The organism is Kocuria sp. JC486 (assembly GCF_011602805.1).
Classification (GTDB): Bacteria; Actinomycetota; Actinomycetes; order Actinomycetales; family Micrococcaceae; genus Kocuria; species Kocuria soli.
Genome location: NZ_JAAOZS010000008.1, coordinates 1 through 57,671, shown reverse-complemented (window position 1 = coordinate 57,671; position 57,671 = coordinate 1). Strand labels below are relative to the sequence as shown.

51 protein-coding genes, 1 tRNA gene, 4 pseudogenes and 1 riboswitch (1 of these 57 running past the window's edge) are annotated in these 57,671 nt (G+C 66.8%); of the genes and pseudogenes, 12 read left to right on the top strand and 44 right to left on the bottom strand.

The genetic code is table 11. The annotated features are described in order from the left end of the window. From GWK18_RS06045 to rpsO, 7 genes are all read right to left on the bottom strand, one after another. Positions 1 to 681 carry the 5' portion of a ribonuclease J gene (locus tag GWK18_RS06045; RefSeq protein WP_166833864.1) on the bottom strand. Its footprint begins 1,020 nt before the window's first position, so the window shows 681 of its 1,701 coding nt (coding positions 1-681); the start codon lies at positions 679 to 681; its stop codon lies beyond the left edge, outside the window. Between the two features lie 54 nt (positions 682 to 735). Then, entirely contained in the window at positions 736 to 1,650 is a 915-nt protein-coding gene (gene dapA / locus GWK18_RS06040) for a 4-hydroxy-tetrahydrodipicolinate synthase (protein WP_166833862.1), read from the bottom strand. Between the two features lie 10 nt (positions 1,651 to 1,660). Beyond that, a complete protein-coding gene (locus GWK18_RS13430) occupies positions 1,661 to 2,362 on the bottom strand; it encodes a hypothetical protein (RefSeq protein ID WP_348535850.1) in 702 nt (233 codons plus the stop codon). After that, the gene (gene dapB, locus GWK18_RS06030) at positions 2,359 to 3,117 is read right to left on the bottom strand and encodes a 4-hydroxy-tetrahydrodipicolinate reductase (RefSeq protein WP_348535856.1); all 759 of its coding nucleotides are present in this window, start codon (positions 3,115 to 3,117) and stop codon (positions 2,359 to 2,361) included. Before dapB ends, GWK18_RS13430 begins: the two co-directional genes overlap by 4 nt. Before the next feature lie 54 nt (positions 3,118 to 3,171). Then, positions 3,172 to 4,569, bottom strand: coding sequence for a pitrilysin family protein (locus GWK18_RS06025; RefSeq protein WP_166833858.1), 1,398 nt, complete (start codon positions 4,567 to 4,569; stop codon positions 3,172 to 3,174). Positions 4,570 to 4,725: 156 nt separating this feature from the next. Next, entirely contained in the window at positions 4,726 to 7,002 is a 2,277-nt protein-coding gene (locus GWK18_RS06020; protein ID WP_166833856.1) for a polyribonucleotide nucleotidyltransferase, read from the bottom strand. Positions 7,003 to 7,363: 361 nt separating this feature from the next. Continuing rightward, positions 7,364 to 7,633, bottom strand: coding sequence for a 30S ribosomal protein S15 (gene rpsO / locus GWK18_RS06015; RefSeq protein WP_123825669.1), 270 nt, complete (start codon positions 7,631 to 7,633; stop codon positions 7,364 to 7,366). A gap of 343 nt (positions 7,634 to 7,976) precedes the next feature. On the opposite strand from rpsO, the gene GWK18_RS06010 reads away from it, so the two are divergent. Next, positions 7,977 to 8,990 (top strand): aldo/keto reductase, encoded by a 1,014-nt coding sequence (locus GWK18_RS06010; protein ID WP_166833853.1) that lies wholly within the window; start codon positions 7,977 to 7,979, stop codon positions 8,988 to 8,990. 16 nt (positions 8,991 to 9,006) lie between these two features. Here the strand turns inward: GWK18_RS06010 and GWK18_RS06005 are convergent, their stop codons facing one another. The 20 genes from GWK18_RS06005 to GWK18_RS05910 form a co-directional block, all read right to left on the bottom strand. After that, on the bottom strand, positions 9,007 to 9,975 hold the full coding sequence (locus tag GWK18_RS06005; protein ID WP_166833851.1) for a bifunctional riboflavin kinase/FAD synthetase: 969 nt from the start codon (positions 9,973 to 9,975) through the stop codon (positions 9,007 to 9,009). Between the two features lie 97 nt (positions 9,976 to 10,072). After that, positions 10,073 to 10,663, bottom strand: coding sequence for a GNAT family N-acetyltransferase (locus GWK18_RS06000; protein WP_123825663.1), 591 nt, complete (start codon positions 10,661 to 10,663; stop codon positions 10,073 to 10,075). Further along, the gene (locus GWK18_RS05995; RefSeq protein ID WP_245192928.1) at positions 10,660 to 11,211 is read right to left on the bottom strand and encodes a hypothetical protein; all 552 of its coding nucleotides are present in this window, start codon (positions 11,209 to 11,211) and stop codon (positions 10,660 to 10,662) included. The genes GWK18_RS06000 and GWK18_RS05995 overlap by 4 nt, the downstream gene beginning before the upstream one ends. 10 nt (positions 11,212 to 11,221) lie before the next feature. Next, complete coding sequence (locus tag GWK18_RS05990; protein WP_123825653.1) at positions 11,222 to 11,593, bottom strand: hypothetical protein; 372 nt, start codon at positions 11,591 to 11,593, stop codon at positions 11,222 to 11,224. A 52-nt stretch (positions 11,594 to 11,645) separates the two neighbouring features. After that, positions 11,646 to 12,569: a tRNA pseudouridine(55) synthase TruB gene (gene truB, locus GWK18_RS05985; RefSeq protein ID WP_166833941.1), complete on the bottom strand. Its 924-nt coding sequence runs from the start codon at positions 12,567 to 12,569 to the stop codon at positions 11,646 to 11,648. 92 nt (positions 12,570 to 12,661) lie between these two features. After that, complete coding sequence (gene rbfA, locus GWK18_RS05980; protein WP_123825651.1) at positions 12,662 to 13,165, bottom strand: 30S ribosome-binding factor RbfA; 504 nt, start codon at positions 13,163 to 13,165, stop codon at positions 12,662 to 12,664. Between the two features lie 180 nt (positions 13,166 to 13,345). Beyond that, positions 13,346 to 16,240 (bottom strand): translation initiation factor IF-2, encoded by a 2,895-nt coding sequence (gene infB / locus GWK18_RS05975; RefSeq protein WP_166833848.1) that lies wholly within the window; start codon positions 16,238 to 16,240, stop codon positions 13,346 to 13,348. Between the two features lie 257 nt (positions 16,241 to 16,497). Further along, positions 16,498 to 16,785 carry a YlxR family protein gene (locus GWK18_RS05970; protein ID WP_233568820.1) on the bottom strand — a complete coding sequence of 96 codons (288 nt, stop codon included), beginning with the start codon at positions 16,783 to 16,785 and terminating at the stop codon, positions 16,498 to 16,500. Between the two features lie 160 nt (positions 16,786 to 16,945). Further along, on the bottom strand, positions 16,946 to 17,920 hold the full coding sequence (gene nusA, locus GWK18_RS05965) for a transcription termination factor NusA (protein ID WP_166833846.1): 975 nt from the start codon (positions 17,918 to 17,920) through the stop codon (positions 16,946 to 16,948). Positions 17,921 to 18,158: 238 nt separating this feature from the next. After that, a complete protein-coding gene (gene rimP, locus GWK18_RS05960; RefSeq protein ID WP_166833844.1) occupies positions 18,159 to 18,692 on the bottom strand; it encodes a ribosome maturation factor RimP in 534 nt (177 codons plus the stop codon). Between the two features lie 2 nt (positions 18,693 to 18,694). Continuing rightward, complete coding sequence (locus tag GWK18_RS05955; RefSeq protein WP_166833842.1) at positions 18,695 to 20,509, bottom strand: proline--tRNA ligase; 1,815 nt, start codon at positions 20,507 to 20,509, stop codon at positions 18,695 to 18,697. Positions 20,510 to 20,691: 182 nt separating this feature from the next. After that, complete coding sequence (locus tag GWK18_RS05950; RefSeq protein WP_166833840.1) at positions 20,692 to 21,564, bottom strand: hypothetical protein; 873 nt, start codon at positions 21,562 to 21,564, stop codon at positions 20,692 to 20,694. A gap of 66 nt (positions 21,565 to 21,630) precedes the next feature. Then, positions 21,631 to 22,518: a hypothetical protein gene (locus GWK18_RS05945; protein ID WP_166833838.1), complete on the bottom strand. Its 888-nt coding sequence runs from the start codon at positions 22,516 to 22,518 to the stop codon at positions 21,631 to 21,633. Positions 22,519 to 22,657: 139 nt separating this feature from the next. Next, positions 22,658 to 23,518 carry a hypothetical protein gene (locus GWK18_RS05940; protein WP_166833836.1) on the bottom strand — a complete coding sequence of 287 codons (861 nt, stop codon included), beginning with the start codon at positions 23,516 to 23,518 and terminating at the stop codon, positions 22,658 to 22,660. A gap of 211 nt (positions 23,519 to 23,729) precedes the next feature. Next, complete coding sequence (locus GWK18_RS05935; protein ID WP_166833834.1) at positions 23,730 to 24,611, bottom strand: DUF4081 domain-containing GNAT family N-acetyltransferase; 882 nt, start codon at positions 24,609 to 24,611, stop codon at positions 23,730 to 23,732. Then, positions 24,608 to 25,771 (bottom strand): flavodoxin-dependent (E)-4-hydroxy-3-methylbut-2-enyl-diphosphate synthase, encoded by a 1,164-nt coding sequence (gene ispG, locus GWK18_RS05930; protein WP_123825631.1) that lies wholly within the window; start codon positions 25,769 to 25,771, stop codon positions 24,608 to 24,610. Before ispG ends, GWK18_RS05935 begins: the two co-directional genes overlap by 4 nt. A gap of 152 nt (positions 25,772 to 25,923) precedes the next feature. Beyond that, positions 25,924 to 27,276 (bottom strand): site-2 protease family protein, encoded by a 1,353-nt coding sequence (locus tag GWK18_RS05925; RefSeq protein WP_166833832.1) that lies wholly within the window; start codon positions 27,274 to 27,276, stop codon positions 25,924 to 25,926. A 225-nt stretch (positions 27,277 to 27,501) separates the two neighbouring features. After that, complete coding sequence (locus GWK18_RS05920) at positions 27,502 to 28,158, bottom strand: methionine ABC transporter permease (RefSeq protein WP_123825627.1); 657 nt, start codon at positions 28,156 to 28,158, stop codon at positions 27,502 to 27,504. Next, on the bottom strand, positions 28,155 to 29,237 hold the full coding sequence (locus GWK18_RS05915) for a methionine ABC transporter ATP-binding protein (protein ID WP_233568819.1): 1,083 nt from the start codon (positions 29,235 to 29,237) through the stop codon (positions 28,155 to 28,157). The genes GWK18_RS05920 and GWK18_RS05915 overlap by 4 nt, the downstream gene beginning before the upstream one ends. After that, positions 29,234 to 30,109, bottom strand: coding sequence for a MetQ/NlpA family ABC transporter substrate-binding protein (locus GWK18_RS05910; RefSeq protein ID WP_123825625.1), 876 nt, complete (start codon positions 30,107 to 30,109; stop codon positions 29,234 to 29,236). The genes GWK18_RS05915 and GWK18_RS05910 overlap by 4 nt, the downstream gene beginning before the upstream one ends. A gap of 96 nt (positions 30,110 to 30,205) precedes the next feature. After that, positions 30,206 to 30,319, bottom strand: a riboswitch (SAM riboswitch). 320 nt (positions 30,320 to 30,639) lie between these two features. Between GWK18_RS05910 and pflB the strand changes: the two genes are divergently transcribed. Together pflB and pflA are read left to right on the top strand one after the other, a co-directional pair. After that, on the top strand, positions 30,640 to 32,919 hold the full coding sequence (gene pflB, locus GWK18_RS05905; protein WP_166833830.1) for a formate C-acetyltransferase: 2,280 nt from the start codon (positions 30,640 to 30,642) through the stop codon (positions 32,917 to 32,919). A gap of 14 nt (positions 32,920 to 32,933) precedes the next feature. Continuing rightward, a complete protein-coding gene (gene pflA / locus GWK18_RS05900) occupies positions 32,934 to 33,896 on the top strand; it encodes a pyruvate formate-lyase-activating protein (RefSeq protein WP_166833828.1) in 963 nt (320 codons plus the stop codon). Between the two features lie 95 nt (positions 33,897 to 33,991). Here the strand turns inward: pflA and dxr are convergent, their stop codons facing one another. From dxr to rpsB, 10 genes are all read right to left on the bottom strand, one after another. Continuing rightward, positions 33,992 to 35,242 carry a 1-deoxy-D-xylulose-5-phosphate reductoisomerase gene (gene dxr / locus GWK18_RS05895; protein ID WP_166833939.1) on the bottom strand — a complete coding sequence of 417 codons (1,251 nt, stop codon included), beginning with the start codon at positions 35,240 to 35,242 and terminating at the stop codon, positions 33,992 to 33,994. A gap of 185 nt (positions 35,243 to 35,427) precedes the next feature. Then, positions 35,428 to 35,712: a GlsB/YeaQ/YmgE family stress response membrane protein gene (locus tag GWK18_RS05890; RefSeq protein WP_123825619.1), complete on the bottom strand. Its 285-nt coding sequence runs from the start codon at positions 35,710 to 35,712 to the stop codon at positions 35,428 to 35,430. 236 nt (positions 35,713 to 35,948) lie between these two features. Further along, positions 35,949 to 37,577, bottom strand: coding sequence for a cation acetate symporter (locus GWK18_RS05885; protein WP_123825617.1), 1,629 nt, complete (start codon positions 37,575 to 37,577; stop codon positions 35,949 to 35,951). Positions 37,578 to 37,580: 3 nt separating this feature from the next. Then, complete coding sequence (locus GWK18_RS05880; protein WP_166833826.1) at positions 37,581 to 37,958, bottom strand: DUF485 domain-containing protein; 378 nt, start codon at positions 37,956 to 37,958, stop codon at positions 37,581 to 37,583. 195 nt (positions 37,959 to 38,153) lie between these two features. Further along, on the bottom strand, positions 38,154 to 38,750 hold the full coding sequence (locus GWK18_RS05875) for a DivIVA domain-containing protein (protein ID WP_166833824.1): 597 nt from the start codon (positions 38,748 to 38,750) through the stop codon (positions 38,154 to 38,156). A 32-nt stretch (positions 38,751 to 38,782) separates the two neighbouring features. Beyond that, entirely contained in the window at positions 38,783 to 39,652 is an 870-nt protein-coding gene (locus GWK18_RS05870; protein ID WP_166833822.1) for a phosphatidate cytidylyltransferase, read from the bottom strand. Further along, positions 39,652 to 40,209 (bottom strand): ribosome recycling factor, encoded by a 558-nt coding sequence (gene frr / locus GWK18_RS05865; protein ID WP_166833820.1) that lies wholly within the window; start codon positions 40,207 to 40,209, stop codon positions 39,652 to 39,654. Before frr ends, GWK18_RS05870 begins: the two co-directional genes overlap by 1 nt. A 116-nt stretch (positions 40,210 to 40,325) precedes the next feature. Next, positions 40,326 to 41,099 carry a UMP kinase gene (pyrH, locus tag GWK18_RS05860; protein ID WP_123825607.1) on the bottom strand — a complete coding sequence of 258 codons (774 nt, stop codon included), beginning with the start codon at positions 41,097 to 41,099 and terminating at the stop codon, positions 40,326 to 40,328. A 244-nt stretch (positions 41,100 to 41,343) separates the two neighbouring features. Further along, a complete protein-coding gene (gene tsf / locus GWK18_RS05855; protein ID WP_166833818.1) occupies positions 41,344 to 42,174 on the bottom strand; it encodes a translation elongation factor Ts in 831 nt (276 codons plus the stop codon). Positions 42,175 to 42,345: 171 nt separating this feature from the next. Then, the gene (gene rpsB / locus GWK18_RS05850) at positions 42,346 to 43,239 is read right to left on the bottom strand and encodes a 30S ribosomal protein S2 (protein ID WP_166833816.1); all 894 of its coding nucleotides are present in this window, start codon (positions 43,237 to 43,239) and stop codon (positions 42,346 to 42,348) included. A gap of 481 nt (positions 43,240 to 43,720) precedes the next feature. Here rpsB and GWK18_RS05845 point away from each other — a divergent pair, with 481 nt between their 5' ends. Next, on the top strand, positions 43,721 to 44,287 hold the full coding sequence (locus GWK18_RS05845; protein WP_166833814.1) for a M23 family metallopeptidase: 567 nt from the start codon (positions 43,721 to 43,723) through the stop codon (positions 44,285 to 44,287). Between the two features lie 50 nt (positions 44,288 to 44,337). On the opposite strand, the gene GWK18_RS05840 is transcribed toward GWK18_RS05845, so the two are convergent. Continuing rightward, positions 44,338 to 44,595 (bottom strand): metal-sensitive transcriptional regulator, encoded by a 258-nt coding sequence (locus GWK18_RS05840; protein ID WP_123825600.1) that lies wholly within the window; start codon positions 44,593 to 44,595, stop codon positions 44,338 to 44,340. A 183-nt stretch (positions 44,596 to 44,778) separates the two neighbouring features. Between GWK18_RS05840 and GWK18_RS13425 the strand changes: the two are divergent. Then, a pseudogene (locus tag GWK18_RS13425) lies at positions 44,779 to 45,549 on the top strand (MFS transporter); the annotation flags it as partial. A gap of 44 nt (positions 45,550 to 45,593) precedes the next feature. Here the strand turns inward: GWK18_RS13425 and GWK18_RS13420 are convergent. Beyond that, the gene (locus GWK18_RS13420) at positions 45,594 to 45,749 is read right to left on the bottom strand and encodes a hypothetical protein (protein WP_233568818.1); all 156 of its coding nucleotides are present in this window, start codon (positions 45,747 to 45,749) and stop codon (positions 45,594 to 45,596) included. Between GWK18_RS13420 and GWK18_RS13415 the strand changes: the two genes are divergently transcribed. Next, entirely contained in the window at positions 45,688 to 46,083 is a 396-nt protein-coding gene (locus tag GWK18_RS13415; RefSeq protein ID WP_348535855.1) for an MFS transporter, read from the top strand. The genes GWK18_RS13420 and GWK18_RS13415 overlap by 62 nt on opposite strands. Here GWK18_RS13415 and GWK18_RS05830 read toward each other — a convergent pair. From GWK18_RS05830 to GWK18_RS05815, 4 genes are all read right to left on the bottom strand, one after another. After that, a tRNA-Ile gene (locus GWK18_RS05830) sits at positions 46,043 to 46,116 on the bottom strand. The genes GWK18_RS13415 and GWK18_RS05830 overlap by 41 nt on opposite strands. Positions 46,117 to 46,159: 43 nt before the next feature. Further along, the gene (locus tag GWK18_RS05825) at positions 46,160 to 47,419 is read right to left on the bottom strand and encodes a glycosyltransferase (RefSeq protein WP_166833934.1); all 1,260 of its coding nucleotides are present in this window, start codon (positions 47,417 to 47,419) and stop codon (positions 46,160 to 46,162) included. Between the two features lie 83 nt (positions 47,420 to 47,502). Continuing rightward, positions 47,503 to 48,456, bottom strand: coding sequence for a DMT family transporter (locus GWK18_RS05820; protein ID WP_166833812.1), 954 nt, complete (start codon positions 48,454 to 48,456; stop codon positions 47,503 to 47,505). Positions 48,457 to 48,683: 227 nt separating this feature from the next. After that, positions 48,684 to 49,532 (bottom strand): phage holin family protein, encoded by an 849-nt coding sequence (locus tag GWK18_RS05815; protein ID WP_166833810.1) that lies wholly within the window; start codon positions 49,530 to 49,532, stop codon positions 48,684 to 48,686. Positions 49,533 to 49,961: 429 nt separating this feature from the next. Here GWK18_RS05815 and GWK18_RS05810 point away from each other — a divergent pair. From GWK18_RS05810 to GWK18_RS05785, 5 genes and pseudogenes are all read left to right on the top strand, one after another. Further along, positions 49,962 to 50,291 (top strand): annotated as a pseudogene (locus GWK18_RS05810) (transglycosylase family protein); the annotation flags it as partial. Between the two features lie 27 nt (positions 50,292 to 50,318). Continuing rightward, positions 50,319 to 50,759, top strand: a pseudogene (locus GWK18_RS12885) (S-layer homology domain-containing protein); the annotation flags it as partial. A gap of 513 nt (positions 50,760 to 51,272) precedes the next feature. Further along, a pseudogene (locus tag GWK18_RS05795) lies at positions 51,273 to 51,593 on the top strand (NlpC/P60 family protein); the annotation flags it as partial. 145 nt (positions 51,594 to 51,738) lie between these two features. Continuing rightward, positions 51,739 to 53,112: an NAD(P)/FAD-dependent oxidoreductase gene (locus GWK18_RS05790; RefSeq protein ID WP_348535849.1), complete on the top strand. Its 1,374-nt coding sequence runs from the start codon at positions 51,739 to 51,741 to the stop codon at positions 53,110 to 53,112. Positions 53,113 to 53,203: 91 nt separating this feature from the next. Continuing rightward, positions 53,204 to 54,688, top strand: a complete 1,485-nt coding sequence (locus GWK18_RS05785) for an aldehyde dehydrogenase family protein (RefSeq protein WP_166833808.1) — start codon at positions 53,204 to 53,206, stop codon at positions 54,686 to 54,688. Between the two features lie 16 nt (positions 54,689 to 54,704). Here the strand turns inward: GWK18_RS05785 and GWK18_RS05780 are convergent, their stop codons facing one another. Continuing rightward, a complete protein-coding gene (locus GWK18_RS05780; RefSeq protein WP_166833806.1) occupies positions 54,705 to 56,291 on the bottom strand; it encodes an arylsulfotransferase family protein in 1,587 nt (528 codons plus the stop codon). Positions 56,292 to 56,906: 615 nt separating this feature from the next. Here GWK18_RS05780 and GWK18_RS05775 point away from each other — a divergent pair. Further along, positions 56,907 to 57,599 (top strand): hypothetical protein, encoded by a 693-nt coding sequence (locus GWK18_RS05775; protein WP_123825590.1) that lies wholly within the window; start codon positions 56,907 to 56,909, stop codon positions 57,597 to 57,599. The last annotated feature ends 72 nt before the right edge of the window (positions 57,600 to 57,671 follow it).

Sequence of the window (57,671 nt, the reverse complement as noted above, 5' to 3'; positions counted from 1 at the left end):
GTCGGTGAGGACTCCCCCGATGTCCTTCTCCGTGGGGGTGAAACCCGGGACCTCGGCGTTGGTCGAGTCCGTCAGGAACAGGTCCACGCCTTCCTCGCCCAGCCGGGCGAAGTGCCGCAGGTCCGTGATGCGGCCGTCCAGGGGCAACTGGTCCATCTTGAAGTCACCCGTGTGCAGGACAGTGCCCGCCTTGGTACGCATGAATACGGCCAGGGCGTCCGGGATCGAGTGGTTCACGGCCACAAATTCACATTCGAACTCGCCGAGCTTCTCCACCTGTCCTTCGCGGACGGCCAGCGTGTACGGCTTGATCCGGTGCTCACGCAGCTTGGCCTCGACCAGCGCCAACGTCAGCTGAGACCCCAGCACGGGGATGTCGTTGCGGCGCTTGAGCAGGTACGGGACGGCACCGATGTGGTCCTCGTGCCCGTGGGTGAGCACGATCGCCACGATGTCGTCCAAGCGGTCCTCGATGTGGGAGATGTCCGGCAGGATCAGGTCCACGCCGGGCTGGTTCTCCTCCGGGAAGAGCACGCCGCAGTCCACGACGAGCAACTGACCGTTGATCTCGAACACGGTCATGTTGCGACCGACCTCACCCAGGCCGCCCAGCGGGGTGACCCGCAGGGTGTCCTTGCCCAGGGCGGGCGGTTCGCTCAAGTCTTCAATCCAATGGGTCATGCGACCCCTCTCTGAAATAGCTGCTCTCCACGAGAGCGTTGAAATAGATCTCTTCTAGAACTGCAAGGTTTCGGACACCACGGATCCTTCGAGATCGGCCTTGATGGCCGCCAGCTCGGTGTCCGTCGCGTCGACGTACGGCAGCCGTACGCGGTGATTCTGCAGGGCCCCCTGCCAGTGCAGGATCTGCTTTGCAGCCACCGCTCCGGGGACGTGGGTCATGGTCGCGCGCACCACGGGCTCGAGTTCGTGGGCGATCTGCAACGCCTCGTGCAGGTCCTCGGCGCGCATGGCGTCGATCAGACGACGGAAGCGCGGGGTGTCCACGTGGCTCGTGACACCCACCAGGCCCACCGCGCCGATGGACATCCACGGCAGGGTGAGGCCGTCGTCGCCGGAGTAGTAGAGCAGGTCGGTTTCCGTGATGACCCGCATGCCTTCGGCCAGGTTGGCCTTGGCGTCCTTGACGGCCACGATCTTCTCGTGCTCGGCCAACCGGATCAGCGTGTCCACGGACAGCGGGATCCCGGTGCGACCGGGGATGTCGTAGAGCATGATCGGCAGCTCGACGGAATCGGCCACGGTCTCGAAATGCGCGACCACACCGGTCTGCGTGGGCTTGTTGTAGTACGGGGTGACGATCAGCAGACCGTCCATGCCCGCCTTCTGCGCCTGCGCCGACAGGTGCAGCGTGTGCTGCGTGTCGTTGGACCCGGCACCGGCCACCAACGCCACGTGGTCTCCCACGGCGTCCTTGACGGTACGGAACACGGCTTCATGCTCGTTGTCGGTCATGGTCGAGTACTCGCCCGTGGTTCCGCCGACGACCAGACCGTCACAGCCCTGGTCGACCAGCCGGACGGCCAGCGCTTCCGTTGCGGCCAGATCGACGGAGCCGTCGTCCTTGAACGGCGTGACCATGGCGGTGAGCAGGGTCCCGAACAATGGCTTGTCATGGTGCGCAGTCATGGTGCTAACCCTAACTTGCCGGGCCCGCGGGCTCCGGCCCCGCGTCCGTCTGTCCCCGAGAAAGTCGCACGGCATCACGCATGGCGGCCCGCGCGCGGCGGGTGTCTCCGGAGGCGCTGTAGGCCAGGGACAGCCGGTACCAGGACCGCCAGTCCTCGGGAGCCTGTTCGGCTTCGGCCTGCCACCTGGGGAACTGGGCATCGGCGGCTTCCCGCACGATCCGCCCCGAGGGGTGCCGCGGGAGGTCGTCCTCGGGCAGTCCGCCCTCTTCCGCGAGACGGCGCCCCAGCTGTTCGATCCGCACGCCGAACAGCAGCTCCCCGGCCAACGCCCACACCCCGAGGACGGGGATGACGACGATCGCGACGCCCAGAGCCTTGCTGATCCAGGCCTCCGAGTTCACCAGGATCCAGGCCCGCTGCAACGTGACACCCAGGTAGAACACGAGCAGCGCCACCATGACCGCTGCCAGGGCCTTGCCGCGGTTGGAGGACTCGAGCAGGGTGAAGACCCCGGCGAAGGCGGCAATCACCAGAATCGTCAGCTTGGACCCCGCCGGCAGCGGCAGCAGCCACAGCGTGATCAGCCCCGCCAGGAGCACCACCCAGCCCAACAGCCGTAGCGACCCCGGCGAACGCCGGTGCCCGTCTGAGTTGCGATCCGACGACGGCCCGGACGGCGGGGTGGTTCCCGACGACGGCGACCGGCTCACGCGTCCAGGTCCATGAAGTGTTCCAGGCCGTGGGTGAGACCCGGCCGGGAACCGACCGTGCGCACGCCCAACAGCACACCGGACATGAAGGAGATCCGGTCGAAGGAGTCGTGCTTGATGGTCAGCATCTCGCCTTCGTTGCCCAGCAGGGTCTCCTGGTGCGCGACCAGTCCGCGCAGGCGGACGGAGTGCACGGAGACACCGTCGACCTTGGCGCCCCGGGCGCCGTCGGGGTCGGTTTCCGTGGCGTCCGGCGACGGGCCGAGTCCTGCGTCCTGACGGGCCTGGGCGATCAAGGCGGCAGTCCGCGCTGCAGTCCCGGAGGGCGCATCGACCTTGTTCGGGTGGTGCAGCTCGATGACCTCAGCCGATTCGAAGAACTTGGCGGCCACGGCCGAGAACCGCATGGCCAGCACGGCCCCGATCGAGAAGTTGGGGGCGATCAGCACCCCCACCCCGGGGTGCTCGGACAGCAGTTGTTCGAGGCGGGCCAACCGCTCGTCGTCCCATCCCGTGGTGCCCACGACGCAGTGGATGCCGTGCGCCACACAGAACCGGACGTTGTCCTCAGTGGCACTCGGGACCGTCAGGTCGATCGCCACCTGGGCGCCGGACACCACCAACTGCTGGAGCGAATCGCGGTGGTCCAGGGTGCAGACCAAGTCCGCGTCCTTGGCGTTGTCCACGGCGCGGACCGCTTCCGAGCCCATGCGGCCGTGGGCGCCCAGGACGGCCACCTTGACGGGTTCGTTCACGGTGCTGTTCTCACTCACGTCTTCTCCTGCGTTCATCGGCGGGTGTGCTGTCTGTCAATTCTGCTCGGGTGCCACGATCTGCACCACGGTGGGCCCTTCGGCCAGTTCCTGGGCGAGCGCCTGAACTTGTTCGGGGGTCACGGCCCGGACGCGCCCCATGGTTTCTTCGAGGTCGTAGAACTCCCCCGTGGTCAGTTCGGCCGACCCCAGCCGGGACATGCGTGAGCCGGTGTCCTCGAGCGCGAGCACGGTGCCGCCGGCCAGCTGCCCCACGACCTTGGCCAGTTCCACCTCGCCGATTCCGTCCTGGGCCAGCTTGTCGAGCTCCTCGACCATGAGCCGCAGGACCTCGTCGGTCTTGGCGGGCGTGCACCCGGCGTACATGCCGAAGTACCCGGCGTCCGAGTAGGAACCGCCGAAGGAGAACGTGTTGTAGGCCAGCCCGCGCTTCTCCCGGATCTCCTGGAACAGCCGCGAGGACATTCCACCGCCCAGGGCAGCGTTGAGAACGGTCATGTGGTACCGACGGTCGTCCCCGGCCACCAGCCCGGGGCGCCCCACCACGACGTTCGACTGCTCCACCGGGCGGTGCAGCACGTGGCGGCCCCAGTCGGGCTGCGGTGTGGTCGCGTCCAGGGATCCGCGGGTCCGACGCTCGCGCGGTGTGGCGGGCGCGTAGGCGTCCCACCCGGCATCGGCCATGGACCGCACCACCATGTCCACGACCTCGGCGTGCTCCAGCCCGCCCGCGGCCGTGACCACCAGGCCCTCCGGCCGGTAGAACTCGCGGAAGTGCTCCCACACGCGTGCGCGCGGGACCGCGAGGATCTCCTCCGGTGTACCGCCGATCGGGCGCGACAGGGGGTTGCCACGGAACACGTGCTCGGTGAAGTGCTCGAAGGCCACGTCCGTGGGGTCGTCCTGGTCCATCGCCAGTTCTTCCAGGATCACCCCGCGTTCGCGTTCGAGTTCCTCCGGGTCCAGGACGGCGTCGGCCACCATGTCCATGAGCACGTCCACGGCCATGGGCAACTGTTCGGAGAGCACCCGGGCGTAGTAGCAGGTGTGTTCCTTGGCGGTGATCGCGTTGGACTCCCCACCGACCGCGTCGAAGGCCTCCGCGATCTGCAGCGCGTTGCGCTTGGTGGTGCCCTTGAAGAGCAGGTGTTCCAGGAAGTGCGTCGAGCCCAGGTGACCCGGCTGTTCGTCGCGCGACCCCACGCCCACCCAGAATCCCACGGTGGCCGAGAGCAGTCCCGGCATGGATTCCGTGAGGACGCGGGTTCCGCAGGGCAGGACGGTGCGCGTGACGACGGCGCCGCCGTCGCCGTCGTGGACGACGTGCGTGAACCCGCCGACAACGCCTCCCTGGCCGCTCCCGGTTCCACGTCCCCCCGCGTCCAGCGCGGAGGCCACGGTGGTGGCCAGCAGGGGCAGATCAACAACGGTCATGCGAGAACCAACGACTCCTGTCGGGTGAGTTTCACGGGGATCCGACGCGCGGATCACGGCGAGCCCGAAGGCCCGTGATGGCCGTCATCCCCGGGGCTCTAAGGAGCACCGGGGATGACGGCCATCGGCTGCCGTCCCGCGGGACGGCGCGGAGGATCAGTTCTCCTCGGCAACCTCGGGGGCCTCGGCGGAGTCATCGGACCCGGCCGACTCGTCCTCGGCAACCACTGGGGAGAGCGAGAGCTTTCCGCGGTCGTCGACCTTGGTGATCTCGACCTGGACCTGCTGGCCGACGGACACGACGTCGTCGACGTCGTTCACGCGCTTGCCGTCGTTGAGCTTGCGCAGCTCGGTCACGTGCAGCAGACCGTCACGGCCCGGGGTCAGGGACACGAACGCACCGAAGGTGGTGGTCTTGACGACCGTACCCAGGTAACGCTCCCCGACTTCCGGAACCTGCGGGTTGGCGATGGCGTTGATCGCCGACCGTGCGGCTTCCGCCGACGGGCCGTCGACGGCGCCGATGTAGACCGTGCCGTCGTCCTCGATGGAGATGTCCGCTCCGGTGTCCTCCTGGATCTGGTTGATCATCTTGCCCTTGGGGCCGATGACCTCACCGATCTTGGACACGGGGACGTTGACGGTGATGATCCGCGGTGCGTGCTCGGACATCTCGTCCGGGGCGTCGATCGCGGAGTTCAGCACGTCCAGGATCGCCAGACGGGCCTCACGGGCCTGGGTCAGGGCCGCGGCCAGGACGTCGGCGGGGATGCCGTCGAGCTTGGTGTCCAGCTGGATCGCGGTCACGAAGTCCTTGGTGCCCGCGACCTTGAAGTCCATGTCGCCCAGGGCGTCCTCGGCACCCAGGATGTCGGTCAGGGCCACGTGGGCGTCCTTCCCGTCGACCTGGCCGGTGACCAGGCCCATGGCGATGCCCGCGACCGGGGCGCGCAGCGGCACACCGGCGTTGAGCATCGACAGGGTCGAGGCGCACACGGAACCCATGGAGGTCGAGCCGTTGGAGCCCAGGGCCTCGGAGACCTGACGGATGGCGTACGGGAATTCCTCGCGCGAGGGGATGACCGGGGCCAGGGCACGCTCGGCCAGGGCACCGTGTCCGATCTCGCGGCGCTTGGGGGAACCCACGCGGCCGGTCTCGCCGGTGGAGTACGGCGGGAAGTTGTAGTGGTGCATGTACCGCTTGGACTTCACCGGGGACAGGGAGTCGATCTGCTGCTCGAGCTTGAGCATGTTCAGCGTGGTCACGCCCATGATCTGGGTCTCGCCGCGCTGGAAGATCGCGGAGCCGTGGACGCGGGGCAGGATCTCCACCATGGCGGTCAGCTCACGGATGTCCTTGGGCCCGCGGCCGTCGATGCGCACACCGTCGCGGAGGATGCGCTGGCGCACGGTCTCCTTCGTGAGCTTCTGGTAGGCGTCGTTGACCTCGTTGAGGCGATCCGCGAACGGCTTGCCCTCTCCTGTCAGCTCGGCCAGCACCGACTGGTGCAGTTCGTCCGTCGCGTCCTCGCGCTCCTGCTTGCCGGCGATCGCGTAGACCTCGGCCAGGCGGGTGCCGGCGGCCTCCTTGACGGCCGCTGCGACGTCGTCGCCGTGGCCGCCGAAGTACGGCAGGTCCATGGCGGGCTTGCCCGCGCGGGCCTTGAGGTCCGACTGGGCTTCGCACAGGGCCTTGATGAACGGCTTGGCGGCTTCCAGACCCTCGGCGACGATCTCCTCCGACGGCGCCACGGCCCCGCTCTGGATGAGATCCCACGAGTTGTCGGTGGCTTCGGCCTCGACCATCATGATCGCGACGTCCTCGGAGCCGTCAGCTGCGGTGACCACGCGGCCGGCGACGGCCATGTCGAAGACCGCGTTCTCCAGCTGGGAGTGCTTGGGGAAGCACACCCACTGGTGGGTGCCGTCGGACTGGGCGATCAGGGCCAGGCGCACACCACCCACGGGGCCGCCGAACGGGGCACCGGAGAGGGTGGTGGACATGGACGCGGCGTTGATGGCCACGGTGTTGTAGATCTCGTCCGGGTCGATGGCCAGGACGGTCACGACCACCTGGACCTCGTTACGGATGCCCTTGTCGAAACCGGGGCGCAGCGGGCGGTCGATCAGGCGGCAGGCCAGGATCGCGTCCGTGGACGGGCGGCCTTCGCGGCGGAAGAACGAGCCGGGGATACGGCCGTCGGCGTACATGCGCTCTTCGACGTCGACCGTCAGCGGGAAGAAGTCGAAGCCGTCGCGCGGCTTCTTGCCGATCGCGGTGGTGGACAGCAGCGTGGTGTCGTCGTCGATGGACACCAGGGTGGAACCGGCTGCCTGCTGTGCCAGCAGACCGGTTTCGAAGCGCACGACGCGCTTGCCGTAGCGGCCGTTGTCGATGACGGCCTCTGCGAACTGAATCTCGGGACCCTCCACGGGTCACCTCCATTTCGTGTGGGTTTCTTCTGTTTTTTCGCACAGAAGCCACCGTTTCCGCGTTCGGCCTTCGATCGAAGCCCACGGACCGTGCCCACGTCTGGGCGGGCATTTCCGTGAGCCACTGTCGAGGACCGTCACCCGGATCTCGGTGGCACTTCCGTGCGGGACGGGCCCATTGGGCGCCGTCGTTGTTCGCGCCTCACGGCGTGAACGGGTCTTGCGTCTCCACCCTGTCAGGTACTCGGCGTGTGCGCGGGGATTTGAGGGTGGGGAATCGGTGGAAAGTGGGATGGAATGTGGTCGGGGCGGGGCCGGGCCCATGGAACGGGCTCGACCCCGCCCCGGCTCAAGACGGTGATCAGCGGCGCAGGCCGAGACGCTCGATGAGCGCACGGTAGCGGGCGATGTCGGTGTCGTGCAGGTAGGTCAGCATGCGACGACGGCGACCGACCAGGGCCATCAGGCCGCGGCGGGTGTGGTGGTCGTGCTTGTGCATCTTCAGGTGCTCGGTGAGATCCGAGATGCGACGGGACAGAACAGCGATCTGGACCTCGGGCGAACCGGTGTCGCCCTCGTGAGTCGCGTACTCCTTGATGATTTCCTGCTTGACTGCTGCGTCAAGGGCCATGGTGAACTCCTTTAAGTTCAGTGCCGTGCGGCCCGGGCACGAGGATGCGTGCCGGGTCCCTTGCGGCCACACCTTCGCGGGCCTTCCGGGGGTCCGTCCACCACGGACTGCAGGCGGACCGCCGACCATGCTAGCAAACCGGAGCTTTCGACGCCCATGGTTGTCGCCGCGACCTCGGACACCTCGCCGTGGAATGGTCCAGACATCCGGCCGCGACCGGAGGCCGGGGAGATCATGACGAGTCAAGGTGCCGTGTTCCCTCCCATCAACAGGTCCCTGATGGGCAGAATGGATCCGCACGCGTCGGGCCTTGGCCCGACCCAGCCTCTCGGAAGGTGGAACCATGAGTTTCAGCACCAAGCACCCCGCGCCCGGCTCTCCCGAAGACGGCGGCTCGGACGACCAGCAGCCGACCATTGAATACGACGAGGCCAGGATTGCCGCAGCCGGTGACGACGCCGAGAAGCAGGACGACTTCTTCGACCAGCACGACTTCGACCGTGACCTGGCCGACCAGGTGGGCGTCGCCGGACGTCGCTACACGCTCAACGACGGCAACGCGATCCCCCCGATCGGCCTGGGCACCGCTCGACTGAACGACGCCGCGGCGGAAGTGGCCGTGTACGAGGCCCTCAACGCAGGTTTCCGCCTGATCGACACCGCGGCGAACTACGAGAACGAAGCGGGGGTGGGCCGGGCCCTCAAGGACTCTCGGCTCCCCCGCGAGGACGTGTTCGTCACCACCAAGCTCCCCGGCCGCGACCACGGCACCGACTCCGTGCGTCGTTCCTTGGAAGGCTCCCTCCGTCGCCTCCACCTGGACAAGGTGGACCTGTACCTCATCCACTGGCCGAATCCCGAGCGGGGGCTGTACGTGGACTCCTTCCGCACCATGCTCGAACTGCGGGAGGAGGGGCTGGTGGGCTCCGTGGGTGTTTCCAACTTCACCCCGGAAATGGTGGATGAACTGATCGCCAAGACCGGTGAGGCGCCGGCCGTCAACCAGGTGGAGCTGCAGCCGCAGTACCAACAGGAAGCGTTACGCGCGCACCACCATGCGCACCGCATCTTCGTCGAGGCCTGGGCGCCGTTGGGGTATGACTCCAAGGTGCTGGAGCACGAATGGATCCGGGAGATCGCCTCGGATCAGGGACACACCCCAGCCCAGGTGGTCCTGCGCTGGCACATCCAGAACGGGGTGGTGCCGATCCCCAAGACCTCCAAGACCAAGCGGATGGCGGAGAACCTGGACGTCTTCGGTTGGGAACTCACCCCAGAGCAGATGCACCGCATCAAGCTCATGCACACGGGTCTCTCGGCGTCGGGATTCAACCCGTTGGAGCACGAAGAGCTCTGAAGCGGGGCGGGTGGGATCAGGCCCCGCGAAGGATGTCGCGGGTCTGGTCCACATCCCTACGCATCTGCTCGATGAGTTTCTCCACGCCTTCGTAGGCGACCATTCCGCGTAGCCGCTCCACGAACTCGACCACGACCTCCTGCCCGTAGAGGTCGAAGTCCTCCACGCGCTCCACGGGACGGTCGATCACGTGTGCTTCGACCACGCGGGACACGCCGTCGAACGTCGGATTGGACCCGACCGAGACGGCGACGGGCCAGCGGTGTTCGTGCTCGTCCAGGAGCCATCCGGCGTACACGCCGTCGGCCGGGACGTACCCGTCGCCCTGTGAATCCAGGTTGGCGGTGGGGAATCCCAGTTCCCGCCCGCGGGCCGCGCCGTGGACCACGGTGCCGCGGACCCGGTGGGGGCGGCCCAACATGGAGGCGGCCTGGGCGACCTGGCCGTCGGCCAGCAGTTCCCGGATCCAGGTCGAGGACACCCGCCGGTCCGTGCCTTCCCCGGGCAACACACCTTCCAGGTCCTCGACCACGACGACGTCGAACCCGTGGTCCTGCCCCAACTGTCGGAGGACGTTGACGTCCCCGCTGTTGCCGTGACCGAATCGGGTGTCCGCCCCCACCACCACGCACTGGGCACGGAGGCCCTTGCGGAGGTAGTCGACCACGAACTCCTCGGCGGACTGCGCTGCGAAGTTGAGGTCGTAGTGCTGCACCAACACCGCGTCCAGTCCGAGCTTCTCCATGGCGTCCAGCTTGTCCTGGGTGCCCATGATCTTGCCGCGGTGTTTCTCCGGCCGGTGCACCTCCGCCGGGTGGGGGTCGAAGGTCAGGACCACGGCTTGACAGCCGGCCTCCCGTGCCTTGTCCGCCAGCTTGCGCAGCACTTCCTGATGACCCCGGTGGACGCCGTCGAAATTACCGACCGTCACGATGGAGGGCCCGAAGTCCTCGGGGACTTCGGTGAGGCTGTGGAAGCGGTGCACAGTGCTCCTTGACGGCGGTGCGAGTGATCGGACGGTTCAGGGGTGGGGCGCGATGTGCCCCGCCCACAGGGTAGCGGTTTCCCCGGGTTGCTCCGGTTCAGGACGACGTCGGAACCCGCCAATCGCGCTCGGCGGTCCTGGGTGATGACGCGAGCAGTGTGGCGTGCCAGCAGTCCCACAACTCCCCCCGTTGTTCCAAGAACCCCGGGATGAACACGGGCTCCTGGAACCCGACCTTCCAGGAGAGCTTGACCGAGGCCCAGTTCCCGTCGAAGGCGATCCAGTGCAGGTGGGTCAGGCCCAGCTCGTCGAAGGCGTAGTCGATCAGCAGTCGACACGCGGCGACGGCGGCACCGGTGCCACGGGCATGGGGGCCGAAGTTCAGGCCGATGTCCGCCGCCGATGCCCGAACCCGGGCCAGTTCGATGGTGCCCAGGAGCTGGCCGTCGTGGTCGTGGACGGCCCAGTTGAGCGCGGAGCCTTCCTGCCAAGCCTTGGGCACGTATTCCAGGATGTACCCCCGGGCGTCCTGCTCCGTGTACGGGGTGGGGACGGTGGTCCACTTGACCGCCGTGGGATCGGTGCAGTTGAGCACCAGTTGATCCACGTCGGCCTCGGACAACGCCGCGAGCGTCACCTTCTCGTCGCTCAGCGTGGGCGGTTCGGTGGGCAGTTGCAGCGCGTTCATGCGTGTTCCTTGTCTTCCGGGTGCAGCACGGCAGGCTCCCGGTTCGGGCGGGTGCGCCACAGCCAGAGGAGCCCGACGACGGGCAGGACCAGCGGGATGAAGCCGTACCCCTGACCGAAGTGCGACCAGACCGTCTCGTCCGCGAACAGGTCCGGCGCCAGGTACGTCCAGAGCCCGATCCCCAGCACGCCCGCGAGTTCGACGACGACGGCCGCGGAAGCCACCCGGTGCCAGGCGGCTCCACGTCTTGTCAGGGCAACGGCGGCCAGGACGTAGACCACCGCGGAGAACAGGGAGAGCAGATAGGCCAGAGGTGCCACACCGAACTGCATGGCGATCTGGTAGGCCGAACGCACCCCGGCGGACAGGGCGAAGATCCCGTAGATCGCAATGATGACCCGCCCGAATCCGGTGCTCTTGGCGTCGGGGCGCCGTGCGGCGTCGTCGCCTTTGGGACCGAACCGGCGCTGGAGCACGCCGTCGGTGCGGTCGCGGGGTCCCGTGTCCTCTGATGCTGTGGTCGACGGTGTGGTGGGGTTTTGCCTCATTCCTGCTTCCTTACTGGTAGTACCAGATGAAGTTCATGCGGTAGACCATCACGATGATCGTGGGCCCGGTGGCGGCCAGGATCCAGTTGGACCAACTGGAGCGTTCGACCAGCGACCAGATGAACGTCCCCGCCGGGACCACCAACGCGGTCAGCAGGTAGCCCCAGTACTCGACCACGCTCCCGGAGGCCTTGGGCCCCACGAACAACAGCACGATCGAGCCCACCAGGTAGACCACCAGGAACGCTTCCAGGAGCAGCACCGAACCCTGTGTGAGGTCGCCCGGGGCCTTGCCGCGCAGCGCCTGGACGGCGCAGACCAGGAACGACAGCGCGCCCAGGACCACACTGGCCCAGAACCAGCCGTCATAACCCCACAACATCACCGTTCTCCTTCACGTTGCGTCCGTCGCTGCGCGCGTGCCGGCGCGCCGGTCATTGCGCTCTCAGGACCAGGACCGGTTTGGCGGTGCGCTCACCGGGGTTTCCGCGGTCCTCGAGCAGCGCGACCACTCCCCCGTCAGGGGCAAAGCCGGCGGTCAGTTCCGCGCTGCCCGTGGCCGGGATGCGTTTTCCGTGGCCCAGGTCCGTGGTCTCCTGATCGCTCAGTTCCCGCGCGGGGAACATGGCGCGCGCGGCGTCGTCAAGGGACGTCACGGGCACGGTGCCCCCTTCGGCGACGGCGGCGCGGAGTCCGTCCAGGTCCTGGGCGTGCGTCAGGTCCAACGAGCCCACACGGGTGCGGCGCAGGTAGGTCAGGTGCCCGCCAACGCCCAGGGCGTCGCCCAGATCGCGGGCCAACGCACGGACGTAGGTGCCGGAGGAAGCATCCACCGTCACGGCCAGGTCGACGACGAACGTGCCGTCCGCCAGGGTCTGACGCTCGACGGAGCGGACGTCGAATCCTGAAACCGTCACGGTCCGCGCGGTCAGTTCCACGTCCTCACCTGCGCGCACGCGCGCGTAGGAGCGCCGACCGTCGATCTTGATCGCGGACACCGCCGACGGCACCTGCTGGATCTCACCCGTGAGTCCCGCGATGGCGTGGGAAATGCCCTGATCCGTGACGGCCCGGACGGCATCGCCGTCGGCGACCGCCGTGACCTCGCCCTCCGCGTCCTCTGTGACGGTGCTGATTCCGAGCCGGATCACAGCGTCGTAGGTCTTGTCCGCGCCCACCAGGTAGGTCAGCAGCTTGGTTCCGCGCCCCACGCCCACCACGAGCACACCCGTGGCCATGGGGTCCAGGGTGCCCGCGTGGCCCACCTTCTTGGTTCCGCAGAGACGGCGCAGCCGACCGACGACGTCGTGGCTGGTCCAGCCCTGCGGCTTGTCCACCACCACCAGGCCCTCCGGCACGGGCAGCGCCGGATCCGGGCGCGGAACATCTTCCCGGGGCGCTCGCGCGGGGCGGTCGTTCCGGGAGGATGCCGATGGTGTGGGTTCGGTTGTCACCGCTCGGTCGGTTCGGAGGTCTCGTCCGGAGCCGTGGTTCCGGCGTCGCGGGGAGTCTCTACGTCGTCGACGTCCTCCTCCTCGTCCGGGGTTCGGTAGGGGTTCTCCCCGGAGGCGTACTGGGCGCCGACGGCGGCCGCGGCCACCTCGGCGTCCTTCTCCTTGGCGCGGCGCAGGACGTCCTCGAGGTGCGAAGCGGCCTCGGGGATCTCGTCGGCCACGAACTCGAGCGTGGGGGTCAGCCGAGCCGTGATGTTCTTGCCCACCTCCGCGCGCAGGATGCCCTTGGCGGACTCCAGCGCACGCGCGGAATCGGCCTTCTCCTCGGCGGTCCCGTACACGGTGTAGTACACGGTCGCGTGTTGGAGATCGTTGGTCACGCGGGCGTCGGTGACGGTCACGAAGCCCAGCCGCGGGTCCTTGACGCGACGTTCCAGTGCCTGGGCCACGATCACCTTGATGCGGTCGGCCAAGCGGGATGCGCGCTGTGCGTCGGCCATGGTCACTCCTCTTGTTACAGGTTCTTCGGTCTCCGGTGCGCACCGTCCGCGATCCACGATGGCGCGGTCGGTTGGTTCACCCGGGGTGGCAACGGCCCGTACCCGTCCGTTCAGGACTCACGGTACGGGCCGTTGCTTTCGAGCGGTGCGCCGGGGGCTCACGGACTCGAAGGTTCGAGATCAGGCGCGGGGCTTCTCCTGAAGCTCCCAGGTCTCGATGATGTCGCCTTCCTTGATGTCGTTGAAGGAGCCGAGCCCGATACCGCACTCGTATCCGTCGCGGACCTCGACGGCGTCGTCCTTGAAGCGACGCAGCGACTCGATCTTCAACTTGTCCTGCACCACGTTGCCGTCGCGGACCAGGCGCGCATTGGCGTTGCGCTTGATCAGGCCCTCGGTCACGTAGGAACCGGCGATGTTGCCCCACTTGGAGGAACGGAAGACCTCGCGGACCTCTGCCTTGCCGAGTTCGACTTCCTCGTACTCGGGCTTGAGCATGCCCTTGAGCGCAGCCTCGACGTCGTCCAACGCGTTGTAGATGACCGAGTAGAACTTCATCTCCACGCCCTCGCGGTCGGCCAACTCGGAGACACGCTCGGCGGGGCGAACGTTGAAGCCGATGATGATGGCGTTGTCCACGGTGGCCAGGTTGACGTCGTTCTGGGTGATGGCACCCACGCCGCGGTGAATCACGCGCAGCTGAACCTCGTCGGAGGCGACCTCGATCTTCATGAGCGAGTCTTCCAGCGCCTCCACGGCACCGGAGACGTCGCCCTTGATGATCAGGTTCAGGGTGTCGATCTTGCCCTCGGCCACGGCCGCGTCGAAGGACTCCAAGGTCACGCGCTTGCGGCGCTTGGCCAGCAACGCGTTGCGGTCGGCAGCCTGACGCTTCTCGGCGATCTGACGGGCCGTCCGCTCCTCGGCGGTCACCAGGAAGGTGTCACCGGCGCGCGGGACGGAGTTCAGACCGAGCACCTGCACGGGACGCGAAGGCATTGCTTCCTCCACGGCCTTGCCGTCCTCGTCGAACATCGCACGGACGCGTCCGTGCGAGCCGCCGACCACCATCGAGTCGCCCACGCGCAGCGTGCCGGACTGGACCAGCACGGTGCACACGGCGCCGCGGCCCTTGTCCAGGTTGGCTTCGATGGCCACACCGCGGGCTTCCTTGTTGGGGTTCGCCTGCAGCTCCAGCGTGCCGTCAGCGGTCAGGACAACCGCTTCCAGCAGACCCTCGATGTTCTGACCGGCACGCGCGGAGACGTCCACGAACATGGTGTCGCCACCGTATTCCTCGGGCACGAGTCCGTACTCGGTGAGCTGGCCACGGATCTTCTCCGGGTTCGCCTCGGGCTTGTCGATCTTGTTGACCGCCACGACGATCGGCACGTTGGCCGCCTGGGCGTGGTTCAACGCCTCGACGGTCTGCGGCATCACGCCGTCGTCGGCCGCGACCACGAGCAGGGCGATGTCGGTGACCTGCGCACCACGGGCACGCATGGCGGTGAACGCCTCGTGACCCGGGGTGTCGATGAAGGTCAGCTTCCGGTCCTCGCCCTCGACCTCCGTGGAGATCTGGTACGCACCGATGTGCTGGGTGATGCCACCGGCCTCGCCCTCGATCACGCGGGTGTTCCGGATGGCGTCCAGCAGGCGGGTCTTACCGTGGTCGACGTGACCCATGACGGTCACCACGGCGGGACGCGGCTCCAGCACCTCGTCGTCCTCGGCAGCCGATTCGGCGGCCAGGTCGATGTCGAAGGACTCGAACAGCTCGCGCTCCTCGTCCTCCGGGGAGACGATGTTGATGACGTAACCCAGCTCGGCACCCAGCAGCTCGAAGGTCTCCTGGTCAAGGGACTGGGTCTGCGTGGCCATCTCGCCCAAGTGGATGAGCACCTGGACCAGCGACGCCGGGTTCGCCTCGATCTTCTCGGCGAAGTCCATCAGGGACGCGCCACGGCGCAGACGCACCACGGTCGAGCCGTCACCGTGCGGAACAGAGACGCCACCGATCTTCGGTGCATTCATCTGCTCCAGTTCCTGGCGCTTCGCGCGACGCGACTTGCGTCCCTTGCGCGACGGACCGCCACGACCGAAGGCACCCTGGGTGGCACCGCGGCCGCCACGACCCGGTCCGCCACCGGGGCGGAACCCGCCGCCACCGGCACCGGGAGCGCCACCGCCGCCACCACGACGCGGGCCGCCCTGGCCACCACCTGCCCCGCCGCGACCGCCGGGGCGCGAGCCCACGGGTGCGACGTTGGTGGTGTGGCCCGGCATCATGTTCGGGCTGGGGCGCGGACCCGCTGGGCGGGGCCCACGGGGAGCCTGGCCCGGACGGGGCGCTGCGGGGCGCGGACCACCCTGGCCGCCACCCTGGCCCTGACCGGGACGCGGTGCGGCAGGACGCGGACCGCCCTGGCCGCCACCCTGTGGGCGCGAACCGGGTCGGGACATGCCCTGCTGGGAAGCGAACGGGTTGTTGCCCGGACGCGGGCCACCCGGACGGGGGCCACCCTGGCCGCCACCCTGCGGGCGGGGACCGGGACGGGACATGCCCTGCTGGGAAGCGAACGGGTTGTTGCCCGGACGCGGTGCCGCTCCACCCGGCTTGGGACCGGGAGTCGGGCCGCCGGCGGACTTGGAAGCCGGTGCTTCTTCAGCCGGTGCAGGCTTCTCGGTGCGCTCAGGAGCAGATTCGGTCGTCGGCTCAGTCGCCGTCGGTGCCGGGGTGGCTTCCGGTGCCTCGTCCTTGGTCTCGGTTTCAGCCTTCGCTGCCGCCGGCTTGGGGCCCGGCTTGGCACCCGGCTTTGCGGCACCGGAGGGCTTGGCCGGCGAGGGCTTACCCGTGGCGGGCTCTGCCTTGTCCTGCGCCTTGGTGGTCTTGGCGGTTTCGGTGGATGCCGCGGGCTTCGTGCCGACGGCGTCCTTCAGCTTCTTGGCGACCGGCGGTTCGACCGTCGAGGACGCACCCCGGACGAATTCGCCGAGTTCTTGCAGCTTGGCGATGGCCTCCTTGGAGGTCATGCCGAGCTCCTTGGCCAGCTCGTGTACTCGTTGCTTAGCCACTTCTCTCCTGTCCCGGTCCGCATCCGTGACAGGAGGCGGACCGACTACTTGCCGTGGGGGTCTCCCAGCGCACCGTTCAGGCGCGCGGGAACACCGTGTTCAGAGCACTGCGAAGTACTCATCGTTCGGCACTCATCGGGTTTCCATCAGCTTCTGACTCGCTTTCCATGGTGGTCCGGGCCGGGAATCACTGCCCACCGCGGTGATGGGTCAGCCGGAACGGACTCGACCGCCCGCGTCGGGCAGCCGTGGTCGGCTCACTCCTGTGCGGTGCCCGCTGTTCGGGTCACCCGCTCGATCTGGTGCACGGCCGCCGTGGCGTCCACGCGGCGTCGAAAGGCCCGGTTGAAGGCTCCCCGTTTCACCGCGGTCTGAACGCATCGTTCGTCCGGATGCACCCACGCACCGCGGCCTCCGAGCACGCGGTCCTCGTCAACGACGACGACGGGCTCGGTTTCCACGGCGCTCAACGTCAAGCGCAGGAGGTGGTCGGGTTCGTCGACGGTCCGGCATCCGATACAGGTCCGGCGCACAACGTGTTCCACGAAATGAACGCACCCCTGGTTTGGATAATTCCCCCGCATCCGCTGGACAGCGCCAGGTGCGCGAGGGCGTGAACCATCGACTTTTCGACCGCGGACAAGTCTAGCCCCTCGGCAGAACTTCATCCGAATTTGAGGCCTTCGCCACGCTCAGGACCGCGGTTCAGGCTCCGGTGCGGGACTCCGGGACGATGTCGATCTTCCACCCGGTCAGCTTGGCGGCCAGGCGTGCGTTCTGCCCCTCCTTGCCGATGGCCAGGGACAGCTTGTTGTCGGGCACCACGGCGCGGGCGCTCTTGCCGCGCTCGTCGAGCACCTCGACGCTGATCGTCTTTGCTGGGGAGAGGGCGTTGCTGATGAACACGGCGGGATCGTTGGACCAGTCAACGATGTCGATGTTCTCCCCACCCAGTTCATTCATCACGGCGCGCACACGAGTCCCCATTTCACCGATGCAGGAGCCCTTGGCGTTGACGCCCGAGGTGTTCGCGGCCACCGCGATCTTGGACCGGTGCCCGGCCTCGCGTGCAATGGCCATGATCTCGACGTCACCGTCGGCGATCTCGGGGACCTCGAATTCGAAGAGGCGCCGGACCAGCTCGGGGTGGGACCGGGACAGGGTGATGGACGGGCCCTTGGGCCCGCGGCGCGCTTCCACGATGTAGGCGCGGATCCGTCCGCCGTGCGGGTACGTCTCCCCCGGCACCTGCTCGTGCGGCGGCAGCAGTGCCTCCACGGTGCCAAGGTCCACCTGAACCATCTGCGGGTTGCGGCCCTGCTGGATCTGCCCGGAGACCACCTCACCTTCGCGCCCCTTGAAGTGGCCGAGGACGTTGTCGTCCTCGACGTCGCGCAGGCGCTGCAGGATGACTTGACGTGCGGTGGAGGCAGCGATGCGGCCGAATCCCTCCGGGGTGTCGTCGAACTCGCCGATCTTCGACCCGTCCTCGTCGACCTCGGGTGCCCAGATGGTCACGTGGCCGCTCTTGGTGTCGATCTCCGCGCGGGCGTCCTTGATGGCACCGGGAGAGCGCATGTAGGCCAGAACCAGAGCCTGCTCGATCGTGGGTACGAGCAGGTCCACGGGGATCTCACGCTCTCGTTCGAGCATCCGCAGGGCACTCATGTCGATGTCCATGTCGAGCCTTTCCGTTCTGGCGCGCTTCCGAGAATCAGCGCCCCGTGATTGACAACAGCGCACCGCCCGGGCGGGCGGAACGCTGTCCTGGTGAGTTACATGACGGCCGCCACTGTTCCCATCCCCCGAAGGGTGTGGGTGAACCAGTGAGCTTCCGGTATCGAGTTTCGATCCTACACGGACGTCGTCTCGGCCCCCGGGCCGGCTGAGTCGCGCCGGCCCGTGGGCAGTCCGGTGATCAGTCCTGAACCTGCACCTTGGCGCGTCGGATCGAGCCGAGGGGCCAGGTCTCCGGGTCCAGGAGCTTGACGGGCATCCCCTTCTTGACCTGCTCACTGCGCTGCAGGGTGACGGTGGCGTCGTCGTCGCCCTCCGCGTCCTGCACAGACAGGAGCCGGGCGGTGAACTTCGGCTGCTCGGAGGTGTTCACGGGGGTCACGGACACATGACGCCCGACGGAGCGCTTCCAGTGCCGCAGCGCCTTGAGTTCGCGCGTGGCCCCCGGGGAGGAGACCTCGAGTTCGTAGGCGGGTCCGTCGACGGCGTCACTCTCGTCGAGCGCGTCCGAAACGGCCCGCGACACCCGTGCGATGTCGTCGAGTTCGACCCCCTCGGTGCTCTCCTCGGGCAGGTCCACCAGAACCTGCACGATTCGGTTCGCACCGGCGCCGATGACGTTGATCTCCTCGAGGAACAGCCCTTCGCCCTCCACGACGGGAGTCAGCAGCTCACGCAGAGCCGCGGTGGTGTCCTGGGATTCCGGCTGGTTCACGATCAGTCTCCTGTCGTTGCGTTGCGGATCGAGTCGACCACAGTCTTGCCCACGCCGTCGCGCGCGATGTCCCGCGACTCTCCCGTGGCACGGTCCTTCAGCTCGAGGACCCCGTCGGCAAGGCCGCGTCCGACCACCAGCATGGTGGGCACGCCCAGCAGTTCGAAGTCACCGAAGCGCACACCCGGTGAAACCTTGGGGCGGTCGTCGAAGAGCACCGACAGGCCCTCCGCCTCGAGTTCCGCGACAACCTTCTCTGCCTCGGCCATGAATTCCGGGCCCTTGCCCGTCGCCACCACGTGGACGTCCGCGGGTGCCACGGCTCGGGGCCAGATCAGCCCCTTGTCGTCGTGGTTGGCCTCCGCCAGGGCGGCGACGGCGCGGGTCACACCGAAACCGTAGGACCCCATGGTCACCACGACCTGCTTGCCGTTCTGGTCCAGGACCTTGAGCCCCAGGACGTCGGCGTACTTGCGCCCGAGTGCGAACACGTGCCCCATCTCGATACCGCGCGCGGCTTCGAGCGGACCGGATCCGTCCGGCGCGGGGTCGCCCGGGAGCACCTGCGCGCACTCGATGGTTCCGTCCCAGGTGAAGTCGCGGCCGGCCACGAGGTCGTAGACGTGCTGACCGGCAACGTTCGCGCCGGTAACCCACCGGGTGCCTTCGACCACGCGGGGGTCCACGAAATAGGGCAGCCCGGTGGCCGACTTCTCGCCGAGCAAAGGTTCATCCAGTGCCAGCCCCGGCCCCAGGTAGCCCTTCACGATCAGGGGCTGGGTCTTGAGGTCGTCGTCGGTCGCCTGCTCCACACCCACTTCACCGGAGATGCCGAGGACCTTGCCGATGCTGACTTCCACGCGCTTGAGGTCCACGTTGCGATCACCGGGCAGACCGATCACCGCCATGGTGTGTTCGCCGTCCGGGTGGGTGACCTTGAGGACCACGTTCTTGAGCGTGTCAGCCGCGGTCCAGGGGCGGTCCTCCCGGGGGTGCAGCGCCTGCGACTGACTGACCAGGGTCTCGATCGTGGGCGAGTCCGGGGTGTCATGGACCACGGGGTCCGGGGCGTCGTCGTAGGGCACCGCCTCGGGGACCACGGTGGTCACGGCCTCGACGTTGGCGGCGTACCCACCGGGGGAACGAACGAAGGTGTCCTCGCCAATGGCCGTGGGGAACAGGAATTCCTCGGACTGGGAGCCACCCATGGCACCGGAATCGGCGGACACGGCCACGACCTCGAGTCCCAGACGCTTGAAGATCCGTAGGTACGCCTCCCGGTGGAGGCGGTAGGACTCGGCCAGGCCTTCGTCGTCGACGTCGAAGGAGTAGGAGTCCTTCATGATGAACTCGCGCGAACGGATCAAACCCGCGCGCGGCCGCGCCTCGTCACGGTACTTGGTCTGCACCTGGTAGAGGATCGCGGGGAGGTCCTTGTAGGAGGAGTAGAGGTCCTTGACCAGCAGCGTGAAGACTTCCTCGTGCGTGGGGGCCAGGAGGTGGTCCGCGTTCTTGCGGTCCTTGACCCGGAACAGCGCGTCGCCGTATTCCTCCCAGCGGCCGGTGGCCTCGTACGGCTCGCGCGGAAGCAGTGCCGGGAACAGCACTTCCTGCCCTCCGATCGCGTCCATCTCCTCGCGCACGATCGCCTCGACCTTGCGCAGCACGATCATCCCCAGCGGCAGCCACGTGAATCCGCCCGGGGCTGCGCGCCGGATGTACCCGCCGCGCACCAGGAGCCGGTGGCTGGCCACCTCGGCATCGACGGGATCCTCGCGGAGAGTGCGCAGGAACAAGGTGGAGAGTCGCAGGGCCACGGAGCACTGCCTTTCGGGACGGTCGACGGACGGGCGTCGGCGGGGATTGGTTCTCGGGGCCCCGGCCATTGGTCGTCAGGGCACCCGCGGATGGGTGGCGGACACACCGCTGACGACGGCGAAGGGCCGGACCCGGGCCATCCTATCGCCCCGAGGTCCGGCCCCTGCGCACCGGTTCCGGATCAGGCCGTGGCCAGCAGATCCGCGATTTCGGTCAACAGTTCCTCGTAGTCGGCTTGTTTGCCTTCGTACTCCTCGGAAGCGATCACGGAGATCATCGAGTTCTCGTACACCATGCGGCCCGTGTGGACGTCCATGCTGCCCCCAGGACCACCGGCGGACAACGTGGTGCGGATGGCAGTGTCCGCGGAGTCGACCGTGATGTCCTCGTTCTCGAGCTGGACGTCGACCGGCTGGTCGTCCACGGACATGGTGGCTTCGGAGCAGTCCTTGACGCCGGTCTCGAAGTCGTCCAGGGCGTCCTCGGCCTCCGAGGTCGAGTCGTACATGTGGACGGTGACGATCAGGTTGCCTTCTTCGTCGGAGCCGACCACACCTTCGTCCATGTCGGACTGCATGATCCCGCCCATGAACGATCCCTTGACGGGGTCCTCGCACGACGCCGGATCCACGGTCACCACGCCGACGGACTCCTCCAGCATGCTGGGTATGTCGTAGCCGGAGGCAGACATGAGTGACACGGGCACGGCGTTGATCTCGAACCCGCCGACCTTCTCACCGTTGAGAGCGCCCATCACGGAGGAATCGGAAAGCTCACCGTCGGAACCGCCGCCCGACTCGGAGGCACTGGGCGAGGCGGATTCGTCGTCGCTCTCCGTGGGCGAGGCGGAATCCGAGGACTCCGTGGTCTCTTCGGAGGTTGCCTGCGAGCTCTGCTCCTCGGTGCCTCCTGTGGCCTCGGTGCTCTGCTCCTGGGTGGACTCCTCCGACCGTTCCTTCGGTTCTCCCCCGCCGAAGAGCCCGCAACCGGACAGCATCAGCGCTGCCGCGATCGAGGTGGCAGCCGCCACGGTGATTCGTCGACGACGTTCCATGTGATTCTCCTTGTTTTGTAAGGGTCCGTGTGTTGTGTCAGATGGTTCCGGGGAAACCTGGTGGGCTCAGACTTCCGAACCGGGACCGGCGACCGGCTCACCCGAGAGGATCCCCGTCATCTCGGTGAGCAACTGCTCGTAGTCAGCCCGCTCACCGTCGGCGGGCACCTGGTACTCGATGTTGTGAATGATCGTGACCACGCTGTTGCCGTAGACCATGCGTCCCGACCGGATGTCGTCCTTGGTGGTGTAGGGATCATCCGAATAGGTCACGGTCACGGCCTGGGATGCTCCGGGGACGGAGATGTCGTCGACCGCGAGCTCCACGTCCAGGGGGCCCTCACTGTCAACCGTCATCTCACCGCCGTCACAGCCCTCGACCGAGTCGACGTAGTCGTCCATTGCGGTCTCGGCCTGCTCCTGGTCTTCCAGCGGTCGGACGCTCACGAGCACCGTGTCCACGCGATCGGCGGCAACGGTCGCCTCGTCCACGGAGGGCTCCACCCATCCGGGCACCAGGGCGCTGCGCACCGGCTCCACGCAGTCCTCCGGGGTGATCTCCAGGGTTCCGAATTGGTCTTCGAGCAGTTGATCCGGGGCCAGGTCCAGATCGGGCAGGACGGAACCGGCGACTGCGTTGAGCGTGACGCCGTCGATCTCGGCGCCGTTCAGCGCCGTCAGGACGTCGCCATCCGTGAGGTCGGTGGGGGCCTCTTCTGCGGCGTCACTCCCGGAGTCGTCGGAGGCAGTGCTCTCCGGCTCGCTGCTCGACTCCTCGCTGCTCGACTCCTCGCTGCTCGGTTCCTCCGCCGGCGAGGAGGACGTCTCGGCTTCGGAGCCCGAGGGCTCTGAGGCCTCCCTGGCCGGCCCTGTGCCGTAGGAACACCCGGTCAGAAGCAATGAGGCAGCGACGGCGCCCACCGCAGCCGATCGAAGGTGGCGTGTGCTCGTCATGGGTACCTCCACGCAATCCGAGGGGAGCCGAGGATCGATGGGACGATGACCTGGCCCGGCCCTTGACAGGCCGGGCCAGGTCACCCTGTGGGCCGCGGGGCTCGCTCAGAACCGCAGCACCACCCGCTGGGACACAGCGTCAGGACTCGGAGGCGCTGGCGCTCTCGCTCGCACCTTCGGTCGACTCGACCGGGCCATCGACGAAGGACTTGGCGACGTCGTTCATGGCGGACTCCAGATCCTCTTCGGATGCCGGTTCCGAGGCGTCGGAGCCCGATCCACCCTCGACTGCGGACAGGCCGTCGCCCTGGCTGACCATGATGACCAGGTTGCCGACGCTCATCGCCGACGCGGAGTAGGTGGTGTCGCCACTCGGGCTCGCCGAGCTCGTGGAGGAAGTGGAGCTACCGGTGAGGATCAGGGTCTCGCCGGCCCCCTCGACCTCGGGCGACGTGGTCTCGGCGGTCATGGACTGTTCGTCGCCCATGGCGCTCAGGGTCACTTCGCCGCAGTCGCCGAGCCCGGAGTTGAGGTCCTTGACGGCTTGGTCGGCTGCATCGCGCGAGTCGGTGACCCGGACGGAGATCGTGAGGTCGCTGTCCGTGGTGCCGCCGACCATCTGTTCGAGTTCGGGGCTCATGCCTTCCCCGTCGATGACCCCGGCGGAGACCACGGTGAACAACGGGTCCTTGCAGGCCTCGGGATCCGTCTCGATCATCGCCATCATGGCGTCGATCATCGAGGTCGCGGAATCAACTTCCTCCCCGCCACTGGCCATGGCCTCACCGGCCGGTTCGACCTCGGAGACCTGCTCGTCGCCGACCTTGGTGGCTGCCAGGGTGGATTCGGCCGTGTCCAGCGTGTAGTCGTCCGGGGCCTCCACGGGCGCGGCGCTGGTCTCTTCCCCGCCACCGCCTCCGCCCCCGCCGCCACCGCAACCGGTCAGCGCCAGGACGCACACGGCGCCGGTGGCCAGTAGAAACTTGGACTTGTCAGCCATCGATCTCCCCTTCGTCACCCGACGACGCCCGCACTGGTCGAGAGGGCCACATCACGCCGGTTGGTTGTGCAAATCACTTTAGTGATGTGCACATGCGAACGCCAGCGTTGCGTTCGTGTTCAGGTAACGCGGCGCACTATGACAGGAGATGACGGCGGTCGACCGGTCCCGTGGCTGGGGACCTGTCCAGCCACCTGGATCGGCCCACGGGTCAGAACAGGACCGTGGCGAACGTGCCGACTCGGTTGAATCCTGCGCGGTGGTAGGTGCGCAGCGCCGCCCGGTTGTACGAGTTCACGTACAGGCTGACAAGGGGCCATCGACGTCGAGCCGCTTCCACCACCGCGGTCATGCACGGGACGGCCCATCCCTGACCGCGATGCTCGGGTGCCACCCACACGCCTTGGATCTGGCATACGTCACCCGCAGCGGCACCGATGTCCGCCTTGAACACGACCCGACCGTCGCGCCTGACCACGAACGTGCGCTGGTCCTCGATCAGCCTGGAGACACGGCGGACGTACCCGTTGTCACCGGCCACGAACGGTGAGTAGCCGACCTCTTCTTCGAACATGGCGGCACTGGCCGGCAACACTTCGGCGACCTCCGACGGGTCGGCGGGCCGAACCTCCGGGTGCGGTGCGGAATCGGAGTGCCGTTTGGCCACCATGAGGGGCTGCTCCTCGCGCACGGCAAACGGCTCGGACCACCGGGGCTGCACCGCGTTCCACAGCGCGAGCACCTCACGCTGTGGGCCGAAGAACGAAGCCCGGGGGCGACGTTGCGCCAGCAGATGGTCGGCCACGAGCCGGATTCCGGCGTCGTCGAGGACCACGGGGACCACATTGCTGCCGACCCAACACGCGCCCGTGAGCTGCACCGGAGTCGAGCGTCGTCCGGGTAGTCCCCTGCCGCCGTCGGTCACGCCCACCACGGGGGCCGACTGCCCGGAGGTCGCGGTACGGAAGGTGGCCACGTTCTCGGTCACGAAGGCCGAGGCCACCCTTCTGGTGGCCAGCAAGTCCTCCAGCGCCCCTGCGGGGACGGCGTGCGGGGGGACCAGACGCGGCCCGGACCCGGCGAAGAATCTCATCCGGCGACGGTCACGCTGGGCGCGCCCGACTCCTCCGAGCCTTCGATGTCCATGTCTTCGGCAAGGCGATTCGCCTCGGTGATCAGGGTCTCCACGATCTGGTCCTCGGGCACGGTGCGAATGACCTCGCCCTTGACGAAGATCTGGCCCTTGCCGTTGCCGGAGGCAACACCCAGGTCGGCTTCACGGGCCTCGCCCGGTCCGTTGACCACGCAGCCCATGACGGCAACGCGCAGCGGCACGGTCAGGTCCTTGAGCCCCTCCGTGACGTCATCCGCCAGCTTGTACACGTCCACCTGGGCCCGGCCGCAGGACGGGCAGGACACGATTTCCAGCTTCTTGGGCCGCAGCCCCAAGGACTGCAGGATCTGGCTGCCGACCTTGACCTCTTCAACCGGCGGGGCGGAGAGGGACACGCGGATCGTGTCCCCGATGCCCTGGGAGAGCAAGGCACCGAACGCCGTCGCCGACTTGATGGTGCCCTGGAACGCGGGCCCGGCTTCCGTGACGCCCAGGTGCAACGGCCAGTCACCTTCCGCGGCAAGGAGCTGGTAGGCCCGAACCATGGTCACGGGGTCGTTGTGCTTGACGGAGATCTTGAAGTCGTGGAAGTCGTGCTCCTCGAAAAGGGAGGCTTCCCACTTGGCCGACTCCATGAGTGCCTCCGGAGTGGCCTTGCCGTACTTCTCCATGAGCCGCTTGTCCAGGGAGCCCGCGTTCACGCCGATGCGGATCGAAACCCCCGCGTCCTGCGCCGCCTTGGCGATGGCTCCCACCTGGTCGTCGAACTTCCGGATGTTGCCCGGGTTCACGCGGACACCGGCGCACCCGGCGTCGATCGCGGCGAACACGTACTTGGGCTGGAAGTGGATGTCGGCGATCACCGGGATGGGCGATTTCTTGGCAATGATCGGCAGTGCGTCGGCGTCGTCCTGGGACGGGCAGGCCACGCGCACGATGTCGCAACCGGCGGCGTTGAGTTCGGCGATCTGCTGCAGGGTCGCGTTGATGTCCGTGGTCGGCGTCGTCGTCATCGACTGCACGCTCACGGGCGAATCGGAACCGACGCCGACGGCCCCCACACGGATCTGCCGGGTCTTGCGACGGGGCGAGAGGACGGGCTGAGGCGCTGCGGGCATACCGAGGCTGACCGGACTCACGGGGGCTCCTGACACGTTGGCGATGGAATTCGCGATGCCGCGGGATCACCACGACACGCCGACCACCCATTGTGCCCCAGTTCCCACGACCGGGGACACCGATTCATGGTTGTCCTGGGCACACTTCCAGGCACTGGCAACCGGGCGCCGAGTCAGAACACCTGGACCGGTTCGACGATGTCGGCCAGCACGAGCACCACCGTCATCACCAGGAATGCGCCGACCACCACGTACGTCAGCGGCAGGAGCTTGAGGGGGTCGAACGGTCCGGGGTCGGCGCGGCCGGTGAGCTTGGCGAAACCACGCCGCACCTTCTCCCACAGCGCCCCGGCGATGTGTCCACCGTCCAGCGGCAGCAGCGGCAACAGGTTGAAGGCGAACAGGGCGAGATTGACGGAGCCGATCAGTCCCACCAGGGTGGCGGCCTTGTCTTTGACCTCCAGCCGGTCCGTCATGGCCACCTCGCCGGAGATCCGCCCCACTCCGACCACCGACATCGGCCCTTCGGGATCCCTGGGGGCCTCCGTGAATGTGGACACGGCGGTGTTCCAGACGTTCACGGGCAAGCGCCACAGCACGCCGAACACGGAGTTCAGCGAATCGACGACGACGCCGGGGACCTCCGTCACGGGCTGAGGGACGGTGTCGAAGCGGGGCGAGACGCCGATGAAGCCCACTTCTTCCAAGACGTAGTCCCCGTTGTCCAGGACCGGCTCCCCGTCGTCGTCCTGAACGGGACGCTCGGTGAGGATCGGCGTGATGACCGTGCTGGTCTCCTGCCCGTCACGCTCGTAGACCAGGGGCACCTCCTTGCCGCCCTGGTCGCGGATGATCGAGGTCAGTTGGTCCCAGGTGTCCACGTCCTGGCCGTTGATGGACACGATTGTGTCCCCGGGTTCCAGTCCCGCAGCGTGTGCGGGTGCCTCCGGGGTGGTCTTGTCGCAACTGGTCTGTGACTGGCCGTCAGCGGAGGCGTCGCCCGCGCGGACCTCGACGACGCATTCGTTGACCGTGGAGACCTGGGTGGTCGGCGACTGCGTGCCGAATCCCGTGACCAGCACGGTGATGCACACCACCGCGATGAGGAAGTTCATGAGTGGGCCACCGAGCATGATGACGACCCGTTTGTACACGGGGAGCTTGTAGAACGCGCGGTCCTCGTCACCCGGCTGGCGATGCTCATCCTCCAGGCTGCGGGTTTCCGCCACGGCCTGTTGGAACAGTCCGGTCGAATCCACTCCGGCGGCGTGACCCTCAGCCGGCGGGTACATGCCGATCATCGCCACGTAGCCGCCCAACGGGACGGCTTTGAGCCCGTACTCGGTCTCCCCGCGGCGCCTTGAGAACACGGTGGGTCCGAAACCCACCATGTACTGGCGGACGCGCACCTTGAAGAGCTTGGCGGGCACCAGATGCCCGACCTCGTGCAGGGCGATCGAGAAGATGAAGGCCACAGCTGCCAGGAGCACGCCGAGGACATAGAGCAGAACGGTCACGGCCGACATGCAACCACACTCAGCCCAGAACTTTCCGTGCTGTGCCCCCGATCTCGGCTGCGATCCACCCGGACCTGGGCGCCTTCCTCGGACTCCTTCGCTTGACGCCCTACGGAAGGCGCCCAGGTCCGGGTGCCACAGGTCAACTCGGGTACGACAAAGCCCCTCCGCAGCGGACCACAAGCGAAGCAGTCCAAGGAAGGGGCCCGTCGTCGTCGCGACTCGATCAGCGGCTCAGCGCCGCATGATCTTGCGCGCCATGGAGTTGCCGAAGAACTGCACCAGCTGAACCATGACGATGATGACGGCCACGGCTGCCCAGGTGATCTGGTCGTTGAACCGCTGGTAGCCCAGACGCAGGGCGAAGTCACCCAGACCACCGGCACCGATCGCGCCGGCCATGGCGGACATGTCCGTCACGCCGATCACCAGGAAGGTGTACCCCAGGACCAGGGGCCCGAGGGCTTCCGGAAGGATCACCGTGGTGATGATCTTGGGGCGCGAGACACCCATGGAGCGGGCCGCTTCTACGACGCCGGGGTCCACGGACATGAGGTTCTGTTCCACGATGCGGGCGACGGCGAACACCGCGGCGATCGACATGGCGAAGATCGCCGCGTTCTGCCCCAGGCGGGTTCCTACCACCGCGTCCGTCAGCGGCCCCAGGGCGGCCAACAGGATGATGAAGGGGATGGGGCGGACGAAGTTGACCACCAGGTTGATCGCGGTGTTCACGGCCCGGCTCGCGTAGAGGTTGCCGGGGCGCGTCACGTACAGGGCAACGCCGAAGAAAAGACCGATCAGGCCGGCGATCACCATGGTCAGCGCGACCATGTAGAGGGTCTCGCCGATGGCGGTCAGCAGTTGGGGGCCGAGGACGGACCAGTTCATGCCGAAACCTCCTTCACGGTTGTCAGCTGGGAGAGTTCGTCGATCGTCCGGTCGACCTCGTGCCGCTCACCGGTGAGGTCCACGGTCAGGGACCCGAAGGACTGACGCTGCAGGACGGAGACTCCCCCGAACACGATCTGGAACTGCACCCCGCGGGCGGCGGCAGCGGACAGGACGGACCCCACGTCCACGCCTTCACGAACGTCGACGACGACCAGCCGCCCCTTGCTCTGTTCGCTCAGGTAGCTCAGTTCTTCGCTGTCGGGTTCGTCGTGGCTCACCGTGGCCACGAACTTTCGGGCGGTGTCCGTTTCCGGTGCGGAGAACACCCGCGCCGTGGGTCCTTCTTCGACCACACGACCGCTGTCCATGACGGCGACCCGGTCGGCGATCGAGCGCACCACGTCCATTTCGTGGGTGATCAGCACCACGGTGATGCCGAACTCACGGTTGGCCCGGCGCAGCAGGTTCAGGACCTCCTGCGTGGTTTCGGGGTCCAGCGCGGAGGTGGATTCGTCCGCCAGCAGGATCTTGGGCTGGGCGGCCAGCGCGCGGGCGATTCCCACGCGCTGCTTCTGTCCGCCCGAGAGCTGCTCGGGGTAGTTTCCCGCACGTTCGGACAGTCCGACGAAGCGGAGCAGTTCCTCAACCCGCGCCTTGCGCTTGTCCTTGGACCACCCCGCGCGCACCAACGGGTACTCGACGTTGCCCGCGACCGTCCGGGAGGTGAAGAGGTTGAACTGCTGGAAAATCATGCCGATCTCCCGGCGAATCGGGGCCAGTTGTTCCTCGGTCCGCCCGTCGACGCGCTGCCCGTCGACCTCCACGACACCCCCGGTGACGGGCTCCAAGCCGTTGATCAGGCGCACCAGCGTCGACTTGCCCGCACCGGAGTACCCGATGACCCCGTAGATCTCACCGCGACGGATCGACAGCGTGACGCCGTCCACCGCCGTGACCTCTCGGCGCAGTTTGCCCTTGCCCGTTTCGAACGTCTTGATGGCGTCCTCGAACCGGACGATCACCTCGGCGTCCTCACCGGGCCGCACGCGGGGAGTAGCCGTCGCCGCAGAACTCACTTCTGGAGGTCCTTCTGGTAGTCGGCGAGGATCTGGTCCAGCTCTTCGCGCGGCAGGTCCAGGGACACGGCGGTGTCCTTGGACTCCTTGGCCTCGGCCTCCAGAACGGCGTCCGAGTGGAAGAGTTCGGCAACCTTGTTCAGGGTCTCGTCGTCGGCGTTCTCGGCCGTGGTGGTGAACAGGTTGACGTAGGGGTAGGAGCTCTCCTCACCGACGCCGTCCTCCGCGAGCGCTTCCTCGGGGTTGAGGTCGGCGCGCTCCAGGAAGTCGTTGTTGACCACGGACGCGGCCACCGAGTCGAGGGACAGGACGGTCTGCTCGGCGGAGACCGGCGTGACCTTGACCTTCGACTTCTCGGTGTCGACGTCGGTCTCGGCGGGCGCCGTCGTGTCGGAGGTGAACTCGACCAGGCCCTTGGATTCCAGCAGGAGCAGGGCGCGGGTCTGGTTGATGGAGTCGTTGGGGATGGCGATCTCGTCGCCGTCCTTGATCTGGTCCAAGGAGTCGTACTGGTTGGAGTACAGGCCCATCGGGTAGATCGACGTGGAAACGATCGGCGTGATGTCGTCCCCTGCGCTGTTGTTGTAATCCGCCAGGTAGGCGATGTGCTGGAACCGGGCCATGTCGATGTCGCCGTTGGCGGTGGCAGGGTTGACCTGGCTGTAGTCACCGAACTCGCGCAGTTCCACGGTGATGCCTTCTTCGGCGGCGGCTTCGACGATGGCCTCGTCCACCGGGGAGGACCCGATCACGCCCAGGGTGACGACTTCGTCGTCGTAGGGGCCTTCGTTGCTGTTGGAACCACCGCAGCCGGCCAGGGTGAGGCCCAGGACGGAGGTCAGAGCCAATGCGGAAACTCGGTAAGCGCGCATGGAGGGTATGCCTTTCGTTCGTGATGCAGGGGTCCGGGACCGTGCCGCATGCACGAAGGATGATCAGAAGGCGCCCGAGGAAGGCTCATTTCTCGATGTTCGTGCTTGCCGCAGGTCCGTTGACCGGAGCCGGATGTTCATCTGGGGCACCCCACCACGTCAGAGGGTTGCCGCCCGGTCAGCCAGAGCTTTTCGCCGGGACTCGTCATCCATTGCGCGAAATCCTAACATCGTGCGGCCCGTGGCCGTTGCGCACAGCAATGATCGACACAACGTGGGCAACTTCACATGAACGCGATGTGTGGACCACAGGCCCGGAACCCCCACCGACCTGGGCGTACGGCATACGCGCACATGAAACACAGATGAACACAGAGATACCCAAGGAAACCATCTGCAACCCGAGTGAACCACAGACGGAGATTCCGTAGCTTCGGAAGTGAACGTGAGGACGCGTCTGACCCGAGAAGTGGCCTCACACGGATTGCACGGGCACCGGATCCGGGCCCCTGCCCACGGAGGAGGACCACATGACCGCCCAGACCACAGACCGCCCCGTTCACGACGAGGGTTTCGACCCCGCCGCGCAAGCCTGGCGGGGTTTCCAGGCAGGTCCGTGGCAGGACTCGATCGACGTCCGCGACTTCATCCAGCGCAACTACACACCCTACGACGGCGACTCCGCTTTCCTGGAAGGTGCCACGGCTCGGACCACCGGCATCTGGCAGAAGCTGCTGGAGATGTTCCCGGCCGAGCGCGAGAAGGGCGTCTACGACGTCGATGCCACCACGCCCTCGACCATCACCTCCCACAAGCCCGGTTACATCGATGCCGAGCAGGAGATCGTCGTCGGCCTGCAGACCGATGCTCCCCTCAAGCGCGCGATCATGCCCAACGGCGGGTGGCGCATGGTCAAGAATTCCCTGGAGACCTACGGCTACCCCGTGGATCCCACGCTCGAGAAGATCTACTCGACCTATCGCAAGACCCACAACGACGGGGTCTTCGACGTCTACTCCCCCAACGTGCGCGCAGCACGGTCCTCCCACGTGGTGACCGGCCTGCCGGACGCCTACGGCCGCGGTCGCATCATCGGCGACTACCGGCGCGTGGCCCTCTACGGCGTGGACGCCCTGGTGGAGGGCAAGCAGCGCGAGCGTGCCGAACTCGACCTCTACGCCGCGGACGAGAAGGTCATCCGCGAGCGCGAGGAGAACGCGGAGCAGATCCGCGCGCTGCGTGAGCTCCAGGAGATGGCAGCCTCCTACGGGTTCGACATCTCCAAGCCCGCAACCAACGCGACAGAAGCCGTGCAGTGGCTGTACTTCGCCTACCTGGGCGCGGTCAAGGAGCAGAACGGCGCGGCCATGTCCTTCGGGCGCAACACGGCGTTCCTGGACGTGTACTTCTCCCGCGACCTGGCTGACGGGGTGCTGACGGAATCGGAAGTCCAGGAGATCGTGGACGACCTGGTGATCAAGCTGCGGATCGTGCGCTTCCTGCGGACCCCGGAGTACGACCAGCTGTTCTCGGGGGACCCCACCTGGGTCACCGAATCCATCGGCGGCATGGGTGCCGACGGGCGGACCCTGGTCACCAAGACCTCTTTCCGGTTCCTGCAGACCCTCTACAACCTGGGACCCGCCCCGGAACCGAACCTGACGGTCTTCTGGTCCGCGGACCTTCCGGAAGGCTTCAAGCGCTACTGCGCCCAGGTTTCGATCGACACGTCCGCCATCCAGTTCGAATCGGACGAACTGATCCGCGGTGCCTGCGGTGACGACGCCGCCATCGCCTGCTGCGTCTCCCCCATGACCGTGGGCAAGCAGATGCAGTTCTTCGGAGCCCGCGTGAACGTGGCCAAGTCCCTGCTGTACGCGATCAACGGTGGCCGCGACGAGATCTCCGGGAAGCAAATCGCTCCGGAGTCCCCCGCCGTCGTCGGTGAGGTGCTGGAGTTCGACGACGTGTGGGAGAAGTTCCTGGTCACGTTGGACTGGCTCGCCGCGACGTACGTGGAGGCCCTGAACTGCATCCACTACATGCACGACAAGTACGCCTACGAGCGCCTGGAGATGGCGCTGCACGACCGCAACGTGCTGCGCACCATGGCCTGCGGCATTGCCGGGCTCTCCGTGACCGCGGATTCGCTGTCCGCCATCAAGTACGCAACGGTTCGACCGGTCCGTGACCAGTCCGGTTTGGTCACCGACTACCAGATCGACGGCGAATTCCCGGCCTACGGCAACGACGACGACCGGGTGGACGAGATCGCGGTCAAGATCGTGCACGAGTTCATGGAGCGCGTCCGCCGCCACCCCACCTACCGGGACGCGGTGCACACCCAGTCGGTCCTGACAATCACCTCCAACGTGGTCTACGGCAAGAAGACCGGTAACACCCCGGACGGTCGACGCGCGGGCGAGCCGTTCGCTCCGGGTGCCAACCCCTCCAACGGGCGGGACACTCACGGGATGTTGGCCTCTGCACTGTCGGTGGCCAAGCTGCCCTTCGCCGAGGCCATGGACGGCATTTCCCTGACCAACACGGTGGTTCCCTCCGGTTTGGGCCGCACCAAGGACGAGCAGATCACCAACCTGGCGGGTCTGCTGGATGCCCAGAACGTTTCCGACGGCTACCACATGAACGTCAACGTATTGAACCGGGAGACCCTGGAGGACGCCATGGCTCACCCGGAGAACTACCCGCAGCTGACGGTGCGGGTCTCCGGGTACGCCGTGAACTTCGTTCGCCTGACCCGCGAGCAGCAGTTGGACGTCCTGTCGCGCACGTTCCACGACCGCGTCTGATCAGGATTCCGTAGATGCGCGGAACCCGTACCACCAACCCCCGGTTCACGCCGTCGGAGGGCTCGGTCACAGCACTGCGCCCCACCGACGCCGTGACCCCGCGGGCGGCCCAGGATCTCCCGCTCCCCCGACGCCGCGGCACAGCGTCGGGGTTGCCCGAGACCCTGGGCGACCTGCACCGAGAACTCCTGCCTCTGGACGCGGACGGGCGCCCCCTACACCACGAAAAGGTCCAGGCCCTGCACGCCGGCCTCATGGGCTCGATCCATTCGTGGGAACTGGTCACGGCGGTGGACGGGCCAGGAACCCGGATGACGCTGTTCCTCTCCGGCTGCCCGTTGCAGTGTCAGTACTGCCACAACCCGGACACCATGCAGCTCAAGAACGGAACCCTGCAGTCCGCCGAGGAGGTGCTCAAACGGATCAGGCGCTACCGGAAGGTCTTTTCCGCCTCCGGCGGTGGGCTGACCATTTCAGGTGGTGAGCCGCTGTTCCAGCACAAGTTCGTGCGCCGGATCCTGCGCGGGACGAAGGAGATGGGCGTCCACACGGCGCTGGACACCTCCGGATTCCTGGGACGGGTTGCCGACGACGAACTGCTCGCCGACGTCGACTTGGTGCTGTTGGACGTCAAGTCGGGCAACGAGGCCACGTACCACGAGACGACCGGCCGGTCCTTGGCCCCGACGATCGCGTTCGGTGATCGTTTGGCCGCCTTGAACAAGCCGATCTGGGTCCGGTTCGTCCTGGTCCCGGGACTCACGGATGCCCCGGAGAACATTCGAGGCGTGGCCGACATCGTGCAGAACTGGGGCTCGGTGGAACGCGTGGAGGTTCTGCCCTTCCACAACATGGGTGAGGACAAGTGGGCCTCACTGGGCCTGGACTACTCGCTCAAGGGAGTCCAGCCGCCGTCGTCGGAGCAGACGGAGGCCGCGCGCGAAGTGTTCCGCGCCCGCGGGCTGACCGTGTACTGAGCCGTCCCCCGCGTCGAGTGTGCAGTTTAATCGCCCCTGACTCCCTCAGGGGCGATCAAACTGCACACTCGACATGAGGAGTAGGTGCTTCAGGGTCAGTCGATCAGGAGTTGGTCCGCGCGAGTCCGAGCCCATCGTTCAGCCTCCAGGACCGCCTTGACCGTGAGGTCGTCGGCCACCTGGTGTTCCTCCACCACTCGGGCCACCGTGTCCACGATGTCCAGGAAACCGATGCGGCCCGCGTGGAAGGCGAGCACGGCCTGTTCATTGGCCGCGTTGTAGACCGCGGGCGCCGTGGCTCCGCGTGCGGCGGCCTCCTTGATGAGCCGCACGGCGGGAAACGCGTCTTCGTCCAGCGGCTCGAAGGTCCATTGCGTTGCCCGGGACCAGTCACACGGGGTGGCCGCCCCCGGCACTCGATGGGGCCACCCCAGTCCCAGCGCGATCGGCAACCGCATGTCCGGCGGGGAGGCCTGGGCCATGGTGGAGCCGTCCGTGAACTGCACCATGGAATGCACCACGGACTGGGGATGCACGACGACGTCGATCCGGTCCAGTTCCACGCCGAACAGCAGGTGCGCTTCAAGCACCTCCAGGGCCTTGTTGACCATGGTCGCCGAGTTGGTGGTGACCATGAGTCCCATGTCCCACGTGGGATGGGCCAGGGCATCGGCAGGTTTCACTCCCCGCAGCTGTTCCCGCGTCCGGCCCCGGAAGGGGCCCCCGGAAGCCGTGAGGATCAGCCGGTCCACCTCGGTGGCGCTGCCGGAGCGCAGGGCCTGTGCCAGAGCCGAATGCTCCGAGTCCACGGGAATCAGAGGGTCTTCATGCGTCGACGCCGCGACCGCTTGATGAATCAGCGCGCCACCGGCAATCAAGGATTCCTTGTTGGCCAGGGCCAGGAGCTTGTTCGATTCCAGGGCCGCCAGCGTCGGAGCCAACCCGATGGACCCCGTGATGCCGTTGAGGACCAGGTCGGCATCCTCGACGGCGGCCGCTCGGGTCGCAGCCTCCGGGCCGTGAATGATGCGCGGGCGGTAGTGCCCGGCATCAAGTGTCCCCGCCAGGTTGGAGATCGCGTCCGCCAGCTGGGCCGCCGCATCGGCGTCCCCGCTGGTGGCGACCAGCTCCGCTCGGGTCTCCACGGCCTGACGTGCCAGAAGCGCGAGGTTCGAGGCGCCGGCGGCCAAGGCCACGACCCGGAATACCTCTTGTCCCGCGTCCTTGCGAGCCTTGCGGACGACGTCGAGCGCCTGCGTCCCGATCGATCCCGTAGATCCCAGGATGCTGACCCGGCGTACGCCGTCGGACAACAACGCCTCCCACTGCCCCTGGGCAGCTGGCATCGACGGAGAGGCAGCGCGGGACGGGGTGACAGGAGGCATGGGTTCAGTATGCCGCGTCTACTCGGGCCGCCTTCAATCCAGGGGCTCGGGACCACCGCCGCGGTGCACGAAGGGTGCATGAAAAAGGGGCGCGCCCGCCGGAAGCTTCCGACGGGCGCGCCCTGGGGCACCGATTCACTGTGCGATCAGCGGCGCGGTGCGCGGTTTCCGCGGCCTGCGATCAGGCCCCAGATGAACAGCACCAGCAGTGCGCCGATGATTGCCAGGATGATCGAACCGATGGAGATCACCGATCCGTCTCCGCTCAGGCCGGGGATGGCCATGGAGATCAAACCGCCGACGAAGGCGCCGACGATGCCGAGCAGAATGGTGGCGATGATGCCGCCGCCCTGCTTGCCGGGCATGATGAGCTTTGCCAGCGCACCGGCGATCAAGCCCAGGACGATCCAGGCGATAATTGAGCCAATCATGAGAGCCTCTCTTTCTGTTCCCGGCCCCGTGAGGGACCGTGGTGGGGGACAGTTCCGTCAGTATGCTGATTGCTGACGCTTGACGCAAACGTTACAAGAACTCCGCCTGCAATTCCCGTAGCCCGGATGAGATCTGGCTCATGCCCACCACAACGCCCTGACACGACGAAACCCGCCGCGTGTCCCCGTTGGAGGGGCACACCCAGCGGGTTTCGCTGTCCGGAGGTGCTCGGTGATCAGTGCTGGACGGGAGCCTCCGCACCCACACCGGTCATGGAGCGAACTTCCATCTCGGCCTGCTTCTCCACGCTCTCCTTGTAGGGATCGGTCTTGGAACCGATGAAGCCCAGCAGGAAGGACGCGGGAATCGAGATCAGGCCCGGGTTGCTCAGCGGGAACACCGCGAAGTCCGCGCCCGGAATCATGGAGGTCTCCGCACCGGACATGACCGGCGAGAAGGCAATGAGTCCCACGGAGATGATCAAGCCGCCGTACATCGACCACACGGCTCCGCGCGTGGTGAATCCGCGCCAGTAGAGCGAGTAGAGGATGGTCGGCAGGTTGGCCGAGGCAGCGACGGCGAAGGCCAGCGCCACCAGGAAGGCCACGTTCTGCCCCTGGGCGCCGATGCCGCCCAGGATGGAGACGATGCCGATGACCACCACGGTGATCTTGGCGACCTTCAACTCCTCCTTGCCCGTGGACTTCCCCTTCTTGATCACGTTCGAGTAGATGTCGTGAGCGAAGGAGGCCGAGGCGGTGATCGCCAGACCGGCCACCACGGCCAGGATGGTCGCGAAGGCCACGGCGGAGATGATGCCCAGCAGGACGGACCCACCCAGCTCGTAGGCCAGCAGCGGCGCCGCTGAGTTCACACCGCCCGGGGCGGCCATGATCCGCTCACCACCGATCAGCGCGGCGGCACCGAAGCCGAGCACCAGGGTGAACAGGTAGAACAGGCCGATGAGCACGATGGCCCAGACCACGGACTTGCGTGCTTCCTTGGCGGTGGGCACGGTGTAGAAGCGCATCAGAACGTGGGGAAGGCCGGCTGCGCCGAAGACCAAAGCGAGGCCCAGGGAGATGAAGTCGATCTTGGTCACGTCCGACAACCCGTACTTGAGCCCCGGTTCCAGGATCGCCGGGTCCTTGGCCACGGACACGGCCTCGCCGAGCATGTCGGAGAAGTTGAAGCCGAACAGGGCGAGGGACCACAGGGTCATGACGGCCACACCACTGACCAGCAGGACGGCCTTGATGATCTGCACCCAGGTGGTGCCCTTCATGCCACCGATGAGCACGTAGGCGATCATCAACGCACCCACGATGATGATGACCAGGGACTGCCCCACCCGGGAATGGATACCCAAGAGCAGGGAGACCAGAGCGCCCGCGCCGGCCATCTGAGCCAGCAGGTAGAAGAAGGTCACGCACAGCGTGGAGGTGGCGGCGGCAATGCGCACGGGGCGCTGCCGGAGCCGGAAGGACAGCACGTCGGCCATCGTGAACTTGCCGGTGTTCCGCAGCGGCTCGGCGATGAGCAGCAGCGCGACCAGCCAGGCCACAAGGAAGCCGATGGAGTACAGGAATCCGTCGTAGCCCTGCAGGGCGATGGCCCCGACGATGCCCAGGAAGGAAGCCGCGGACAGGTAGTCGCCCGCGATCGCCAGCCCGTTCTGGGTACCGGAGAAGGAACGACCGCCGGCGTAGTAGTCAGCGGCCGTGGTGGTGCTCTTGGAGGCACGCAGCACCACGACCATGGTCACGGCGACGAATGCCGCGAAGATCGCCATGTTGAGCCATGGCGTGCCCACGGTCTCCGTGGTGGTTGCCGCCTTTTCGGCAGCGGGAAGCATTACGTTCATCTGTCAGGCCTCCTTGCCGACGACGGTGCCGCGGGTGCGGGCGTAATCGCCCGATTCGAGGGCCTCACGCAGATCCTGCGCCTGCGGGTCCAGGCTCTTGTTGGCGAAGACCACGTAGAGGGCGGTGATTCCGAACGTGGTGACGAACTGCAGGAGCCCAAGGATGATGCCCAGGTTGACGTCGCCGATCACCTTGGTGGACATGAAGTCCGTGGCGTAGATCGACAGCAGGACGTACAGCATGAACCAGACCAGGAAGAAGATGGTCATGGGCACCACAAATTTGCGGTGGGTGGACCGGAGGGATTGGAATTCCGGCGACCTTTGGGCCACCTGAAAGTCCTCGGCCGTCGGTTCGGCCGGTGAGGGTTGCTCTGACACGGGATACCTCTCGTACGAGCTTGTGTGACAGGTGTCACAGTGTGGACTCGCTTACAGTAACCTCAGGACGCTCCCCCACCAACCCCTTTGCGCACACAATCACTGGCCGACACCACGAAAAATGGTGTTCAACCCTAACCTGACAGGGTTAAACACCATTTCTAGACAGGTGAAAAATTTCTGCCCGACTCGCCCTCAGCGCAGGGTCAGAAGGAGCTCCACGGTGCGGTCCAGGAAGGCATCCACCTGTTGCTCTTCGTAGGACTCGGCACCCACCGCCGGCCCGAACACCGCCGTCCGGATCCGATCCGGATCGACGGTCTCGTGGCGGCTCAGGTCCGCGACGATTTCGTGGCACAGGGCGTCGACGTCGGCACGCGCGTAGCCGCGTGTACTGGCCCCGGCGGGCGTGCGGAAGCGCTCGCCGTCGGGACGTTCGAGGCGACCGAACACGAGATCGGTGAGTTCGGTGATCCGTTCCTCCCACGCTTCCCGACCGTGCTGCCGGAGGAACTGTTGGCCCTCGCGTTCGACCAGGTCGTCCTCGGCGCGGTCCAGAGCCGGATCCACCTCTGAGGGATCATATCCCCCGTGGGCCCGCCCGAAGGCGACATCCCGCACGTCCTGGGCACGGACGGCGTCGTCGGGGGTTTCGCCCGAAGGCTGCCCCTGCAGGGTGGCCTCGACACGATCGAAGAATGCATCCACGGCCTTCGGGTCGTACCCCCAGGTGCGGCCTTCGGTCCTGGCGAACCGGTTGGGGGCGGCCGCTGCGTCGTCACGGGAGGTCAATGCTCACTCCTGCCTTGGGTCCGGTCGGGGCATCACTGTGCCAGGGCCAACAATTCGAAGACCACGTAGCCGACCGGAGCCACGAACACGATGGAATCGATGCGGTCCATCACTCCCCCGTGCCCCGGGAGCATGGTCCCCATGTCCTTGACCCCGATCTCGCGTTTGACCATGGATTCGGCGAAGTCCCCGAGGGCGGCAACCCAGACCAGGCAGAACGCGAGCACCAGCCCGTGCCACCACGGATCACCGAGCAGGAAGGCCACCAGAACGGAGGCCAGGGCCATGGACCCGAGCATGGAGCCCGCGAATCCTTCCCAGGTCTTCTTGGGACTGATCCTGGGCGCGATGGGGTGTTTGCCGAAAAGGACCCCCGCGATGTACCCGAAGGTGTCGTTACCGACCGCCATGAGGATCACGATCAGGACCTTGACGGCACCCTGGTGCGTTCCGAACAGGAGCACCAGCAGGGACACGCACAAGGCCACCCAGGTCAGCGCGAACAGTGATCCCATCACGGAGAGCAGCATTCCCTGCCGGGGACCGAAAACGCGTACTCCGACCACGCCGAAGGACGCCAGTACGGTGGCGACGATCAGCGCCTGAGCGCCTCCGTAGTACGCCGCCACCGGCATGATCGCGGCCCCGAACGCCGCCGGGACGACGGGAATACGGATTCCTGCGTGGGCCAGGGACCGGCACACCTCGTAAACGCCGAGAGCTGCAGCCGCCGCGGCCAACAGCGCCAACAGCGGGTGAATGACGAACAGACCCAGACCCAGGACCACCAGGAGGCCGACGCCCACCGCAATGGCCGCAGGAAGGTCCCGTCCCGCTCGTGACTGCTTGGGCGCAGGTGCGCCTCCGACCCCGGCCTGCCCCGGGCTCTGCACCGTGGGCATCAGACCTGCAGCAGCTCGGCTTCCTTGTTCTTGAGCATGGCGTCGACCTGCTCCACGTGCTTCTTGGTGGCCGCGTCCAGGTCCTTCTCGGCCCGCTTGCCTTCGTCCTCGCCGATCTCGCCGTCCTTGACGAGCTTCTCGATGGCGTCCTTGGCGTGGCGCCGGACGTTGCGTACGGAGACGCGGGCGTCCTCGGCCTTGCCGTGGACCACCTTGACGTATTCCTTGCGGCGTTCCTCCGTCAGTTCGGGCATGACCACGCGGATGACGTTGCCGTCGTTGGCGGGGTTGGCACCGATGTCCGAGTCGCGCAGCGCCTTTTCGATCTCCCCCAGTGCGGCACGGTCGTACGGGGTGATCAGGAGCGTGCGTGCCTCCGGGTTCTGGAAGGAGGCCAGCTGCTGCAGGGGCGTGGGAGCGCCGTAGTACTCGACCATCAGCCCGGAGAACAGGGACGGGTTGGCGCGGCCGGTGCGAACGGCTGCGAATTCCTCCGATGCGTTCTCCACCGCCTTGGCCATGCGGCTGGTCGCGTCCGACTGGATGTCAGCAATCACTGTGATCTCCTTGCTGGGGGCAGGCTGGCACGTCCGTCTCGTCCGAGCCACCACGACGGCGTCACGGCGGACGGACACTGGCAACTAGTCTAGCCGCGCGGCTGGTCGGCGCGAGATCAGACGGTGATGAGCGTTCCCAGGTTCTCGCCCAGCAGCGCCCGGGTCACGTTGCCCGGCTCCTGCATGCCGAAGACGCGCATGGTCACGTTGTTGTCGCGGCACAGGGAGAAGGCCGTCTGGTCCATGACCCGGATGTTCTGCGTCAGGGCGTCGTCGTAGGTCAGGGCGTCCAACTTCTTGGCCTGGGGGTTGGTCTTGGGGTCGTCGGTGTAGACGCCGTCCACACCGTTCTTGCCGACCAGGACCTCGTCGGCGTGCACTTCCAGGGCGCGCTGGGCGGCCACCGTGTCCGTCGAGAAGTAGGGCAGACCGGCACCGGCACCGAAGATGACCACGCGGTCCTTCTCCATGTGTCGGATGGCTCGCCGCGGGATGTATGCCTCGGCGACCTGCTCCATGGAGATCGCGGACTGGACACGGGTGTCCACGCCGCACTGTTCCAGGAAGTCCTGCAAGGCCAGGCAGTTCATGACCGTCCCGAGCATGCCCATGTAGTCGGCGCGCGAACGGTCCATGCCCGCCGTGGACAGTTCGGCACCGCGGAAGAAGTTGCCACCGCCCACGACGATCGAAGTCTCGACCTGCCCGACGGTTGCCGCGATCTGCTCGGCGATGTCTCGGACCACCGCGGTGTCCAGACCGACCTTGCCGCCGCCGAACACCTCACCCGAGAGCTTCAGGAGAATGCGACGTCGTCCGCCCTCGTGCCGGGGACCGCGGCTGGCGCGCAGGTTGTCGTCCTTGACTTCCGTGTGGGTGGTGGTCGGCATGAGTGCTCCCAACGCTTGGTTCCGGATGTGCTTCGGCCCGGGCTCACGGTGGGTACGACGTCGCGCCCGCCACCGAGCGAGTTGGACTCAGCATAACGGCAGCCCGTGGCTGACCAGCACGTGAACCGGTGTGTGCGTGGTCGCAGAACGCTCCGCCCACGAACACGCAACAGCGCCCCGCCGCCCGTGTTCGAGACACGGCAGGCGGGGCGCTGTCGGAGGCGCTGGCTGCGTCCTGGGGGGGTCAGGCGCCCACGCGGAACCGGGCGAACCCGGTTGCGGTGGCACCGGCACCGGAGAGGAACTCACCGACGGACACCTTGGAGTCCTTGGCGAAGTCCTGGTCCACCAGCACGGACTCCTTGTAGAAGCCGTTCATGCGGCCTTCGACGATCTTGGGGATGATCTTCTCCGGCTTGCCCTCGGCCTTGGCGGTCTCCTCGGCAACACGCTGCTCGTTGGCAACGGTCTCCGCGTCGACCTCCTCGCGGGAGAGGAAGGACGGGGACATGGCGGCGATGTGCACGGCCACGTCGTGAGCGGCCTCCGTGACGTTCTCACCGTCGACGGCCAGGAGAACGCCCACCTGAGCGGGGAGGTCCTTGGAGGTGCGGTGGAGGTAGAGCTCGACGCTGTTGCCCTCGACGCGTGCGATACGGCGGACGACGACCTTCTCGCCCAGCAGCGCGCCGGTCTCGGTCACGAGGTCGGAGACCTTCTTGCCGTCCACCTCGGCGGCCAGCAGGGCGTCAAGATCGGCGACGTCACCGGCCACAGCGGCATCCATGACCTTCTCGCCGAAGGCGATGAAGGGGTCGGACTTGGCGACGAAGTCGGTCTCGGAGTTGACCTCGACCAGGTAGCCCTTGCCACCCTCGACACGGCCCACGACGATGCCCTCGGCGGTGGTGCGACCCTCGCGCTTGGTCACGCCCTTGAGGCCCTTGACGCGGATGATCTCCATGGCCTTCTGCTGATCGCCGTCGGCCTCGTCGAGCGCCTTCTTGACGTCGAGCATGCCGGCGCCGGTGCGCTCGCGCAGTTCCTTGATGTCCTTGGCGGTGTAGTTCGCCATGTCAGCTCCTTGATCGTTCGGGTCCCGCCGATCAGGCGGAGGTCTCGGGAGGCATGGTGCCTGCCCGAGACGAAGAAAAGTTGAACGGAAGGGGACGTGATCTCACGTCCCGTGCCCCGAAGGCCTCCCCCGCGCCCGACAGGGGCGGGGGGAGGACCCTTCGGACCTGGATCATTCGGCGGAGGTGGCCTCGGTGGTGACCTCTGCGGCGTCAGCGGCCTGCTCGGAGGCCTCGGTGGCTTCCTCGGCCTCGACGGCCTCGGCAGTGGTCTCGTCCTTGGCAGCGGCAGCCTGCTCGGCGTTGTGCTGCTCCAGCAGCTCGCGCTCCCACTCGGCCATGGGCTCCTCGGCCGCACCTTCGGAACCGCCCTTGCCGGAACGGGCCAGCAGGCCCTCGGCCACGGCGTCGGCCACCACGCGGGTCAACAGGTTGACCGAGCGGATGGCGTCGTCGTTGCCCGGGATCGGGAAGGTGACCTCGTCCGGATCGCAGTTGGTGTCCAGGATGGCGACGACGGGGATGCCCAGCTTCTGAGCCTCGTCGATGGCCAGGTGCTCCTTCTTGGTGTCCACGATCCACACCATGGAGGGGGTGCGGTTGAGGTTGCGGATACCGCCCAGGGTGCGCTCCAGCTTCTCCTTCTCGCGGCGCAGCAGCAGCAGTTCCTTCTTGGTGTACTGCGAGCCGGCGACGTCGTCGAAGTCGATCTCTTCCAGTTCCTTCATGCGGTCGATGCGCTTGGAGACGGTCTGGAAGTTGGTCAGCATGCCACCGAGCCAACGGTGGTTGACGTAGGGCATGTTCACGCGGGTGGCCTGCTCGGCGATGGCTTCCTGAGCCTGCTTCTTGGTGCCGACGAACAGGATGGTGCCACCGTGGGCCACGGTGGACTTGACGGCCTCGAACGCGCGGTCAATGTAGGACAGCGAGTGCTGCAGGTCGATGATGTAGATGCCGTTACGCTCGGTCAGGATGAAGCGCTTCATCTTCGGGTTCCAGCGGCGGGTCTGGTGGCCGAAGTGGACGCCGCTGTCGAGCAGCTGGCGCATGGTGACGACGGACATGTCGTTCTCCTTGATGAGATGTGCTCGCGCACCCCTGGTCCGGGCGTGCGGAGCACGGTTGGCGGTTGTCGGTCGCTTCCGGTGGAAGGACCCCTGGCACGTCACGGCCACCGACCCAAGGACTCAGGGCGGTTTCCGTCCGCGACCCACAGCCGCCTGGTGGATGGTTGCGGGACCGGGGCGAACGGGTCGCCGAACCGCAGTTCACCGGATAACCGGCGAGGATGCGATGCCGACGACGACGACGTGCGCGAAGTCAGCGCTGAACGGTCCGGCGTCACACTTGAGGGCATCACGAACGGCGCAGTTCAGACACTGCGATGCTCAACGTTACTACATTCGGCGCGTATCCGGTGCCCGTCCGTGGCCGGCCGTGACCAAGATCCTCCACAGGCGGCGGGACACCGACAGGTCGGGTCCTCCCCTCCCCAGTTGCCTTGTGCCCCACTGCGGCCAAGGGCACCTCAGCCAGGCTGTCGGCATGAGAACACATCACCGCGCGACAATCGCTGCCGTGGGCGCCGTACTGCTGGTCGCATCCGGGTACCTCTCCCCCGCCACGTCGCTGCCCGCCCCGCCGCGAGTGGTGCTGAGCGCGGCCGATGAGGCCTTGCTCGCGCAGGAGCGAGGAACCTGGGAGTCGCCGACTGGTGGCGCCCCGAAGGTGGCCCGCGACTTCCAGCCACCGGCCGAGAAGTGGTTGTCCGGTCACCGCGGTGTGGATCTGAGCGTGCACCTCGACGGAAAGGTCCGCGCCCCGGAGGCGGGAACAGTGTCCCACGTGGGCAAGGTTGTGGACCGCAACACGATCACAATCGACCACGGAAACGGACTGCGCTCGAGTTTCGAGCCCGTCGACAGCAATTTGAAGCGGGGTGACCGTGTCCGAAAGGGGCAGATCATCGGAACGCTGTCCAACGGCAACCACTGCGCGCTGGACCTGCACGCGTGCGTGCACTGGGGCGTGCGGTTGGGTGACGAATACGTCAACCCGCTGCAGTTCGTGGGGGCATTCCTGCCCTCCGTGCTGCTTCCGGTTCCCGACTGAGGCTCGGCCCGATCGGGTACAGCGACAGCCGGCTTCGCAACGGCCACGAATCAGGCCAGGGACAGGAAGAGCTTCTCCAATTCCTTCTGATCCAGGGATTCGTCCGGGTCGTTCACGCACTGCTGCAGACCCGACGCGATGATCACGAATCCGGCCCGATCCAGGGCCTTCGAGACGGCGGCGAGTTGGGTCACCACGTCCTTGCAGTCCTGCCCCTCTTCGAGCATGCGCGTCACGGCGGCCAGCTGACCTTGGGCCCGCTTGAGTCGATTCACGACCGGTGTCATGGCAGATGCGTCGAGTTGCACGGCAACCTCCTGGACGGGGTGTCAGGGACGTGTGCGGTGTGGGTCACACAGAACCCGGCTACCGTTGGAACCCGACGTGGAAGAACAGGCCCTGATCCTATACCCCACGGGGTTTAATGGTGAGGGTGTGCATCATCCCGCTTCAACCGGTGTGATCTTCCTGAACCCAGACGAAGGGAACCCATGACTTCCCAGGCCATGTCCGGACCGCAGGGGTCACCAGAGACCCCGTTCCCACAGGGAAGAATCGTGCGCACCCTGTGCATCGGTCAGGTGTTCTCGGCGTTGGGGACCGGTTCCACGCTGGCACTCGGTTCGATCCTGGCCGTTGACCTCTCGGGTTCCGAGGCCTGGGCGGGCTCCGTGAACACCGCCATGACCCTGGGCACGGCCGTGACCGCCATGCCGCTGGCCGGGCTGGCCGTGGCCAGGGGACGACGATGGGCGCTGGCCGGCGGGTTGGCCGCCGCCATCCTCGGCACGACACTGATGGTCGCGGCCGTCATGACGCGGCTCTTCCCCGTACTGCTGGCGGGTGCCTTTCTGGTCGGACTGGCCTTCGCCGCCAATCTGCAGGCCCGGTTCGCCGTCACGGACATGGCACGCCCTGACCGACGTGGGCGCGACCTGTCGCTGGTGGTGTGGGCGATCACCATCGGTGCGGTGACCGGTCCCAACATGGTGGGGCCCGGTGCCGTGCTGGGTGAGGCGCTGGGGATTCCGGCCCAGGCCGGACCCTTCCTCATCTCGGCCGTCGGCATGCTGATCGGCGCCACCATCGTGTGGACGTTCCTGCGCCCGGACCCGCTGCTCGCACGGCTTGCACATTCGCCTCAGGCCGCCACGACGGCACCGCGTCGGCGCGCTACGGGGGCCTGGCTCCACGGGTGGTCGATCGTCAGGCACCATCCCAAGGCGCTCGCGGCCGTCGTCAGCGTGGTCGCGGCGCACGCCGTCATGGTCGCGGTCATGTCGATCACCCCGCTGCACATGCAGCATCACGCGGGAGCCTCGGCCGGAAGCCCTGACACGATCGCGCTGATCGGATTCACGATCTCCTTGCACATCGCAGGCATGTACGCCGCCTCGCCGATCATGGGGTGGTCGGCCGATCGTCTGGGACCCGCAAAGGTCGTGCTCCTGGGGCTGCTCACGCTGCTTGCCGCCGTCCTGCTGACGGGGTTCGGCGCAGCGAACATGACCATGGTGACCGTCGGCCTGGTGCTCCTGGGGCTCGGTTGGTCGGAGGCGACGATCGCCGGGGCCACCCTTCTGGTGAGCTCCCTCGAACCGGATCAGGCAGTCCCCGCGCAGGGCTTCTCGGACGCCACCATGTCCCTGGCCGGCGCGTTGGGCAGCGCCCTGGCCGGACCGGCAATGGGCTGGGCCGACTACTCGGGAATCAGTGCGGTGGTCGGCGTCGTCGTGGTGGCGGCCGGCATCTGGGTAGGGCGGGTGGGGCTTGAACCCACGACCAAAGGATTATGAGTCCTCTGCTCTGACCAGCTGAGCTACCGCCCCAGGCGAGCGTCGACGGCTTGGGCCGACGACGTCACAGCGGCCCCTAGCCTAACGGAGTCTCGAGCGGTTCGAGCATCGGCCAGTTGGCCAACAACCGCTCGGGATCGGCCCCTCGGTACATGCGCTCGAAGGCTTCCACCGTGGCGTCGAAACTGTGTTCCTCCACGAGCTTGTGACTCGCGAGCCCCATGTCACGACGGCGATCCTCCGGCAAATGCAGGAAGGCCAGCAGCTTGTCCGCCACCTCGGCGTCGTCGCCCGGGGTGAACAGCCAGCCGTTGACGCCCGGGTCTACGAGGTGGGGCAATGCGCGGGCATTGGCCAGGAGCACGGGACAGGACGCCGCCATGGCTTCAAGGGTCACGAGCGATTGCAGTTCGGCCGTACCCGGCTGGGAAAAAATGTCCGCACCCAGATAGGCCAGACGCAGGTCCTCGTCGGAGACGAACCCGCGGAACCGCACGCGATCCCCCAGGCCCAGCTGCTCTGCCAGGCCCGCCAGTTTCTCGAACTCACCGCCCTGACCGACCACCTCCAGCACCGCGTCCGTGTCGTCCTTGATCCGGGACAACGCCTTGATCAGGACGTCCACGTGCTTCTCCGGATCGAGTCGCCCGACGAACAGGATGGTGGGACGATCCGAATGCGGCGGAGCCTCTCCCTCCCGCAGTTCGTAGTTCTCAGCCTGGATCCCGTTGGAGAGGGCGTACACGGGGAAGTCGAACCCGTGGCGTTTCATGGACTCCACGGCCAGGGGCGTGGGTGCGGTGACGACGTCGCAGTTCCGGAAAACGCCTGCCATGTCCCGCCAGGAGATGCGACGGTACATCCGCCGGATGAGCGAGGGCAGCGGCAGGTACTGCTCGATGTTCTCCGGGATGAAGTGGTTGGTCCCGATCAGGCGGATGCCGCGCTTCCGGGCCTCCGTGGCCATGAAGCGGCCCAGGATGTAGTGGCATTCGACGTGAACGACGTCCGGCTGCACCTCGTCCAGCAGACGATTGACCTCACCGCGAATCTCCCAGGGGAAGCAGAAGTTGAAGGTCGTGTAGGTGAAGGCCGTGTGCGAGCGGAACCGGTGTTCCGTCACGTGGCCGTCCATGCGGCGGATCGAGTGGCCGCGACCCGGCCGCGGCGCGGCCACGTGCACCCGATGCCCGCGCCCGGCCATCGCCTGCGCAAGGCGGCGGGAGAACTGTGAGGACCCGTTGACGTCCGGAGGGTAGGTCTCGGCGACCACCAGGACCGTCAGCGCGCCACCGTCGGGAACGGGTCGGTCGTCCACATCGACCGGGGGGAGCATGTAGTCGTCGTGGATCTCACCTCTGGGATCCGAATCTGTTTCGACACCGTGGCCATGCTGATGGTCATGACGTGACACAGGTTTCAATCCTCCGAGGGCTGCTGGGGTACGGGTCTGCGCGACCCGGGCACGATGCCGAGTTCTCCGGTGCGGGGGGCCCTAGCAGCCGCGAGCGCCGCCAGGACTTCCGGGTGGTACCTCGACAATAACCGGACTCCGGTGATGGACACGGCACCGCAGGCCGCCAGGGTGATTCCCGCGACCCAGCCGAAGTCGGTGGCGGCTTCACCGAGGACTGTGAGCCCGACGAGCACCCCCACCATGGGATCCACGACGGTCAGTCCGGCCATGACCAGTTCGGGTGGGCCCGACGCGTAGGCACTCTGGACCAGCCATCCGCCGAGGACGGCGGCCACGAGCAGGCCGAGAACGTTGATCAGATCCACGTTCTGCCACCACGATCCCGCACCCGCATGCAACTGGACGGTCACGACTTTCACTTCAACCGCGACGAATCCGTACAGGGTGCCGGCCGCGAACAGGTAGAAGAGGCTGAGCTGATGGTCCTTGAGGACCAGCAGGCCGATGCTCACGACGGCGACCACCGCCGCGAGCAGGTAGGTGACGACATCGGTTGCCCGCTCCGTGATGGTCAGCGCCGGATTCGTGTATCGGACCGCGGCCAGGACGAAGAGGGTTCCACCCCCGATGCACAGCGCGATGGCCAGCCAGGTGTGGGTGTTGATGGGGATCCTCACGTGCCGGGAATGCAGGATCGTGGTGATCACCAGGCCGAGCACTCCGATTGGCTGCACCACGGTCACGGGAGCCAGGCTCAAGGCCAGAACGTTGCACACGGTTCCGGCTCCCAGCAGCGCCAGGCCCGCCATCCATCGCGGCGAGCGCAGGACCCTGCTGAACTCTCGCAGGGAGAGACGACCTTCGCTCTTGCTGACCACGGCCAAGGACTGGAGGTGCGTACCGCAGGCCAGGCCAACCGCAGACAGCACGGCCAGGCCGACGGCAATCCAGAGCATGCGGTCTACTCCCAGGGTCTGTATGACGTGAAGAGTCCGGTGCCTCACACAACGGCACACGTCGCGCAACCGGTCATGGCGGCACCTGCGGACATACCTCTCCGCCAAGGGAGACGGATCGGCCCACCAGTCGCCATGCTAGGGGACAAGCCTGAAAATTTTCGGAGGCAAGCAGAACCCCCGGGCCGCTGCAGCGGGTCCCGGGGGTTCTGGGGTGTTGCGCTGGGTCAGCGCGAACGGCGGATCAGCTTGACCAGGAAGACCAGGAAGGCCGTTCCGGCCGCCGCGGCGACGGCGATCGGGCCCATGCGTTCGCCGGCCTGGGATGCGGCAGAAGCCTTGAGGTTCGCGTTGGACACGGTGTTGCGGGTCCGGTCCACGAACCCGAGTGCCGAGTTCTGCACCGTGTTCTTGCGGTTCTCGGCGTCGTCGCGCAGCTCCTTGAGCTTGTCGCGGCGAACACTGAGGCGCTGACGCAACTGAGCTTCCGTGGGAGCCGGAGGCTGGTGGGCGGACTGCGCCTTCTTCTCGCTCTTCTCCTGGGCCTTGCGTTCCTTGGCCTCAGCTTCTTCGCGGCGGACACGAGCCTCCGTGTAGGCGGAGCCTTCCTTGACGACGCCGAGGTCGTACTTGAGACCGCGCACGGCGCGGATCGGGTTCAACGGCATGGCCCGCTTGATGAGCATGGCGCCGACGGCCGCCAGGATGATCAGGATCAGCAGGAAGAACGCCGCAACGATCAGGGCCGCCAACCAGAACGGCATGACCTGGGCCAGCCCCGCCACGGCCGCCACCACGAGTGCGATGGTGGCCAACAGCAGGAACACCAGGCCGACGACGATCAGGGCCACGCCCTTGCCGGCCTTGACGCCCTTGTCCTTGAGTTCGAGCTTGGCCAGGGCGACTTCGTCCTGAAGCTGACGCGGAACCAGCTTGGAGAAGACCTTGACGACGTCGGGCAGGGAGGCCGCGCCTGCCTGGGACGTACGGTTCGCGGCCACGCTCGACGAGCGGTCGGCCCGAGTGGACCCACCGGTCGTTGCGCGATCCGCGTGCGAATCAACGGGCGTGGACATTCCTACCTCCGTGAGCGTATTCGATAAGCAGCAACCTGATGGTCGCCTTCGATTCTGGCACCAAAGTATCACCGGGCTGATCAAAACGCCGCGTCGCACCGTGTGTTCCGGCGCAACACAACAGGTCCTACAAGAAGGACCGCAGACGCCACTGCGGGGTCTTGCCACACTTCTCAGGCGCTGAGAACCTCTGGGCGATTTCCGCCCAAGTCAGACCCGGCCTTGATTCTTCCGTGACAAATCCTTTACCGTTGCACCGTTATGGAACCGTGATTGTCCCTCCCCCATTCCGGTTCCCACGCTTCCCCACGGATCCTGTTCCGTTCACTTTGTGCTGCCTGTGGCCCTCTCTCCCCGGCCCGGGCCTGAGTTGTGCGCGGACTCCAGATGGTCCATTGACACCTGTCTCCCATCAGGAAGCAAACACGGATGAAGAACCCCCGTTTTCTCAGCGCTGCAATGACCGTGGCGGTCGGCGGCGGCGCCCTCGCCGCTGTTGGCGCCACTCCCGCGCAGGCCGCACCCGAGTCCGACTGGGACGCACTGGCTCAGTGCGAGTCCAGCGGCGACTGGTCCATCAACACCGGCAACGGATTCTTCGGCGGCCTCCAATTCACCCAGTCCACGTGGCAGGCCTTTGGCGGCACCGGTATGCCGCAGGACGCCACCCGCGAACAGCAGATCGCCGTGGCCGAAAACGTTCTGGCCGAGCAGGGATGGGGCGCCTGGCCCGCCTGCTCCTCCGCCCTCGGCCTGAACAGCGCCGCCGAACCCGTCGCCAACCCGATGGGCGCAACCGCTCTCCAGACCGCCGTCGAGACCCAGTCCAACGACTCCACGGACGCGCCCTGGTCGGGTTCTGCCGCCGATCAGGGCCAGGCCGAGACCGCCACCCAGACCACCCCGGCCGACCCGGCCCCGCGGGCCACCGGCCCCAAGGAGATTTCGGACATCGAGGGGCACTATGCCCAGGCCGACATCGAATGGGCCGAGGACGAAGGCGTGGTTCACGCGTTCACCGACGGCACCTTCCGCCCGGACGCGAACCTCAAGCGCCGCGACTTCGCACTGATGCTCTACCGCATGGCCGGCGAGCCCGCCACGGACACCTCCGTAGCCACCACGCGCTACTCGGATGTCCCCGCGGACAGCGTCTACATCAAGGCGATCTCCTGGGCCACCGAGGCAGGCCTCTTCAAGGGCTGGGACGACGGCACCTTCCGACCCGACGCCGCTGTGGACGCCTCGGCAGTGGGCATCGTCCTGCACCGCAGCGCCGGTTCCCCCGCCCACGAAGCTCCTGCGACCTCCCCCTACACCGACGCACCGGCGTCGATGCCCGGATACACGGAGCTGGACTACCTGGTCCAGAGCGGAGTGCTGTCCTCCAACGGCGGTGCCCTGGGGCTGTCCGGCGGAATCACCCGCGGTGACATGACCTCCGCCCTGCACGCTGCCTCCAACGGCGGCGTGGTGGCCAACTTCAGCACCGAGAACACGGAGACCACCACGGTCGAGGCCCCCACCGAGGCCGAAGCCGCGACCGAGGCGGCCGTCGAGCCCGCCGCCGTCCCGGCGGCCGAGACCACGACCGAAACCGCAGCCGAGCCCGCCGCCGAGCCGGCGATCCAGACCTCCGAGCAGGCCCAGCAGCAGGCTGCTGCGGCCGGCGGCACCGGGACCTCCGTGGACGTGCAAACCGTGGTCGACGGCGGAGGCACCGCCTCCGGCGACGCCATCGTGTCGACCGCGCTGCAGGGTCTGGGTGGCAGCTACGTCTGGGGCGGCACCGACTTCATGAGCTGGGACTGCTCCGGCTTCACCCAGTGGGTCTACGCCCAGCACGGCATCCAGATCCCTCGCGTCACCTGGGACCAGTTCGCTGCGGCCACGCCGACGAGCAACCCTCAGCCGGGTGACCTGGTGTCCCAGAACAACGGGTCGCACGTGGGCATCTACCTGGGCGACGGCCAGATGATCTCGGCGCTGAACCCCCAGCAGGGCACGATCATCCACTCCGTGGACGCCATGCAGGTGGACGGGTTCTACACCTACCTCTGAGCGCCTACCTCTGAGGGTCCCTGCGGCCGGTGATCCGGTCCGCTGAGACACATCTTCATCCCCGGAAGCCCCGGCGCGTCACCGTGCGCGTCGGGGCTCTGGTATGACTGACCCAGATTCACAGTCCAACGGTTCGAGGAGTCCCGTGTTCGATTCACTGTTCCACCGCCGCAACCACACCACTCAGGCGATGCCAGCACAGCAGGATCAACCGCACGTCGTGGTGATCGGCGGCGGATTCGCCGGGGCCAATGCCGTCCTGGAACTCGCTGATGCGCCCGTGCGGGTGACCCTGATCGACCGCAACGTCTTCAAGACCTTCCAACCGTTGCTCTACCAGGTGGCCACCGCGGGTCTGAACCCGGGTGACGTCACGATGTTCCTGCGTGGGCTGACCGCCAAGGCACCCAACATGCGTTTCCGTCAGGGCCTGGTCCTGGGACTGGATCCGCAGCGCAAGATCGTGCGGGTGGACGACGGCGGTGACTCCCCCACGGAGATCTCCTACGATCACCTGATCCTGGCCAACGGGCTGACCACCAATTACTTCGGCACGGAGGGCGCCGAGGAGCATTCGATGCCGATGTACACGCGGCACGATGCCACGGCCATCCGGGACCGTATCTTCGCCGAACTCGAACGCACCAGCCGCGCCGGGGACTTCGATCCGCTGCACATCTCCGTGGTGGGAGGCGGGGCCAGCGGCGTGGAGATCGCCGGTGCCCTGGCCGATTTCCGTAGGGACGGACTGGGCCTGCTCTACCCGGAGATGGACCAGGCCGTGCTGCAGGTACGCATCATCCAGCGCGGCAAGGAGATCCTGAAGGCCTTCCCCGCCGAACTGCGCACCTACGCCGCCAAGGAGCTCCAGGACCGCGGCGTGACCCTGGAGCTGGGACACGGGGTGACCCGTGTGGGCTACGACCACGTGGAGCTCGACGACGGGTCGATCCGCGAGTCGGACATCACCATCTGGGCGGCCGGTGTCACCACGGACAGCGCCGTTCCGGAGTGGGGGCTGCCTCTCCGCGAATCCGGGCGGATTGCGGTGGACGACACCCTGCAGGTCGAGGGCCTGCCCGGTGTGTACGCCGCCGGGGACATCGCCGGTCAGGCCGAGGAGCTGGAACAGCTGGCCCAGCCCGCCATCCAGACCGGACGCCACGCGGCCGCCATGATTCGCGCGGAGCTCGCCGGCGAGCAACGTCGGCCCTTCCACTACAAGAACCTCGGCTCGGCGGCGACCATCGGGCGCCGCGCCGCCATCATGGTCATGCCAGGCGGACAGGCCTTGACCGGCACGAGTGGCTGGCTGGCCTGGCTCGGCGTGCACATCATGAAGCTCATGGGGGGGCGCAACCAGCGCGCAGTCGCGATCAACCTCATGTCGCTCTACGCGGGCTTCGGCAAGCACAGGCACCCGAACCCCGCCACGGGCGACGTCGATTCGCTGGCCGCGGCCCGCACGTTCGGGGACTCCGCCGATCGACGGAAGTTCGGACCGGGTCACGCGGGCTGAACCCGTCGGGTTCCTAAGCCCGGGCGCAAAGGGACATGATGGGGGTCCGGGCGACGACGCCCGCGACCCCCGAACGTTCCAGGAGTAGACGATGACGACCACCCAGGAAACACCCCGCGCCACGCAGTCCACCTTCGCCGGACAGCCGGTGGACACGCAGTTCATCGCAGGTCAGTGGCGGGAGGGTCGCTCCGAGAAGGTCCTCGAGGACACCAACCCCTTCGACGACTCCCCCGTGACGACGATCCGGCAAGCCTCTGTCGAGGACCTGGACGAGGCGTACCGGGCTGCCGAAAAGGCTCAAGAGGAATGGGCCGCGGCCGCCCCGAACGACCGGGCCGCCGTGCTGCGCAAGGCCGCCGACATCCTAGAGGACCGCCGACAGGAGATCGTCGACTGGATCGTCAAAGAGTCCGGCTCGACCAGGATCAAGGCCAACGTGGAGGTCTCCCTGGCCATCGGGATCACCCGAGAAGCCACGTCCTTCCCCACCCGAATGCACGGCACCATCCACCCGTCCAATACCCCGAACCGGGAGATGCGGGTCTACAAGAAGCCCGTGGGCGTGGTGGGCGTGATCAGCCCGTGGAACTTCCCGCTGCACCTCTCCCAGCGTTCCGTCGCACCGGCACTTGCCCTCGGCAACGCGGTCGTGATCAAGCCCGCCTCCTCCACCCCGGTCACGGGTGGGCTCATGGTTGCGCGCATCTTCGAAGAAGCCGGGCTGCCCGCGGGGGTCCTGTCCGTCGTCGTCGGTGCCGGGTCGGAGATCGGTGACGACTTCGTCTCGCATCCGGTGCCGCGCCTGATCTCCTTCACCGGCTCCACCCCCGTGGGTCAGAACGTGGGGACGGTGGCCACCAGTGGTGCGCACCTCAAGAAGGTCTCGTTGGAGCTCGGTGGCAATGCGCCGTTCGTGGTGCTCGACGACGCCGATCTGGACACCGCGGTCGAACAGGCCGTGTCCGGCACGTTCCTGCACTCGGGACAGATCTGCATGTCCGTCAACCGGATCATCGTGCAGGCCCCGCGCTACGACGAGTTCGTGGAGAAGTTCACCGCAGCCGCCCGGTCCCTGCCCGTGGGCGATCCGACCAAGGAGGACACACTGGTGGGACCCGTGGTCAACGACGAACAGCTCGATTCACTGCGCGGAAAGATCGACGGTGCCAAGGCCGCCGGTGCCACCATCGCCGTGGGTGGCGACATCGAGGGCCGTGTGGTTCCCCCGCACGTGTTCACCGACGTGACCCCGGACATGGAGATCGTCCGCGAAGAAATCTTCGGCCCCATGGTCTCGATCCTGCGCGCCGAGGACGAGGACCATGCCCTCGAGCTGGCCAATGACCACGCCTTCGGACTCTCCTCCGCCGTGTTCACCCAGGACCTGGATCGCGGCGTGCGCTTCGCGCACCGGGTCAAAGCGGGTATGACGTTCGTCAACGAGATGACCGTCCAGGACGAGGCGCACGTGGCTTTCGGCGGCGAGCGCAACTCCGGTCTGGGCCGCTTCAACGGCGAGTGGATCATCGAGGAGTTCACCACCGATCACACGATCGGCGTCAAGCGCCTCTGATCGCAGCCCCCTGGTTTCAGTCCTGCGCCACTCCGGTGCCCAGTACGTTGCCGTCCTTGTCCAGGGCTTCGACGGCGACGTACTGGGCATCGTCTGTGACGGGCAGTTCCGTCTCGAAGCCCTTGCGGTCCACGGGCTCCTGGGCCGTGGCGTCCTGTTCGCTGCTGCCCGTCACCAAGCGCCACTGCTCGACCTCGGTGGCCCCGTTCCAGGACACGTGGGCCGTACGCTGACCGTCCTCGTCCTGGAGCTTGACGTCGGGGTCCGTGGCGGGCGTGCCGTCCCACTGTTGCTCGTAGGCGCGATAACTGCCGTTGCCGCCGTGCGTGGCGTCGGCGACCAGTTCGCCGTCGTCGGTGTATTCCGAGAAGAACGGCCGGGTCCCCCACCCCACCAGCAGGTTGCCGTTGTCCAGGTGCTGCATGTTGCCCATGGCACCCGCGGGCCGGTCCTCCGGGGGCGCGTATTCGGTGACGACCTCCGCGGTCATGGCTTCCTCGTCCAGCTCCAACCGCAGACCTCGGGAGGAATCGCCGTCGCCGGTGTCGTTGTGGTTGTCGAACAGCGTGAGCGTCCCGTCCTCCGCCCGCTGGGCGTCGTGCTGCCATTGGAACTCGGCGCCGTCTCCCATCTCGAAATCGCTCGACGAGCCGCCCAAGGTCCAGTCCACCTCGCCCGTCTCGCGGTCGAGCCGGTACACGGCGTGGGTGTTGCGGGCGGAGACCAGGAGGGAACCGTCGTCGTCCTCCCTGACCGAGTTGATGTGGAAGTAATCGAACGGCAGCTCTTCCGTTCCGGTCTTCTCCTTCTCGGACTTGGCCTTGGCGAAGTCCTTCTCGGTGTCCGTGAGCGGGACGTGGTCCATGGCGCTCCACTCGAAGAGGACTTCACCCGTGGCGATGTCGACCTCCTGGATGACTCCGTCCATGGCCCAGCCGTCCTTCGGCCCGCCGACCTTGCTGAGATCGACGCGAGTGGGCACGTAGGCCATGAGCAGCATGGTGCCCCGGTCAGTGATCGTGGAGTCGTGGAAGTCGGCCTTGCCCGCCCCCAGAGATCCGCCCGTGGTGACCTGGGTGATCTCCTGGTAGTTCTGGTCCAGGACGTGGAAACTTCCGGCACCGTACCCGGGGCCGCTGGAGCCCAGGTAGTACGTCAGAACGGGCTCACCCTGGTACTGCTGCACACGCAGGTCGAAGTAGTTGCCGTTCGGGTCCTCCTTGTCGGAGGCGAGCATCCACACCGGTTCACCGGTGGCGTCCAGGATCATGGCCCCGGTCGTGGGTTTGTTTCCGTCGAAGCCGGGGGTCACGAACGTGAGGTCGTCGGTGGTGGCATGTTCGTCGGACCAGGCCTCGCCCTTGTCGACCGTGACCTCCGGCGGGGTCAGGTCAGGCCGGCTCACGAAGCTCTCGGGTGTTTCCTGCTGGGCGGTCTCGCTCGGGGACGCCCCTTCGGCAGCCGTCGCCGTCGAGCTCTGGTCAGCACCCGACTCCGACGGCGAGCCGCCGCAGGCCGTCGCGGTCAGGACCACCGACGCCGACACCACCGCCCCCATGGTCAGCCGAAACAGTCGCCTGTGGGGTGTGTCGATGTGCAGCATGCGAATGAATTCACCAGATTCGCTGCGCAAATGCAAAACGTGTGACACCGGCACACGGAGAAGCCCCGCGACGACCAGGTCATCGCGGGGCTTCCGGGTGGCTCCCCCGACTGGGCTCGAACCAGTGACACTTCGATTAACAGAGGACTGGGACTGTGCTATCTCAGAACTGCTCGTGCGTCCTGGTGCGGATCACACTCTGTCCCGTGGCACTTCGTGGTACCTCGTGTCGTGGTGTGTTCTGCCGATTGTGACCGCCGCTGTGCGCGATCACGGCCGGTCAGAGCGGAGGATCAGGAGAGGGACGACCGATCCACATCGAGTGCTGTGGAGCCACGTTCAGCCGTCTAGCTGTGATGTCCAGCCAGACTGCGGGGCGCTCTCGTTCACTGGCATGGAGCCAATCTGCCACGTCGCCATGTGGCAGAGATCCAGTTGGAATACGGCCAGGCTTAGCACCGTGGCACCCTGGGCTCCCTAGACTTCCAAGGCATGACGGCAACCGATCGGCCTGACGATCCTCAAACCTCCGGGTGGCGCCCTGCGGAGACACCTCCCCGCCGATGGGGTCCACTGAGACCCTGGCAATGGGGCCTGACTGTGCTGGCTGCACCGGTGGCCGTTCTCTCGGTCGGCGGGCTGCTTGCCCTGGGTCTCTCACTACTTAACTGGGCCGGGAATCTCGCCAGCGACCGGCTCCCCCAGGCCGGGATACTCCACGACGAGACAATCGCACCTGACGTGTGGGTCGCCCTGTACGGCTCCGTTGTCGCTGCCGCTATCGGTGGCGCTTCCGCTGTCCTGGTACTTCAACTCTCACGACGCATAGATCGTAAACATGCGCTATCGCAGGAGCGTATCCGGCTGACGACAGAACTCGGTGACTTCATGAGGGAAGTCGCCGCCGTACCAGCAGAACAGTCGACTTTCGACTACATGCTGCACGTCGATTCGGTGGTCCGCGAGGACTACGGCCCCAGGATCACCCGGCTCTGGACCAGAGACGATGAGAACTCTGAACTTATGAAGGCACTTGGCTCGGCCATCATGACGCTCTACGTGTCGTCCAGGGAATCTGAGCACTACGAGGTCCGACGTTACCTATCGCTGGTCCTTGCCCCCGCAATCTCAAGCGCCTGCTATGACCTGGCTGCTCACGAACACATCAAGGAATTCCGCATCGAGGCAAAGGTCGACTTCAACCGCCGGATCAGGGACCTCCGTCAAGCTGAGAGGAAGCGAGTGCAGCGTCTCGAGTCAACGGGCCTCGAATGGAAGCTCGGCACGAAGCCTCCTGAGACGGCCTAGCTGTACTTCCCCGTGACGTTGTGAACGCGTTGTGAGGGTGTTTGGCCGCCGATGCCGGTGTGGGGTCTGTGG

Excerpts from the sequence above, each read along its gene's own strand:
- pflA (WP_166833828.1), top strand. The coding sequence starts at position 32,934 with ATGCGCGGAACCCGTACCACCAACCCCCGGTTCACGCCGTCGGAGGGC.
- GWK18_RS05825 (WP_166833934.1), bottom strand. The coding sequence starts at position 47,419 with ATGCTCCCCCCGGTCGATGTGGACGACCGACCCGTTCCCGACGGTGGC.
- GWK18_RS05890 (WP_123825619.1), bottom strand. The coding sequence starts at position 35,712 with ATGATTGGCTCAATTATCGCCTGGATCGTCCTGGGCTTGATCGCCGGT.
- GWK18_RS05885 (WP_123825617.1), bottom strand. The coding sequence starts at position 37,577 with ATGAACGTAATGCTTCCCGCTGCCGAAAAGGCGGCAACCACCACGGAG.
- GWK18_RS05845 (WP_166833814.1), top strand. The coding sequence starts at position 43,721 with ATGAGAACACATCACCGCGCGACAATCGCTGCCGTGGGCGCCGTACTG.
- rbfA (WP_123825651.1), bottom strand. The coding sequence starts at position 13,165 with ATGGCCGACGCACAGCGCGCATCCCGCTTGGCCGACCGCATCAAGGTG.
- GWK18_RS06000 (WP_123825663.1), bottom strand. The coding sequence starts at position 10,663 with ATGAACGCGCTGCAACTGCCCACCGAACCGCCCACGCTGAGCGACGAG.
- GWK18_RS05785 (WP_166833808.1), top strand. The coding sequence starts at position 53,204 with ATGACGACCACCCAGGAAACACCCCGCGCCACGCAGTCCACCTTCGCC.
- GWK18_RS05820 (WP_166833812.1), bottom strand. The coding sequence starts at position 48,456 with ATGCTCTGGATTGCCGTCGGCCTGGCCGTGCTGTCTGCGGTTGGCCTG.
- rpsO (WP_123825669.1), bottom strand. The coding sequence starts at position 7,633 with ATGGCCCTTGACGCAGCAGTCAAGCAGGAAATCATCAAGGAGTACGCG.
- GWK18_RS05815 (WP_166833810.1), bottom strand. The coding sequence starts at position 49,532 with ATGTCCACGCCCGTTGATTCGCACGCGGATCGCGCAACGACCGGTGGG.
- GWK18_RS05780 (WP_166833806.1), bottom strand. The coding sequence starts at position 56,291 with ATGCTGCACATCGACACACCCCACAGGCGACTGTTTCGGCTGACCATG.
- GWK18_RS05925 (WP_166833832.1), bottom strand. The coding sequence starts at position 27,276 with ATGTCGGCCGTGACCGTTCTGCTCTATGTCCTCGGCGTGCTCCTGGCA.
- GWK18_RS05940 (WP_166833836.1), bottom strand. The coding sequence starts at position 23,518 with ATGGCTGACAAGTCCAAGTTTCTACTGGCCACCGGCGCCGTGTGCGTC.
- GWK18_RS05945 (WP_166833838.1), bottom strand. The coding sequence starts at position 22,518 with ATGACGAGCACACGCCACCTTCGATCGGCTGCGGTGGGCGCCGTCGCT.
- rpsB (WP_166833816.1), bottom strand. The coding sequence starts at position 43,239 with ATGTCCGTCGTCACCATGCGCCAGCTGCTCGACAGCGGCGTCCACTTC.
- dapA (WP_166833862.1), bottom strand. The coding sequence starts at position 1,650 with ATGACTGCGCACCATGACAAGCCATTGTTCGGGACCCTGCTCACCGCC.
- pyrH (WP_123825607.1), bottom strand. The coding sequence starts at position 41,099 with ATGCCGACCACCACCCACACGGAAGTCAAGGACGACAACCTGCGCGCC.
- dxr (WP_166833939.1), bottom strand. The coding sequence starts at position 35,242 with ATGCCAGCTGCCCAGGGGCAGTGGGAGGCGTTGTTGTCCGACGGCGTA.
- tsf (WP_166833818.1), bottom strand. The coding sequence starts at position 42,174 with ATGGCGAACTACACCGCCAAGGACATCAAGGAACTGCGCGAGCGCACC.
- GWK18_RS05870 (WP_166833822.1), bottom strand. The coding sequence starts at position 39,652 with ATGCCCACGGTGCAGAGCCCGGGGCAGGCCGGGGTCGGAGGCGCACCT.
- GWK18_RS05935 (WP_166833834.1), bottom strand. The coding sequence starts at position 24,611 with ATGAGATTCTTCGCCGGGTCCGGGCCGCGTCTGGTCCCCCCGCACGCC.
- GWK18_RS05995 (WP_245192928.1), bottom strand. The coding sequence starts at position 11,211 with ATGAGGCAAAACCCCACCACACCGTCGACCACAGCATCAGAGGACACG.
- GWK18_RS06025 (WP_166833858.1), bottom strand. The coding sequence starts at position 4,569 with ATGACCGTTGTTGATCTGCCCCTGCTGGCCACCACCGTGGCCTCCGCG.
- pflB (WP_166833830.1), top strand. The coding sequence starts at position 30,640 with ATGACCGCCCAGACCACAGACCGCCCCGTTCACGACGAGGGTTTCGAC.
- GWK18_RS05990 (WP_123825653.1), bottom strand. The coding sequence starts at position 11,593 with ATGTTGTGGGGTTATGACGGCTGGTTCTGGGCCAGTGTGGTCCTGGGC.
- GWK18_RS05920 (WP_123825627.1), bottom strand. The coding sequence starts at position 28,158 with ATGAACTGGTCCGTCCTCGGCCCCCAACTGCTGACCGCCATCGGCGAG.
- GWK18_RS05950 (WP_166833840.1), bottom strand. The coding sequence starts at position 21,564 with ATGGAACGTCGTCGACGAATCACCGTGGCGGCTGCCACCTCGATCGCG.
- nusA (WP_166833846.1), bottom strand. The coding sequence starts at position 17,920 with ATGGACATCGACATGAGTGCCCTGCGGATGCTCGAACGAGAGCGTGAG.
- GWK18_RS06010 (WP_166833853.1), top strand. The coding sequence starts at position 7,977 with ATGAGTTTCAGCACCAAGCACCCCGCGCCCGGCTCTCCCGAAGACGGC.
- GWK18_RS05910 (WP_123825625.1), bottom strand. The coding sequence starts at position 30,109 with ATGCGCGCTTACCGAGTTTCCGCATTGGCTCTGACCTCCGTCCTGGGC.